Source organism: Spirochaetota bacterium, from assembly GCA_034190085.1.
Lineage (GTDB): Bacteria > Spirochaetota > UBA4802 > UBA4802 > JAFGDQ01 > JAXHTS01.
Map to the genome: position 1 here is coordinate 1 of JAXHTS010000066.1, position 56,423 is coordinate 56,423.

The 56,423-nt window shown below is 37.9% G+C and carries 43 protein-coding genes and 1 pseudogene; 18 read left to right on the plus strand and 26 right to left on the minus strand.

What is annotated here, in order from left to right:
- Positions 1-360: 360 nt before the first annotated feature.
- The 12 genes from dctP (SVZ03_12870) to rlmN form a co-directional block, all read right to left on the minus strand.
- Positions 361-1,395, minus strand: a complete 1,035-nt coding sequence (gene dctP / locus SVZ03_12870; protein MDY6935099.1) for a TRAP transporter substrate-binding protein DctP — start codon at positions 1,393-1,395, stop codon at positions 361-363.
- Positions 1,396-1,504: 109 nt separating this feature from the next.
- Positions 1,505-2,257, minus strand: a complete 753-nt coding sequence (locus SVZ03_12875) for a glycine radical domain-containing protein (protein MDY6935100.1) — start codon at positions 2,255-2,257, stop codon at positions 1,505-1,507.
- Entirely contained in the window at positions 2,214-4,028 is a 1,815-nt protein-coding gene (locus SVZ03_12880; GenBank protein ID MDY6935101.1) for a pyruvate formate lyase family protein, read from the minus strand. Before SVZ03_12880 ends, SVZ03_12875 begins: the two co-directional genes overlap by 44 nt.
- 278 nt (positions 4,029-4,306) lie before the next feature.
- On the minus strand, positions 4,307-6,829 hold the full coding sequence (locus SVZ03_12885; protein ID MDY6935102.1) for a pyruvate formate lyase family protein: 2,523 nt from the start codon (positions 6,827-6,829) through the stop codon (positions 4,307-4,309).
- Positions 6,830-7,902: 1,073 nt separating this feature from the next.
- Entirely contained in the window at positions 7,903-8,265 is a 363-nt protein-coding gene (locus SVZ03_12890) for a hypothetical protein (GenBank protein ID MDY6935103.1), read from the minus strand.
- A gap of 732 nt (positions 8,266-8,997) precedes the next feature.
- Positions 8,998-9,351 carry a hypothetical protein gene (locus tag SVZ03_12895; protein MDY6935104.1) on the minus strand — a complete coding sequence of 118 codons (354 nt, stop codon included), beginning with the start codon at positions 9,349-9,351 and terminating at the stop codon, positions 8,998-9,000.
- 635 nt (positions 9,352-9,986) lie between these two features.
- Positions 9,987-10,331, minus strand: coding sequence for a succinate dehydrogenase (locus SVZ03_12900; protein MDY6935105.1), 345 nt, complete (start codon positions 10,329-10,331; stop codon positions 9,987-9,989).
- A 131-nt stretch (positions 10,332-10,462) separates the two neighbouring features.
- Positions 10,463-11,962 carry a cytochrome b N-terminal domain-containing protein gene (locus tag SVZ03_12905; protein ID MDY6935106.1) on the minus strand — a complete coding sequence of 500 codons (1,500 nt, stop codon included), beginning with the start codon at positions 11,960-11,962 and terminating at the stop codon, positions 10,463-10,465.
- Positions 11,963-11,965: 3 nt separating this feature from the next.
- Entirely contained in the window at positions 11,966-13,225 is a 1,260-nt protein-coding gene (gene sdhB, locus SVZ03_12910; protein ID MDY6935107.1) for a succinate dehydrogenase iron-sulfur subunit, read from the minus strand.
- Position 13,226: 1 nt separating this feature from the next.
- Positions 13,227-14,939, minus strand: a complete 1,713-nt coding sequence (locus tag SVZ03_12915; protein MDY6935108.1) for an FAD-binding protein — start codon at positions 14,937-14,939, stop codon at positions 13,227-13,229.
- A 259-nt stretch (positions 14,940-15,198) separates the two neighbouring features.
- Positions 15,199-17,430, minus strand: a complete 2,232-nt coding sequence (locus tag SVZ03_12920) for a transglycosylase domain-containing protein (protein MDY6935109.1) — start codon at positions 17,428-17,430, stop codon at positions 15,199-15,201.
- A gap of 43 nt (positions 17,431-17,473) precedes the next feature.
- Positions 17,474-18,526 carry a 23S rRNA (adenine(2503)-C(2))-methyltransferase RlmN gene (gene rlmN, locus SVZ03_12925; protein MDY6935110.1) on the minus strand — a complete coding sequence of 351 codons (1,053 nt, stop codon included), beginning with the start codon at positions 18,524-18,526 and terminating at the stop codon, positions 17,474-17,476.
- 357 nt (positions 18,527-18,883) lie between these two features.
- Here rlmN and SVZ03_12930 point away from each other — a divergent pair, with 357 nt between their 5' ends.
- The 6 genes from SVZ03_12930 (at position 18,884) to SVZ03_12955 (ending at position 25,269) form a co-directional block, all read left to right on the plus strand.
- Positions 18,884-19,117: a YgiT-type zinc finger protein gene (locus SVZ03_12930; GenBank protein ID MDY6935111.1), complete on the plus strand. Its 234-nt coding sequence runs from the start codon at positions 18,884-18,886 to the stop codon at positions 19,115-19,117.
- 57 nt (positions 19,118-19,174) lie between these two features.
- A complete protein-coding gene (gene gltX, locus SVZ03_12935) occupies positions 19,175-20,620 on the plus strand; it encodes a glutamate--tRNA ligase (protein ID MDY6935112.1) in 1,446 nt (481 codons plus the stop codon).
- Positions 20,598-21,599: a thiamine-phosphate kinase gene (gene thiL / locus SVZ03_12940; protein MDY6935113.1), complete on the plus strand. Its 1,002-nt coding sequence runs from the start codon at positions 20,598-20,600 to the stop codon at positions 21,597-21,599. The genes gltX and thiL overlap by 23 nt, the downstream gene beginning before the upstream one ends.
- A gap of 24 nt (positions 21,600-21,623) precedes the next feature.
- Positions 21,624-22,346, plus strand: coding sequence for a hypothetical protein (locus SVZ03_12945; GenBank protein MDY6935114.1), 723 nt, complete (start codon positions 21,624-21,626; stop codon positions 22,344-22,346).
- Between the two features lie 29 nt (positions 22,347-22,375).
- Positions 22,376-23,206, plus strand: a complete 831-nt coding sequence (locus SVZ03_12950) for a transglutaminase-like domain-containing protein (GenBank protein ID MDY6935115.1) — start codon at positions 22,376-22,378, stop codon at positions 23,204-23,206.
- 371 nt (positions 23,207-23,577) lie between these two features.
- The gene (locus tag SVZ03_12955) at positions 23,578-25,269 is read left to right on the plus strand and encodes a glutamine--tRNA ligase/YqeY domain fusion protein (GenBank protein MDY6935116.1); all 1,692 of its coding nucleotides are present in this window, start codon (positions 23,578-23,580) and stop codon (positions 25,267-25,269) included.
- A gap of 78 nt (positions 25,270-25,347) precedes the next feature.
- On the opposite strand, the gene SVZ03_12960 is transcribed toward SVZ03_12955, so the two are convergent.
- From SVZ03_12960 to dctP (SVZ03_12990), 7 genes are all read right to left on the minus strand, one after another.
- The gene (locus SVZ03_12960) at positions 25,348-26,256 is read right to left on the minus strand and encodes a TRAP transporter TatT component family protein (protein MDY6935117.1); all 909 of its coding nucleotides are present in this window, start codon (positions 26,254-26,256) and stop codon (positions 25,348-25,350) included.
- A gap of 56 nt (positions 26,257-26,312) precedes the next feature.
- Positions 26,313-27,617, minus strand: a complete 1,305-nt coding sequence (locus SVZ03_12965) for a TRAP transporter large permease subunit (protein MDY6935118.1) — start codon at positions 27,615-27,617, stop codon at positions 26,313-26,315.
- A gap of 84 nt (positions 27,618-27,701) precedes the next feature.
- Positions 27,702-28,205, minus strand: coding sequence for a TRAP transporter small permease (locus tag SVZ03_12970; protein MDY6935119.1), 504 nt, complete (start codon positions 28,203-28,205; stop codon positions 27,702-27,704).
- A 241-nt stretch (positions 28,206-28,446) separates the two neighbouring features.
- A complete protein-coding gene (locus tag SVZ03_12975; protein MDY6935120.1) occupies positions 28,447-29,778 on the minus strand; it encodes an MmgE/PrpD family protein in 1,332 nt (443 codons plus the stop codon).
- 230 nt (positions 29,779-30,008) lie between these two features.
- On the minus strand, positions 30,009-31,049 hold the full coding sequence (dctP, locus tag SVZ03_12980) for a TRAP transporter substrate-binding protein DctP (GenBank protein ID MDY6935121.1): 1,041 nt from the start codon (positions 31,047-31,049) through the stop codon (positions 30,009-30,011).
- An 81-nt stretch (positions 31,050-31,130) separates the two neighbouring features.
- Complete coding sequence (dctP, locus tag SVZ03_12985) at positions 31,131-32,093, minus strand: TRAP transporter substrate-binding protein DctP (GenBank protein MDY6935122.1); 963 nt, start codon at positions 32,091-32,093, stop codon at positions 31,131-31,133.
- 391 nt (positions 32,094-32,484) lie between these two features.
- A complete protein-coding gene (gene dctP, locus SVZ03_12990) occupies positions 32,485-33,510 on the minus strand; it encodes a TRAP transporter substrate-binding protein DctP (protein ID MDY6935123.1) in 1,026 nt (341 codons plus the stop codon).
- Positions 33,511-34,446: 936 nt separating this feature from the next.
- Here dctP (SVZ03_12990) and SVZ03_12995 point away from each other — a divergent pair.
- Entirely contained in the window at positions 34,447-37,431 is a 2,985-nt protein-coding gene (locus SVZ03_12995) for an AIR synthase-related protein (protein MDY6935124.1), read from the plus strand.
- 29 nt (positions 37,432-37,460) lie between these two features.
- Entirely contained in the window at positions 37,461-38,132 is a 672-nt protein-coding gene (locus tag SVZ03_13000; protein ID MDY6935125.1) for a nitroreductase, read from the plus strand.
- A 303-nt stretch (positions 38,133-38,435) separates the two neighbouring features.
- On the opposite strand, the gene SVZ03_13005 is transcribed toward SVZ03_13000, so the two are convergent.
- Entirely contained in the window at positions 38,436-39,314 is an 879-nt protein-coding gene (locus SVZ03_13005; protein MDY6935126.1) for an SDR family oxidoreductase, read from the minus strand.
- Positions 39,315-39,787: 473 nt separating this feature from the next.
- Between SVZ03_13005 and dfsP the strand changes: the two genes are divergently transcribed.
- The 6 genes and pseudogenes from dfsP (at position 39,788) to SVZ03_13035 (ending at position 44,563) form a co-directional block, all read left to right on the plus strand.
- Entirely contained in the window at positions 39,788-40,420 is a 633-nt protein-coding gene (gene dfsP / locus SVZ03_13010; protein ID MDY6935127.1) for a DUF166 family (seleno)protein DfsP, read from the plus strand.
- Between the two features lie 88 nt (positions 40,421-40,508).
- Positions 40,509-40,904: pseudogene (locus tag SVZ03_13015) on the plus strand (radical SAM protein).
- A 78-nt stretch (positions 40,905-40,982) separates the two neighbouring features.
- A complete protein-coding gene (locus tag SVZ03_13020) occupies positions 40,983-41,480 on the plus strand; it encodes an SPASM domain-containing protein (protein ID MDY6935128.1) in 498 nt (165 codons plus the stop codon).
- A 145-nt stretch (positions 41,481-41,625) separates the two neighbouring features.
- Positions 41,626-42,564, plus strand: coding sequence for an RluA family pseudouridine synthase (locus SVZ03_13025; protein MDY6935129.1), 939 nt, complete (start codon positions 41,626-41,628; stop codon positions 42,562-42,564).
- Between the two features lie 219 nt (positions 42,565-42,783).
- Positions 42,784-43,503 carry a hypothetical protein gene (locus SVZ03_13030; protein ID MDY6935130.1) on the plus strand — a complete coding sequence of 240 codons (720 nt, stop codon included), beginning with the start codon at positions 42,784-42,786 and terminating at the stop codon, positions 43,501-43,503.
- Positions 43,504-43,726: 223 nt separating this feature from the next.
- Entirely contained in the window at positions 43,727-44,563 is an 837-nt protein-coding gene (locus SVZ03_13035) for an amidohydrolase family protein (protein MDY6935131.1), read from the plus strand.
- An 8-nt stretch (positions 44,564-44,571) separates the two neighbouring features.
- Here SVZ03_13035 and SVZ03_13040 read toward each other — a convergent pair whose 3' ends face one another.
- The 3 genes from SVZ03_13040 to SVZ03_13050 all read right to left on the minus strand — a co-directional run bounded on the left by SVZ03_13040 (position 44,572) and on the right by SVZ03_13050 (position 47,666).
- A complete protein-coding gene (locus SVZ03_13040) occupies positions 44,572-45,738 on the minus strand; it encodes a patatin-like phospholipase family protein (GenBank protein MDY6935132.1) in 1,167 nt (388 codons plus the stop codon).
- Positions 45,708-46,139: an archease gene (locus tag SVZ03_13045; protein MDY6935133.1), complete on the minus strand. Its 432-nt coding sequence runs from the start codon at positions 46,137-46,139 to the stop codon at positions 45,708-45,710. Before SVZ03_13045 ends, SVZ03_13040 begins: the two co-directional genes overlap by 31 nt.
- Before the next feature lie 72 nt (positions 46,140-46,211).
- A complete protein-coding gene (locus SVZ03_13050; GenBank protein MDY6935134.1) occupies positions 46,212-47,666 on the minus strand; it encodes an RtcB family protein in 1,455 nt (484 codons plus the stop codon).
- 214 nt (positions 47,667-47,880) lie between these two features.
- Between SVZ03_13050 and SVZ03_13055 the strand changes: the two genes are divergently transcribed.
- Positions 47,881-49,914 carry a sulfite exporter TauE/SafE family protein gene (locus SVZ03_13055; GenBank protein ID MDY6935135.1) on the plus strand — a complete coding sequence of 678 codons (2,034 nt, stop codon included), beginning with the start codon at positions 47,881-47,883 and terminating at the stop codon, positions 49,912-49,914.
- A 187-nt stretch (positions 49,915-50,101) separates the two neighbouring features.
- Here the strand turns inward: SVZ03_13055 and tviB are convergent, their stop codons facing one another.
- Both tviB and SVZ03_13065 read right to left on the minus strand, forming a co-directional pair.
- A complete protein-coding gene (tviB, locus tag SVZ03_13060) occupies positions 50,102-51,400 on the minus strand; it encodes a Vi polysaccharide biosynthesis UDP-N-acetylglucosamine C-6 dehydrogenase TviB (GenBank protein MDY6935136.1) in 1,299 nt (432 codons plus the stop codon).
- A 465-nt stretch (positions 51,401-51,865) separates the two neighbouring features.
- Positions 51,866-52,120 carry an RNA-binding protein gene (locus SVZ03_13065; protein MDY6935137.1) on the minus strand — a complete coding sequence of 85 codons (255 nt, stop codon included), beginning with the start codon at positions 52,118-52,120 and terminating at the stop codon, positions 51,866-51,868.
- 970 nt (positions 52,121-53,090) lie between these two features.
- Here SVZ03_13065 and SVZ03_13070 point away from each other — a divergent pair.
- The 3 genes from SVZ03_13070 to SVZ03_13080 all read left to right on the plus strand — a co-directional run bounded on the left by SVZ03_13070 (position 53,091) and on the right by SVZ03_13080 (position 54,902).
- On the plus strand, positions 53,091-53,648 hold the full coding sequence (locus SVZ03_13070; protein MDY6935138.1) for a rhomboid family intramembrane serine protease: 558 nt from the start codon (positions 53,091-53,093) through the stop codon (positions 53,646-53,648).
- 146 nt (positions 53,649-53,794) lie between these two features.
- Entirely contained in the window at positions 53,795-54,283 is a 489-nt protein-coding gene (locus tag SVZ03_13075) for a hypothetical protein (GenBank protein ID MDY6935139.1), read from the plus strand.
- Positions 54,284-54,479: 196 nt separating this feature from the next.
- Positions 54,480-54,902 carry a hypothetical protein gene (locus SVZ03_13080; GenBank protein MDY6935140.1) on the plus strand — a complete coding sequence of 141 codons (423 nt, stop codon included), beginning with the start codon at positions 54,480-54,482 and terminating at the stop codon, positions 54,900-54,902.
- Positions 54,903-55,035: 133 nt separating this feature from the next.
- Here the strand turns inward: SVZ03_13080 and SVZ03_13085 are convergent, their stop codons facing one another.
- Positions 55,036-56,187 carry a metallophosphoesterase gene (locus SVZ03_13085; GenBank protein MDY6935141.1) on the minus strand — a complete coding sequence of 384 codons (1,152 nt, stop codon included), beginning with the start codon at positions 56,185-56,187 and terminating at the stop codon, positions 55,036-55,038.
- Positions 56,188-56,423 lie beyond the last annotated feature (236 nt).

A 56,423-nucleotide genomic window follows, 5' to 3' on the forward strand; every position in this document is an offset into this window, starting at 1 on the left:
TCCAAACAGCTTTTCGCAAATAGTCGAGCCTATCTGATCTCTTCTTTTCAGCTACCCACCACCATTCCTTATTCTTCTCAAGCTCTCCTAAGGTTTTATCAGGAACTGTGCTTCTCTTTGACCCTTCTACCATAAAACATACCTCCATTGTTATAATTATTACCCTCTAAATTTCTATTATCCCTCATTATACACCTTTAACCCCAAAACTTATTTTTATAAAATCTGTTCATATTACGATAAACCTATTTGATAACTTTTATCAAAACAACTTGAATTATCATTTAGGTATCCTTAATATACAATCATAAAGGTTACTCCAGCTACTCCTATACACACCTCCTTTAACAGTAGTTTATATCATCTGACCCTATTTGCTCTATAAGATTTCAAATAATCCATAACCTCATTAAGCAACTCCTTAGGATACTCCTTCCCTGCCATCTTATTCCAGACTGTCATAGTCCTCTTCCTTAATATATCGATCTCCTCAGTTGTCATGCAAACCTCTTTACAACCATAATCGATCATCCCTTTTCGTGCATCATCACTCACTCTAATCGCCTCTTTTTTTACTTCCCCCTCAATTTCTAATGCGATTCTCCTGAGTTTATCCCTTTGATAAGCAGGTAGTTTTTTCCATTCCGATTTTAATACTACAAATATTGCCTGATCAAATCTAATCGGAACCGGATTTATATACTTTGTTATAGTATAGAGTTGCGCCGCTAACCACCACAATGAAGGAGATATCGCCCCATCAACTACTCCAGATCTCACGGAAGGAACGACATCTGGCACATTAACAGGAATTGGACTCGATCCAAGTGACTTTAATACCTCTGCCTCCAATGGTCCATGCCACGTTAATATTTTACTCTTCTTAAAGTCCTCAATCTGTTTAAGAGGATACTTTGTTGAATAAAAATTAGACTCAACATCCATGGTCATTAGTATTATAAATCCTTTTTTCTCAGCAATTTTATTCAATTTTGGTCTCAACCTTTCTCTTACATAAATCACTTCCTCCATATTATTAAACAAGAAGGGCAGTTCTGTCACAGTTATTCCAGGACAGACATCAGCATTGCAGGTTCCTGAAAGCATTGCTGCTTGCAGTTGACCTATCCTCATCTTTGCCAAATAATCCTCCTCATCCCCCATTATTGCTCCTGTGTACCAGACAAATTTAAGATCCCCATTTGTTGCTTTCAAAGCTGCATGCGTAAAATCCAATGTTAAAATTTCCATCATTTTGATTGAATCCTGACCCAAAGTTGCCCATTTCCACACATACTTAGGCTCCTTTTTGGCCATTAAACTAGAAAAACATAATCCAATAATAATCAACCCAAACAAGATAAGAGCTATGAAGCTTTTCTTACTCCTTTTCATAAAAACTAACCCCTAAATAATTATTTAATCTCGTTATTTAGATAAACATGCTCATCTCCTTCTTAGATCTTATAACTATCCCTTATAGATATTATTGGAGAAATCATTCCTATCCCAATCCCTGTATAGTCCTCTGAATAATATTGTCCTGTGTTTTACGGCTGATATCCACAAAATGTGCGCTGTAACCCGCAACACGTACTATCACCTCCTGGTACTGCTCAGGATCCTTCTGCGCTGCCCTAAGCGTTGCATCATCCACCATATTGAACTGTACATGATCAAGTCCCAGATCCGACCATGTCTTCATGTACGCCTTCCATAATTGATAGCCCTTCTCACCAGAGAGCTGTGTTGGTGAAAGACGCTGGTTCAAAAGAAAGGCCCTGCCATCGCTTACATGGTCTATCTTCCCACAAGACTTCAATACAGCCGTAGGCCCCTTCTTATCGAGCCCGGGACCAGGTGATATGCCTCCATCATAAAGCGCATCTCCCAACCTCCTACCACTGGGAAGAGCGTGAACCATATTTGAAAAGTGTATGTTGCCACTAATGTTCTCAGGCAAAGCAGGCCACGTATTCCCTGAGGGACACCTTATCTCCCTGGAATGCCTTGCAACCTCTCTCAAACAGCGCACCATCATATCATCCGCATAATCATTATCATTTCCCCACTTAGGGGCATTATTCACAAAGTCAAGTCGCATCTCCTCCTTGCCTTCCCAGTTATTCTCCAGCGCATCCACCAACTCCTCCATCGCGTATCTCTTCTCATCAAAGACTAATCTCTTTACAGCCGCTAGGCTATCTACATTCTCAACCCACGTGAAGAAGGTTACCCAGGCATTGCCCCCTCTCAAGAGATGGCACCAACGCATCAAGACCACTCTCTATTGACTTCTCAGAGATTGCTGAGAGAAAGGGACGACCCCAATTCTCTGGACTCTTCACTCTAGCACGATTTGCTATCCGTACACCAAAATTCATTAACCACTCCATCTGTTTTACCCAAGCTGCAAATAACTCCTCAAAATCAGTAAACTTCCTCGCATCCCCTGTCCTTGGCCCCATCTGCATCTTTACTATATGATCATAACCACTATGAAGGGCATACTCGACCATCTTTGAGCAATTCAGTGTCGCAGTAGCCATACGACATGGCTGAGCACCACGCTTCGTTGTTGGACATGGTGACATGCAGGCCTGATGTACCCAGAGCCTCATCTCATCCAGCGGATGACTATGCCAATGCATCCCATTTGCTATCAGAACAGGGTCATTCCGTATACTCGGATACCCCAATCCGTGTCTAATGCACTCAAATACCTCCCTCCAAACCTCATCTGACACTCCTGGATGCCACCTGAATCCAAATGTCGGATTGGATACCCGAACAAACCTCGCCGCCTGCAAAAAGGCAATGGTCAAATCATTGCAGGCATCACTTCCATCAGAATTCACTCCTCCCAAGGTCCATACCCATGTGCCGGATATGCCCTGAGCTGCCTCAGACCCAAATCTCGGAAGGTAATGTCCCAACTCATAGCAACGGATCAAGAACTCCCCAACAAAATCAAGCGCCTCCTCCTTCGTAATATGCTTCTCTATATTCACATCCCTATTATAGTAAGACCAATGATAGTAATCCGGACGGGCTGGCCATGCTGACTCAAAGTCCTCGAATCTTGTCCATACCTGAATAAAATGATCGTACTGAAACGACTCCTGCAAGTTCCTCGGTGGCTTTGCAGGTACCCTCTCACATGTCTCAACAATACTCAAAAGCTCCTCCTTCCTCTTAGTATCGGATTCAAAGCTCTCTGCTATAATCCGCGCCAACCTTGCGTATCTCTTTGCATTCCTGATACAGGCCTCCAATATAATCTGCATGGCCTCCCAATTCGGTAGCTTATCATATAGGGGAAGGATATCAGGCCCTGGATTGCCATCTATCCGCTCCTCCGCTCCGTCTATCCTCTGCTGTATCTCTTCGATTATCTCCTCAAATGCCCTCTTACCTGTCATGAAATACTCATATTCTTTTCCAGAATAACCAAAGCTGCCGCCGATAGGAACACCCCACATTAGAACAGTACTCATAAGCTTCACTGCCTCTTCACTGGAGAATTCTCTAAATATCTTACCTGTACTATCTCTCGTACCCCAATAATTGTTGATTTCAGCCATAGTCTTGAGAGATTCCTCCTCTGGCTCAGGGATTATAACTGGATCGTTGTATATCTCCTCATTGATGAAGCTTGCTAATTCACAATACCAAAAGACAGAGTTCGGAAGACTACCCAGATAGCCCACAAGCTGTGCATTATCAGTAATGAATATAGTAATATTATCAAGCACATGTGATAGGGCTTTCGCCCTCCTCAACATTATGGGATCATTTTCACTCTCCTTCCAGGATTCAGTAAATAGCAACGGCCTCTCAATATCGATCTTAAGACCTGGTTCATACATCCCTCCCTTCTTCCCCTTCTTCCATACCGCCTTCCTCAAATAATCCAATCTCTCAGACCTCTTCTTCTCAGCAACCCACCACCATTCTCTACTATTCTCGAGTTCTTTTATATCCCTTTCCCGAGATGTACCCCTAAAGTCCTTGGCTCGTGATTCCATGTTACATCCTCCCATATTTATTTTTTTATCTAACTACTGCCATCATACCTCCAATAAAATTATCTATACATAAATTCCAACAAATCAGTTGTACCAAACATTAATATTTTAAATAATCTATATTATCTGGATCACAATTAAATAATCCATCAAAAACCGTCCAGCCTGTTTTTTAATCTTAAAATATATACCTCCTCAAAATAAACTACTCCCAACCCCATTCAGCAGAATAGCATATTATTGAAGATCAAAACCATGAGGTCCCCTATAGGAAATCTCTAACCTAAGCCTTGTATAGTCCTCTGTATGATATTGTCCTGAGTCTTACGACTAATATCAACGAAATGAGCGCTATAACCAGCTACCCGAACAATCACCTCCTGATACTGCTCTGGATCTTTTTGCGCAGCCCTGAGAGTAGCATCATCGATCATATTAAACTGAACGTGATCAAGCCCTAAATCAGCCCACGTCTTCATGTAAGACTTCCATAGCTGATAACCCTTCTCACCCGAAAGCTGAGTTGGCGATAAACGCTGATTTAATAAAAAAGACCTTCCCTCGCTTATATGATTAATCTTACCACAGGACTTTAATACTGCAGTTGGCCCCTTCTTATCCAAACCAGGACCAGGTGAAATGCCGCCATCGTACAGGGCATCCCCCAACTTCCTGCCATTAGGAAGTGCATGGACCATACCCGAAAAATGTATATTGCCGCTCACATTCTCTGGCAAGGCAGGCCATGTGTTGCCAGATGGACACCTTATCACACTTGAATGGCGCGCTGCTTCCCTCAAGCATTTAACCATTATCTCGTCCACTTCATCATCATCATTTCCCCACTTAGGAGCATTCTTCACAAAATCCAATCTCATCCCCTCTTTCCCTTCCCAATTGCTCTCCAATGCATCCATTAACTCGTCCATCGTATACTTTTTCTCATCAAATACTAATTTCTTAACAGCTGCTAAACTATCAGCATTCTCCACCCAGGTAAAGAAAGTGACCCATGCATTGCCTCTCTCAATCGATGGCTCAAGAGCATCCATTCCAGTCTCAATACACTTTTCAGAGATGGATGATAAAAAGGGACGACCATAAAATTCGGGACTCTTCACCCGTCCCCTGTTTACTATACGCGCCGCAAAACTCATCATCCACTCCATCTGCTTCACCCATGCAGCAAAAAACTCTTCAAAATCAGCAAACGTCCTTGCATCTCCAGTTTTCGGGCCCATCTGCAATTTAATACAATGATCAAATCCATTATGCAGCGCATACTCAACCATTTTTGAAGTATTCAATGTTGTTGAAGCCATACGACATGGTTGAAAACCATATTTGGTAGTTGGACAGGGCGACATACATGCCTGATGAACCCAAGTCCTCATCTCTTCAAGCGGATGGCTGTGCCAGTGCATCCCATTCGCTATTAAAATAGGATCATTCCGAATGCTAGGATATCCTAAACCTTGTCGTATACATTCGAATACCTCCCTCATCACATCATCTGAAACCTTAGGGTGCCACCTGAATCCAAAGGTAGGGCCAGAGACTCTTACAAGCCTTGCTGCTTTTAAAAGCGCTAGGGTCAAATCGTTGCATGCATCGCTACCATCTGGTTTCACTCCCCCAATAGTCCATATCCATGTTCCAGATATGCCCTGAACCCCCTCAGACGCAAATGAAGGGACATACATACCCACCTCATGGCAACGAATCATGAACTCCCCTACAAGATCAAGCGCTTCCTCCTCTGATATCTTCTTATCAATCTTTACATCTCTATCATAATAAGGCCAGTGATAATAATCTGGACGAGATGGCCAGGCGCCTTCAGCATCCTCAAATCTACTAAAGATTTGTATAAAATGATCAAACTGCAAAGATTCCTGAAAACTCCCCGGTGGCTTAGCTGGAACCCTTTCACAGGTCTCTGCTATGCATAAGAGTTCTTCTTTCCTTTTTGGATCTGACTCATAATTCTCTGCTATTATCCTGGCTAATCTAGCAAATCTATTCGCTGTCCTAATACATGCCTCAAGAATTATCTGCATTGCCTCCCAGTTGGACAGCTTGTCATATAACGGTAGAATATCTGGCCCAGGATTCCCATCTATTTTTTCCTCAGCATCATCTATTCTTTCCTGTATCTCATCAATAATATCCTCCAATCCTCTTTTGCCATTCATAAAATACTCATAGTCCTTTCCAGCGTAACCGAAACTCCCACCAACAGGAATACCCCACATTAGGACTGTACTCATCAATTTCACAGCCTCCTCGCTGGAAAACTCACGGAAAACCTTTCCCAGATTATCCCGCGAACCCCAGTAATTATTAAGATCAACCATAACCTTAAGCGACTCATCCTGTGGTTCGGGTATAATAACTGGATCATTATATATCTCATCATTAACAAAACTAGCTACGTCTACATACCAGACAAGCGTATTTGGAAGACTCCCCAAATATCCCACAATTTGTGCATGGTCTGTGATATGAATAGTAATATTATCAAGGACATGGGCTACAGCCTTGGCCCTTCTCATCATTATGGGATCATTTTCGTTCTCCTTCCATGATTCAGTAAAGAGGAGTGGTCTCTCTAAATCTACTTTAATACCAGGTTCATACATCCCTCCCTTTTTACCCTTCTTCCAGACTGCTTTTCTAAGGTAATCAAGCCTCTTCGACCTCTTCTTCTCAGCAACCCACCACCATTCTCTATTATGCTCCAATTCCTCGATACTCCTTTTCTGCGAAAACTCAACATCCCTACCTATTTCTGGTGCCATCGTACATACCTCCCTTAAAATTTTGATTCAATTTAATATTATGCGATATATAACTCACTTAATTAAATTGAATGGTGATACCTAAGGATTTCACAAAATTAATTGTGAAAAACACTATGACATATTATTTTTTTTATCATTATTCATCCTAATTCACTCTACACTATTTCCCCTCTAAATCATCCTAAATTTATAAAAAATGATTAGCTCAATGAAAAGGATAAATTCCATTGTAATATCGATCTATAAATCAGATTCTGTTAATCCCTCCTTGATTACATCAATATCATTAACATCAAGAGAGATGGTAATCTCATTATATATTACTTCTAAAAGTATTAATGCCTGCTCAAAGCATAACCAAGACTGCTAATGACTAACAAAAACATAAATATGTATATGTGTAACTATCAAATAAGTAGCGGGGGACATACTGACCAAGCCCTTGGATTATTCTCTCTATATTATAATTTTTTATAACTAAACTTATATCCACAAAATAAACTTGCTTTTCAACAAATCCAAATAATCAACATCCTGTTACCACTCAGGATCCCTTGAGTTATATTTGGTGTTAAATTAAGCTCAAAATCAGTATAAACCTGAATAAAATTATACCCTGTAGCAGATTAAATTTTTATGTAGGCCTTAATTATTATGATAACATTTCTCGCAAGATACCAAGACAAAGGATAGGTGTTAGGTTAATCATACCTCTTTTTGGGGATCCCTCTAAAAGACCGCTCTCTAATATTTACTAAATCTCCTATCTCCACTTCTCATTATTAGATAAAGACAATTACTGGCATTGTTTTATCATCACACTTACTCTATATTTTTTATAATAGTTATATTTATGGCGCTTCTACACAAAATTTCTCTTTAATGCTACTCTCAATTAATATAAATAACCAGGTTTAACATTTCGAAAATAAACTTATTGCAGAAGCGCCAATCATTCATAGCAAGCTCACTCATCTTTAACATAACTCTCTATATCTTATTTTTCAAAGATAATAAAGCTATAGATATAAAGTTTGTCTAATCATATTCGACAAAACTCTCTCTCTATTTCACTTTTTCATCTGTCTCTGATGTCGGCTAACCATTGGATCAAGTGATTGTGATATATCTGTATCTATCAATTCCAGCTCATCATAATATTTACAATTAGCTGCATCATTATTGAAACCCACTGCCAAAAAGGCCTCTCCCTCTGTCACAAATACTGGATTATCAGTTTTAAAATCTGTGCCCTCCTTCAATACATTGCATATACCGCTCACTGTGCCCAAACCGGCCTGAAAATAATTCTTACATTTGCCACAGGCCTTATCAGGAACGGTCTCCCTCTCTTCCACACTTCTAGCCTTCTCGCTGGTACCTAACATCGCTTCCCTTACTCCATCCCATTCACTTCCTCTTTTTCTTGGCATATCTATACTCCTCTTGAATTAATAATAATGTATAGTGTATAATTATATTTATTTATTAATTGTAGTTCATTTTGATAACATAGATCACACTCTTTTGATTATCCCTCAAACAAAAAAACCTTTATCTTCTATTGAAAGTAGAGAATATAGAAGATAAAGGTTTTTTTGTTTTTATTGATTTTATGATCCCTCATGTTTCCCTTCATAATATATCTATTAATATCCAATTAGTTGAATCCTGCTCACTATTTCAATTTCTGTATTTTTCTGACTTAAAATTACTGGTAACTACTTAGATAGAAACAAAAAATCGAACCTTATGAAAACCTGATATGTTAAAACCTCCTCTTATCATTTAATTATAAAATGCCTAAATCCAATCACTATAACAAAATTTTAGTTTTATGATTTTGCCGCATTTTCATCTCAAGATTCATACGAAATAAATCCTCTCACATCAGTTACATTAAATAATTATGATTCTCAATCACAATAATCCCTTGTAAGGTTTTGTTTTATGTCTCAATTATAAGCTTATATAATATATTTACATGAATATTTAATATTTAATAAAAGTCTCTATCTCCCGCATATTTATTTAGGAAGACAAAGACTTTTATTATCATTTCATCGTTTTATAAATATTACTCATAGATCATTAAACAATTTTTACTTAAACCGTAATCTCAACAAACCAATAAATATTTTAAGTAGATAATAAACCGAATACGCCTACTTCTGCATCTGTCTCTGATGACGACTAAACATCGGATCATTCGATTGTGATATATCTGTATCTATTATTTCCATCTCATCATAATAGGTGCATTTACTAGCATCCATATTAAACATCGTAGGCAAGAAGACTTTACCCTCTGTAACAAATACAGGCGGTTCAACTGTAAAGTTAGTACCATCCTTTAAAACATTACATAAGCCATTACCAGAAATTTGATAAAAATTCTTGCACTTACCGCAAGCCTTCTCCGGGACATTCTCCCTCTCCTCAACACTTCTGGTTTTTTCGCTCATATCTAACATGGCATCTCTTGCGCTATTCCATTGAGCTCCTCTTTTCCTTGGCATCTCTTCCTCCTTTCAATTATAAATTATATTATGGCGTTCCAGAAAAAATTCAATGTTCATATATTCATACTATAAAATCTTTTAGTAGATGACTATATAAAACTATAAGCCATTTATATAAATATTTTCTATAGAATCGCCATTAATTATATCATTTCTCAATTAGCATTGCATAAAACACATGCTAATATCCTCATGGATCATAATAATTCCAAGCTTAATATTGTCAAGGGGAATTATTGCATTAGATTGAAAAAACATTTACCATACAAGGAAGGAAATCAATAAAACCATTTATTAGTCAAAATATTATAAATAAGATATTGAATATTGAGTAAAATATCATTAAAAATAACAATATGATCACTTACATTTCTAATATGCCCTACAAACCCTTGTCTCAGTTAGCATTGATCTAATTCATTTGATACTAACAATAGATTAACTTTTGTATTACAATCCCTCTTTATTAAATGGTATCAAAGTAGAGGGATTGTAATACAAAACGTATTACGCTTTTATAATAGTTATATACCTCTTTATTAAATGCGCACCTCATTACGATCAGTCAATATTTATATATCATAAACCAATCCCACTCAATAAAGGATACAATATCATCCACTTAAGGCCAATCAGAAATAAAATATCCTCAGCTTGAGCACCATTACCAGCAAGACAGCCCCTAAAATCATCAATAAGCCAAATAGCACTTTCTGTAGTGTAACCCTCTTACTGAGGTCCAATATAATCACGCGAAGACCTAATACAGCATGAAAGCATACACAGAGTGCCATTAAGGTTTGGATTAAAACCTGATAAGGATATACGAGATGAAGTGTCACAAATACAATAATACCTAAAGCAGAAAATCTCTGCAAAAGCCATGCCCACATCCCAATTTGCGTCGAACGCCACTCAGACAGGGTGAGCACCTCCCTTTTGTTAACTATATCACCACTATTTTTAACGTCTTCCATTATTTGCCTCCATATTTATTATATTGCCAGACTTTATTAATCCTGTATAAAACAACATTTCAATATATTTGCTGCCAATAGTGACAATTCCAAATAATTCAATCCATATTATTCTATAAACTATAATACAATTAAATACTCTTCTCTTCTTCCCCTTTGTCATTTGTTGTGGAGACAATATCCTTTTTAAGATATACCTCATCTGTCTTTCCACTACCAATCCCAGACCTATATAGCTTATAGGTGCTCCTAAATACAGACGGTTCAACTGTTTTTATATTATATTTCATTAAATCGATGCTTGTTACATAACTAACTAAAGCATCAAGATCATATTTATCGAAATAGTATTTTATCATCTTTCCCTTACCCAGTACCTTATCTGGATCCTTGAGTAGGTCTTCAACAAATTTCTTATCCCTCTTAGCGCCGACCTTCCAAAGATCAGGGGCATGCTTCATTCCCACACCCTTAATGCTATGACAACAGTAACATACATTCTTTTCAAAGATTGCCATGCCTGCAAGCTCCTTAACCTCAAGGGTACGATCTGGAGCAAAGAACTTGCCTGGAAGGGGGCTGGATATATGAGCTATAAGAGTAAGATAACCTGCGATAATGATTGCTGACACACCTGAAGCAATTGCAATAGGTCTTTTCAAATAGGCCCTCTCTTCATTTCTGTCATAAAAAGGCAATAACAATACAAGGGCACCACCTATTACAGGTACTACCGCCAATGCAATTATTATCAACTTTCCCTCAAACATCTTTATTATCTCATATCCAAAGAGGATAAACCACTCAGGTTTAGGCACTGAATCAATATCCGCTAACGGAGAAGCCTGCTTTGCCTCATGCACACCAGCAAATTTTGCAAGTACTATCAACAATACAAAGGCAAGAATAACTACTATTACATCCTTTGCAAGTTGGTAAGGGAAAAACGGTTGTGTGCCCACATCACCCTTCTCCTTTTTAGGAGGAGGCCCTTTCTCCCCATGAATCTGAATCATCAAGATGTGGATAGCCAGAAAGCCTGCTAGCCCCAATGGGATTAACACTATATGAAAGGCGAAATACCTTCCTAAGGTTACACCCCCGGTCTGTTTGCCACCAACGACATTTGCGATCCAGGAGCCGACGACTGGAATATAATCAAAGGTTGTTGCGAGAATCGTTACCGCCCAATAGGAGATATCAGTCCATGGTAGTATATAACCTGTAAGAGCCATTGCCATTGTTGCTCCAAGGAGAAACACCCCAGCTATCCAGGTTACCTCATTGGGCTTTTTATATCCACCATCAAAGAAAACCCGCGCCATGTGAAGCATAACAACAATTAACATCAAATTTGAGCCCCAATGGTGTATTCCTCTTATAAGCCATCCCCAGACCATCTCATTCTGAATATACTGCGTGCTACTGTATGCGCTCTCAATTGTTGGCACAAAATTACAAGCTAATATAATTCCTGTAACAACCTGCGAGATCAATAAAAATAGGGCCAAGGCACCTAATGTGTGCCACCAGCTTATATCCTTGGAAAGCGGCTTATAAATAACCTTTTCCTTTAAAAAGTCCCAAAGTAACCGATCATCAACCCATCTTTTTTTCTGAACTGGTTCCATAATCTATGCTTCCTCCAAATTCCGAAGATAGAGTTCTCCTCCCTCAACCTTAACCTCTAATCGCTCCAAAGGCCTAGGCGGGGGACCTACAACTACTTTCCCATCTATATCAAATGCACCCCCATGGCAAGGACACATAAATTTACGTATTGAATCTTCCCAATAACAAATACAACCTAAATGTGTACAGGTTGGATCAATTGCGCTAATTTCGCCCTTCTCATTTTTCACAACATAGGCTCTCTTAGGATAGGTGACAAGACGGCCCTTCTCCCATTTCTTCCTCTCATAAATCACCTCGGCTGGCTTATTGACATCGACCTCTGGCATTGCGCCAACATTAATCCATCCCTTCACCCATCCACGTACCCCCTTGCTAAGCAAGGGTACAGAAAAAACACCCGCAAAAACCGCCGCGACAAGGCCAGCGCCTCCCAAAAACACTGTCTTCAAGAAACTCCTTCTCTCTAAAAGAGACTCACCGGGCGCTGAAGGTGGAGGAGGGGTTATCGACCTAACCTTTCCGCCTTCCTGTTCCTTCAACTCATTCTTCTTCTGCGACATAAAGGGATACAATACAGCCTGCCTCTTTAGATGATTAACCGCTTCTGTAGGACGCAACTCTTTTGGACAGGCATCAGTGCAACGAAGCTCAGTATGACAACGCCATATCCCTGATTCCGAAATTAGATTCAGAAGCCGCTCCCTTCCCTCTGCATCACGATCATCCTTGAGTTTGGCATCCGCGGCCAAAAACGCAAAAGGGCCCGGGAAGTCAGGATCCCAACTGCACATTGTACATGCGGCATAACAGGAACCACATAGAATGCACTCCACTAGACCATCCAATTCTTTACGATTTTTTTTAGATTGATAAAACTCTTTATTTTCTTGAGGTATCTCCTTTGGTATGAGATAGGGTTCAACAATTTCATATTTTCTATAAAAATCTGTCATATCAACAACCAAATCTTTTAATAACGGAAGGTGAGCAAGCGGCTCAAGAACTACTTTTTTAGTTTTTAAATTCTTTACAATAGTGCGACAAGCAAGTCCATATCGACCATTTATTTTCATTCCACAAGAACCACAAACTGCCGCCCGACAGGAACATCGATAGGCAATGCTTGAATCAAGATTTTCCAAAATATAAAATAGACATTCCAATACAGTTGTGTCACTCTCTACAGGCACTTGGAACACATCATATCGAGGTTCTTTATCCACATCTGGATCAAATCTTAATACTTTAAACTCAACCATCCTAATACCTCCTCTCTTCTGGCTGCCATTTTGTGACAGATACTGACTTATAAGAAAGTTTTGGTCCATCATCAGTGCATTTCGCTACAGTATGCTTCATCCACTTCTTATCATCCCGTTTCTCAAAATCCCTTCTATAATGAGCGCCACGAGACTCTTCACGCTTTAGCGCTCCTAACGTAATCACCTCCGCCATATCAAGATTCGCCTTTATCTCTAAAGTCCAGGTCTTATCATAATTAAAAACATTACCTTTACTGATTGATCTTATATTCTTAAACCGCTTCTTCAACTCCCTTACATGGTTTAAGGCAGATGTTAAACCTTCCTTGTTTCTAAAGACCTGCACCTTTGTATCCATTACTTCATGCAACTCATCCTGAATATGATATTGATTCTCTGTTCCTCCACGATTGTACAACTCATCCAATTCCGCCTCTTTCTTCTTCAATACATTCTTGATAATTCCATCCTTCTTGGAAGCGCCCTTCCCCTTTACAATATTACCAACATAATCCCCAACCCTTGCTCCAAATACCACACAATCCAAAAGGGAGTTTCCACCGAGCCGATTAGCGCCATGCACGCTCACACAAGCGCACTCTCCACAAGCATAAAATCCTTCCATCTCTGTCTTGCCATCAGCGTCAGCATCTATACCACCCATAGTGTAATGAACCGCTGGCCGAATAGGAATAGGCTTTTTAATGGGATCAATTCCCAAAAATTCTATACATATCTCTCGTATTCCAGGAAGTCTCTCCATTATCTTCTCAGCTCCCAGATGTCTCAAATCTAGATGAACATAATCGCCTTTATCTATCCCATGTCCCTCGTTGATCTCTGTCATAATGGAACGTGCGACCATATCCCTGGGAGCAATCTCCATATAATTCGGGGCATACTTTTTCATAAACCGCTCACCCTCATTATTAATAAGGTAGCCCCCCTCTCCTCTTGCCCCTTCAGATATTAAAATATTTTTCCCAATTATACCGCTGGGATGAAACTGAACAAACTCCATATCTAATAGTGGTATGCCCGCCCAATACGGCAAAGTAACACCCAATGCAGTTGAACTATAAGAATTTGTTGTATGTCCATAGATTCTGCCCGAACCTCCCGTTGCGAATATTACAGCATGCCCAAGAAAAATTTCAAGCTTCCCTGTTCGCATATTAAAGCATGTTACACCCTTACAAACCCCATCATCGACAACCAACCCTATAACATAATATTCATCATAGAGTACGACATGATCCTTTAATGTAAGGTATTTCTGAAACAGGGTATGAAGTATAAAATGACCTGTCCGGTCAGAGCCATAACATGTTCTTGGGAAGGCCCCACCGCCAAATGGCCGTTGAGCTATTGTGCCATCCTCCTCCCTTGAAAACGGGCATCCCCATTGCTCTAACTCCCTAATCCTATCAGGAGCCTCTTTGGTCATAATCTCAATTGCATCCTGATCTCCCAAAAAATCACTTCCTTTAACAGTATCGTAAGCATGCCTTTCAGCGCTATCATCCCTCCCTTCAGGATTATTGCCCAGTGAGCCATTTATTCCACCCTGAGCCTGCCCGGAATGTGATCTTATTGGATATATTTTTGATATCCAACCAACATCAACACCAAGAAGGCCTGCTTTATCCACCGCCATATTGCCAGCAAGACCTCCACCTACAACAAGCAGTTCATGCGAATGAGCCTCCATTTATCCCCTCCTAAAAATAATTATAATTTGCAGGAATTAAAAGATTGTAATAAAATAATAATTTCATTGCGTATCTAAAACAATCCACCATAAATAAAACCGTCTGACTGCTTTCTAAACAAAAATGAATTATCAAATACAAATGTCAAGATAAAATGAAAAAAATGAGTGAAAATTTAGAAGGCGCTTTAGAGTGTGATAGCAAAAAAACACTGGAATTCATGCAGAATAATAATTTAAAAGAACCCCAATGCCAAATCTATTTATTCATGTGAATATTGCAATATTCTCCTGGTTCAGTCCCTGAGTAATACAATTCGTCAATTGACACCCTCGGGCAAGAGCCATCCTCCCTTGGCACTAACCCTGAATCTAAACATATGGTTTGAAAAGATATTCCATCATCAGGCACTAGGAAATCTCCCGGAATCCTATCATTATAAATGCGTGATACATAACTGACCCAGATGGGAGCGGCAACAACACCACCTGCCCGTCCCTCACCCAATGAGATTGCCCCTTTGTTATTTCCAATCCATATAACCGTAACTAGATCATGAGTATATCCCACAAACCAGGCATCATTAAAATCTGAACTAGTGCCAGTCTTTCCTGCAATGGGAAAACCAATCCTTTTACCCAAAACAGCATGATAAGCCGTTCCCCCCTCCTCGAATACACCCTTTAAAATTGATACTGTAATAGCGCAGGCTATTCTATCCACAATCCTCTCATATCGCCTCCTCCTCTCCTCAACATATCTCATCACCCCTCCTTCATTATCCCAAACAACATTACCGTTGTAATCCTTAACGAATCTCACACCAAAGGGTTTGATGTAATTTCCTCCGTTTACTAACAGGGAATGAAGAATACAGCTCTCCATTGGTGAAATCTCATAAGTGCCTAAAGCAAGGGAAAGGGTTCTTCCAAATCTCTTACCCAGTTCCTCTTCAGATAGACCCAAACCCTTTTTCAGTATCCCGAAGATCGCATCATACCCTATCCTATCCAACAACTTAACAGCAATAACATTTATAGATTTCCGAAGAGCCTCCCTAAGGATTATACTTCCAATATGCTGGTCATTATAATTCTTTGGTGAATATTCATCCTCAAAAACCGTCTTCTCATCAATAAAGACAGTGGAAGGAGTAAAATTCATGCTTTCAAAGGCAGCCGCATATATGACAGGTTTAAATGATGAACCAGGTTGTCTCCTTATTTGGGACACATGATCCAATTGATTCTTGGATGAAAAGCTATAACCACCAACGTATGAAATTATCTCGCCTGTAAATGGATTAAGGGACACAAAGGCTCCCTCAATATTGCCTGCCTTTTCGTTCTCAATTTTATAGTCTACATTATCATTAATAACGCTAGCTTTTTCATGATGAAACTCCCTCTGTTTTAATATCCCCTCTCTCAACTCCTCTACAGCCACATCCTGCTTGCTTGAATCTATGGTTGTATACACACTCAATCCTCCCTTCTTGACAACATCCTCCCCAAACTTCTCAACTATGATTCTTCTTATCTGTTCATTAAAAAAGGGAGCCCTGTTTATTCTATAAGAGCTGAACAGGAAGCTGCCGATCATAGAGGACTCAGCTTTTCCATATACGTCTAATGCAAAATCCCACTTCACCAAGAATCTTTTGAACTGTGCCAAAGCCATCCCCTCACTAATGAAATCAGAGTCAACCATTGACTTCATAATTCTTCTTGTTTTATCAAGAGAGGATGACAGATTTGCAAGGGGAGAATAGATAGAGGGATTTGAGATAGTAGCGACTATCATGGCGCATTCAGTCTCGTTCAATTCCCTTACAGAAGAGCCAAAAAACATCTTCGAAGCTGACTCCACTCCATAAGCGCCGTTCCCAAAGTATATGAGATTCAAATACATTGACAGAATATCCTGCTTATCATACCTCCTTTCTATATCAAAAGCGCAAAAGAGTTCATAGATCTTCCTCTTAAGACTTCTCTCCATATCTGTGAAAAGAACCTTCGCAAGCTGTTGTGTAATTGTGCTTCCCCCCTGCACCACCCGAAAGTGCGTAAGGTTGATCACCAAAGCCCTCAAAATCCCCCTATAACTAATACCTCGGTGTCTGTAAAAGGCTCTATCCTCGCTTGCAATCACTGCCTTGATTAACCAAGGAGGGATGTGACTATAGGGAACGATCTCCCTCTTTTGCTCGAAAAATTCCCCAATAATATCATTGTTCCTATCATATATCCTAGTGGGTATATCCACAACCTTGGATGCAAGATCAATATCACTATAACTGTAGATATATCCCCCCCGAAGCTCCTCTGTACGGTCTATAAGCCTCTTATATTTGGAGAGCCTATTTAACGCCTCATCCTTGTCACTCAACCAATTATAATAAATAACTCCAGTGTAAAGTGCAATGACAAGCATGATCATTAAGGGTATAATTATAAATATTATCTTACTTGGCGACAAGACCAAATGCATCACTCTTCTCGTAAAAATATATATTCCCCCATCATAATTATTCCTATCTCACACTGTGATACGCTTCCCTTTGACCTGAAAGCTGTCCACAGGCTCCATTTATATCATTTCCAAAACTTCTCCTCATTGTAATGGGTATATTCATTATCTCAAGCGCTTCTGCAAACCGCATAACCTCATCATCGGAGGGTATCTCATAATCGTGTTCTCCAGAATTGAGTTTTATTAGATTCAACTTAATCCTGTTATATTTAAACATCCTTTTCAATCTCTTTGCATCCTCATATGAAATATTATCCCTTCTCATCACATACTCTATTGTGAGTCTATTCCTAGAGGCAGGAAACTTATTATTTAATAAATTCACAATATCTGATATAGGATACCTCTTTTCAACGGGCATGTTTACTCTTCTCTTGTCTGGCATAGTATCGTTAAGGGAAATTGCAAGATTATATAATCTACCCTCATCAATGAACCTTTCAATTCCATCCCTAATGCCGCAGGTAGAAATTGTTATCTTCCTCACTGAAATATGAAACCCAAAGGAATAATTCATTATGTCTGCCGCTTTTAGCACATTGATGTAATTCAATAGGGGTTCCCCCATCCCCATAAAAACAATATTATTGTTTTTCAAGCCTGTTATTCTCCTAATCTGACAAACTTGATCAAGAATTTCCGCCACATTCAGATTTCTCTTAAAGCCAATTCTGGCCGTTTGACAAAATCTACAACCCATTGCACATCCGATCTGGCTGGAGAGACAGATAGTAACCCTACCATCAGCCTCCCTATCATTCTGAATTAACAAAGCCTCTATAAAGTTCCCGTCATAGGTCCTAAAGAGAAATTTCTGGGTGCAGTCAGCATCAGAAATGAGCCGATCCTCGACTACAATAGGGGATATGGAATAATTACACTCAAGCTGATTTCTAAGATCCTTAGAGAAGTTGGTCATCTTGAAAAATGAATCAACATTCTTTTCATAAAGCCAGTTGAAGAGTTGTTTAGCTCGATATCTCTTCTCCCCTAAATCAGCGAAAACCTGAACCGCTTCCCCATGTGAGAGATTCTTAACTGAAGACTTATACATTATTCCTCGAATTATGCTTTATCTTTATATACTTATTCTTCCCTGATCTCACTGTCAAGGAAAAAGGGAATAGAAGCAACTACTCAAAAAATTGAAAGGACGTAAATTTATGTTTTCGATTACCACAAATTATTGGCAATTATTAACATTATGAAAATGTATGGAAAGCATTCCTCCCCACTAATCAAGAAGTTACCTAGGAGGTCAATAATAATAAATTTCATTTAAATCTTGACATTTTTTCAAAAAGAATATGATTATAGTATCTTCGATGATCAGGCATTACAATCCTCTCTTTAATTTATGGTTAATCTCAAAAAAAAATACTGATATGCACTTAAGTTTAGAGGTGAATCCATGGAATGTCACTGTGGTGGTAGGTTAACTGAAGGGAAAAGTAGCTACCGCGTAAGTAGAGACAATTTCTGCATTATAATTGAAAATATTCCAGCATTCAAATGCACTAAATGTAAAAAAATACTATTTAAGGCTGAGTTAGTTGAGAAGATTTACAAATTGGTCAATAAGACTGAAAGAGATATCAATGAGATAATTACCGGCAAACCCTCTATCCATTCATATGATTACTAGAGAATATAGATTGGAACTTAAACATACAACCCAAAATACAACCATAGGGACATTACAATGAGATTTAGATTTGCTCCCAGCCCAACAGGCTATCTTCATATAGGCAACGTCAGAACAGCGATATACAACTACCTAATATCAAAAAAATACAATGCTTCTTTTGTGTTAAGGATTGAAGATACTGATATGGAGAGGAGTAGCAGGGAATCTGAGCAATCCATTCTGGATGATCTTAAATGGCTCGGTATAGAATGGAATGAGGGCCCGGATGTTGGAGGAGATTTTGGCCCCTATAGACAATCAGAGAGATTTAATATTTATAAAGAGTATACGGAGAGGCTGATTAGGGATGGGAAAGCGTATTACTGCTATTGCACACAGGAAGAGCTGGATATCATGAGAAGAGAATCCCTCTTGAGAAATGATGATCCTGTTTACCAGGGAAGGTGCAGGGAGTTGAGTAATAATGAAAAGAAAAAATTTGAGGCTGAGGGACGGAAACCCTCTGTTAGATTTAGGTTGCCTAAGGAAGAGACTATTATTATAAACGATATTATTAAGGGTAGAGTCTTATTTGATAGTGAAAATATAGGAGGCGATTTTATTATCACAAGGCCTGATGGCATCCCTGTTTATAATTATATAGTCACCATTGATGATGCACTGATGAAAATCTCACATGTGATAAGAGGAGAGGATCACCTATCAAACACACCCAAGCAGATGCTGATTGCCCATGCGTTAAATCTTCCGATTCCGAGGTATGCCCATCATGCATTAGTTTTAGGTCCTGACAAATCCAAACTGAGCAAAAGGCATGGGATAACATCCGTGAATATGTATAGAAGAAATGGCTATCTTCCTGAGGCAATAGTAAACTATCTTGCTATTCTGGGATGGACATCTAAAAGCGGAGAGGAGATTATGCCCATTGATGAGATTATTAAGGAGATTGACATTGAGGATCTCTCAAATAAACCGGCTGTGTTTGATTTTCAGAAGTTAAAATGGATAAATGGGCACTATATCCGCAATTCTCCATTAAATGATATAACTGAACTCTCCTTACCCTTTATCATGGATGAGGGGTATTGTCTTGATGAAACGGATAAAGACTGGCTACAAAAGGTTATCTCCCTTCTGCAAGGGAAATGCGATCTACTATCAGACATATCAAATCTTGCAGGAATCTTCCTGAAGGATGTTCAGGAACCGGATGAAGAGGCGGATGAGCTTCTCAATCAGGAGGAGTCAAAGATCATTATTGAGAAGTTATATACCATTATTTCAGATGATCTCGACATGAACAACTTTGCTAATGATTTAATTAACAGAATTAAAGAAAATACATCTATTAAGGGGAAAAAGCTCTTTATGCCGCTACGAGCTGTTTTAACAGGAAAATTAAAGGGGCCAGAACTTGATAAAGCAATAGAACTCATCGGTTTTGCTAAATCTAAGGAGAGGATATCATATTTCTATGATAAATACGCAAATAAATAATGAATGGCAGCTTCTCGATAAAATAAAAGAGACCATTGAAGCAAAGAACTCAATTAATTCAGACCATATAGTCAAGTCAATCGGTGATGACTGCGCTGCCTTTCGGTTAGGCAACAACAGAATAGGTCTAATAACCACTGACATTAGCATTGAATCAATACACTTTAATCTAGATTTGAGTTCACCCGAAGAGATAGGATTTAAGGCGATTATGGGAGGCATCTCTGATATCACTGCTATGGGAGGCGAATCAAAACTGGCATTTATCTCAATCGGAATACCGGTTATCCTAAGCCAGGAGTATGTGTTGAGGATTTATGATGGAATGATAGATGCTGCCAATAGGGCTAGCGTATTACTGGTTGGGGGCGACACGTCAAGATCAAGGGAGTTAATTATAAATATTACTATCTACGGTGAAGTTGATGAGAACAGAATAATAAATAGAAACAGCGCAAGGGATGGGGACATCATTTATATCACTGGACATATTGGAGATTCAAGAGCAGGAATGGAAATTTTGGAATCTAAAAGCATAGAGAATAGAGAAGCCTACAAGATCCTAATTGAAAGACATACAAGGCCAATCGCCAGATTTGATATAATAGACGAGATCATCCAGATATTTAATCCAACCTCAATGATAGATATATCAGATGGTCTGCTTTCCGATTTAAGGCATATATGCAATGAAAGCCTTGGTGGATTTATAATTGAAGAAGAGGCTATCCCGCTATCAAAGGAACTCCTTAAATTTTTTACTCATAGAGATGATAGCGTATATGAATATGCGCTGAGTAGCGGAGAGGAATATGAACTGCTCTTCACATCCCCAAAAGAGCTAACCAATACAATGAAGATAAATATAAATAATATACCCATAAATCCTATTGGAAGGATTACAGACAAGGGCTTTTATATTATGAGAAAGAATGCACTCAAGGAAGTTCAGATCACCGGTTATAATCACTTCAAATAATAGACTTTTATAGGAAGTATATGTATGATTAGATATCCCATCTATAAAATAATCCTAGGATTGATTCTAATATGCCTCCCTCAAGGCTGTTATGAGATGCCTCAAAGTATTCCCATTGGCAAATGGAGCTACAGGTTACTTGTCAACAATGTTGAGATGGGTAGCGCCTTAATTTCAAACTCCATCGTTGAAGGCAATTATATCTCCACATCAGAACTCAAATTTTCAACCGGGAATATAACCAATACAAATAAGCAAATTATTACAGAAACAAAGGAATTCAAACCAGTTAAACTCCAAACCCACAATAAGACCCTAACCGGAGACAATGTCTATGAAACAATAACAGTCTCTGTATTCAATGATAGGAATGTGGATGTAAAAATTACAACAGGGAAAGAAAAAACAACAAATAATGCTAAAATTACACTAGGAAAAGACTCAATCCTTGATGGCAACTTCTTCCTTTCAAAGCTTATTGAGGGAAAATTTAAAAGTGGTCTCGAAATTGAGGCCAACATCTATGATCCATCCATTGAGCTTGAAGAACCCATCATTACGAAAGTCAAGGTAATCGGTTTGAAGAATATCGAAGTTGATGGCAAGGATGAACGATTAATACATATATCCCAAAGCATTGAAAACATTAAAAGCATTGACTTCTTTATAGACAGCGCTGGCATCATGAGAAAAGGAGTAATTGAAATGTTAAATATCAGAATTGAGTTAATAAGGAATATCCAATAATTGAGGTCATCCTTAATTAAGGAATAGTGATGCTCCTTCTGATTTATCAGCGAAAACCAAAAAGCCTTCTCCTCGTCACAATAATGCTATACATCCTTGTATTTTTCCAATATTCTGTCTTAGCAATCAATACATCCCTCTATTCTGTCAAGCTCAATAAATATTCAGCGGAAGTATATAATGAGAAGACATCCAGGTATATGCTTTCCTCATCAAGTCCCATATTTCAATTGCCCAATACACCATTTCAAAGAATTATTAAATGGGATAAGAAATCAATTCTGCTAATATCAGGGAAACTCAACACCAATGAGGTATCAACTGTTTTGCCGATGTATCTTACAAATACAAGGTTCTTAAATATCAACAGCCCGGAAATAGTGGAACTTAGCAGAAAATTTCGAAATTCAAAGGAAGTTATAAGGGATGTGGAGGGATTTGTCTGCAATCATATCAAGCGAAAGATATTCGGGATTCCCCTGCTTCCTGCTTTACAGATACTCGAAAGCAGATCAGGGGACTGCACAGAGCATACTATACTGACAATAGCTATCCTACGCTCACTCAAGATTCCATGCCGCGCCATCATCGGAATGATTTTATGTAAAGATTTTCAGGGTCATAAAAATGTATTTGTCTATCATATGTGGGCAGAGGCATATAAGGATGGGGATTGGCTTTTAATAGACTCTACAAGACCTGGAAAAAAATTCCACAATCGATACATTTCATTCTCCTATCATCACCTAAAAACTGAAATGCCTCTATCCTGCTTAAAGGCTGTTTCAGGGATAAAGAATCTATCAGTTGAGTATATTAATAGATCAATAGAGAAGCAACAAAACATGGATTTTTATTAATTCCTTGGAATGTGTTGAAGATATTCTGCTATTAAAAATTCAGCTACTTCTTTAAATAAATAAAAGTTTACCCTTTTCTTTCAATAAATGTAAAAGGGACTGGAAGAGCGCCTTGTTTTACTTGACTTAATCTATTTTTTACAATATTCAATATATCGTAGTTCGCTTAATAAATATTTGCACATAAAGGATTGGTAGAATCGCTAATCTCCCAGCATTTTGAGATTGATAAAATGCAAATTGAAAAATCAATCACGCACCTCCCTCTTCTCATGGGGATAGCATTTTGATACAATTATACCAAATATCCGATTTTAACTGTAAATATTCAAGAATATTACCCAGAGGAAAGCGTGAAGGAGATCGCAGATATGGCCACAACTGATTCAACTACCACCTCAAACTTTATTCGCGACATAATTGATCAGGACCTGAAGCTGAATAAGAATGAAGGCAGGGTTGTAACCCGATTCCCACCTGAACCCAATGGATATCTTCACATTGGACATGCCAAGTCCATCTGTCTCAACTTTGGCCTCGCTAGTCAATACAAGGGCATATGCAATTTACGTTTTGATGACACAAATCCATGCAAGGAGGAGGTTGAATATGTAGAATCAATCAAGTCAGATATTCATTGGCTTGGATTTGATTGGAATGAGCGACTCTTCCACGCCTCAGATTACTTTGAACTACTATATCAGTATGCTATTCAGTTAATAAAAAGGGGCAAGGCCTATGTCTGTAGTCTGAGCGCTGGGGAGATCAGGGAATACCGCGGCACACTAACGGAACCTGGTCGTGAGAGTCCCTATCGCAATCGCTCTGTGGAAGAGAACCTGAACCTTTTTACTCGCATGCGATCAGGGGAATTCGAGGATGGCGCTCATGTTTTAAGAGCAAAAATTGATATGGCTTCCCCAAATTTAAGCATGCGTGATCCGACAATATACCGCATTCGGCGGGTGACACATCATAGAACAGGCGACACATGGCCCATTTATCCAATGTATGATTTCACACACTGCCTTTCGGATTCTATCGAAGGCATCACACATTCTATCTGCACCCTGGAATTTGAAAACAATCGCCCCTTGTACGATTGGGTGCTCGATGAATTGGATGTAAAGTGTCATCCACAGCAGATAGAATTTGCACGCCTAAATCTCAGCCACACCATAATGAGCAAGCGAAAGCTGCTGGAGTTGGTGGAACTGGGGATAGTAACTGGATGGGATGATCCCAGGATGCCTACACTGGCAGGTTTAAAAAGACGAGGCTATACACCAGAATCGATCCGATACTTTTGTGAACGCATTGGGGTTGCCAAAAGAGAGAGCATAGTTGATATGGCCATGCTGGAGCACTGCATACGCGAAGATCTAAACAAACGAGCTTCACGTGTTATGGCCGTATTGCGCCCGATCAAGCTGATTATTGACAACTATCCTGAAGGGGAAGAAGAAGAACTGGATGCTGTAAACAATCCTGAGGATATCAGCACAGGTTCGAGGAAGATACCCTTCTCACGCATTCTCTACATCGAACAAGAGGATTTTCGTGAAAATCCACCAAAAAAATACTTCCGCCTAGCCCCTGGCCACGAGGTGCGGTTGCAACATGCTTATTATATCAAGTGTGTAAAAATAATCAAGGATGAAAAAACAGATAAAGTGATAGAGATTCACTGCACATATGATCCTGAGACACGAGGAGGTTGGTCTAAGGATGGAAGAAAGGTAAAAGGGACATTACACTGGGTCTCTGCTACTCATTCTATACCAGCAACAATCCGTTTGTACGATCATCTCTTTACTAAACCAGATCCTCTAGATGAAAGAGATAATTCTGATTATAAACAATATTTGAATCCGAATTCATTAGAGACACTAGTCTCATGCCATGTTGAACCGAGTCTTGCAGAAGCCAAACCTGGAAGCAGTTACCAATTCCTGAGACAGGGCTATTTCTGTGTTGATTCAATTGACTCAACTCCTGAATCCCTTGTATTTAATCGAACGGTGTCCCTCCGCGATTCCTGGATTGGAAGGGTTAAGGATTGATATTATTAGAAATAAAAAAAGGGGCTAATCTTTAGCCCCTTGTATAAGAATAAGGTATTATTATAATAGAAAACTGCTTTAAAACCACTTATATTTCTCTTTTAAGAATACCCTGGCCTTTATCTTAGCAACTTCATTTAAGAGATATCCACCCTTCATAACTGATGAATCAGTCTCAAGTGTTCTTTTAATGAGTCTGTCAAACATCTCCTCATCCTTGATTAGGGTAGCATAAAACCTCGCCTTAAAGGCATCAACCACAAGGAAATTGCCTTTATTCTGAGCTTCGACCTTTTCAAACCACTTCAGCGCATTCTCAGGTCCGCCATCGGGATCAATCATCGTAGGCATCATACAACAATATAGGGCCATGAAAAGCTTTCCGAAACCGAAGAAATATTCTGGATCAAGCTCTAATGCCTTCTTAAACAGAGCAATAACATCCGCCATAGCCATAATTGCAGTCAAATCATCCATTGATAAAAACAGCTTCAAACCGATATTTGCTCCTAAAAATAATACAGCATCGATATCTTCATCCTTAGCATGTTTTACAAGGGCATGAAGCTTTTCTCCCTTCTCAAGCCCCTTTCGAATCTTGCCATTGCGCTTAATAGCCCTCCATCCATAGGACTCGCCAATGGAGTATAGTTCCTTAGCGTAATCAGGATCCTCATCCTCAACCAATAGGCCATAGGCAACGTAAAGCATGGAACATATTGTTAATAGCCTTCTACTCTTGGGTGCAAGTTCAGTAACAGCTGTAAGAAGAACCGCATCTCCTGCAAGCCCCTCTTTGACCATTCGGCTGCTTCTTACATCCATTATTGCATTCATCAGATCATCAAAATTGGGCTCAGCAACAATATCACTTAATATCCACCCCCTACTTGCCTTACTCGTTGACCCACACCCCGTAATTCCCAATAAAAAGACAAATGCCAAACAGACACTCAATGCCCTAACATAAGAATTCTTTAACTTCATAAAGCTCTCTCCTCCTTTTTTAATATTCCCGCTAATTTGTATAATTTTTGTTATGTCTATATTGTTAACAATTCCGGTCTTTTGCCCATCATATCTATCAATAGTAACGAAAGCTTAGGCCAGTAGGTAATTACAAGAAGAACGAGTATATTCAGAATGAAGAATGGTATTACAACCCTAAATAATCTAACAATTGGTTCTTGAAATCTTACACTGGCAACAAATAGATTCATACCTATGGGCGGAGTCAAATACCCGATTGTCATATTTGATAGGAAGACTATGCCAAGATGGACTGGATCAATACCATAACCATCGGCAATTGGCGCAATAAGAGGCACAAGAACAAGTATCGCTGAAAAGATATCCATCATACATCCTGCAATCAGCAGAAAACCGTTTAACGCCATTAAAAAACCCAGCTTAGAGGAAATATGCTTTTGAATAAATTCCATCATCGCCTGAGGAATCTGTTGATCTATTAGATAATTCGTGAGGCCCAGAGCAAGGCCGAGTATACACATCAACGCGCCCACCATTACCATGCTGTCTACTACTACATCCAATAACTTCTTGAATCCAATATCTCTATAAATAAAACACTCTGTAATTATAGCATAAGCTGCGGAAACAGCGGCTGCCTCTCCAACAGTAATAATTCCGGTAAATATTCCAATAACAATTACAAAGGGAAGGGGTATCTCCCATTTCGATTCATTAATGGCCCCTAAAATCGTAGAAATTGACATCCGTTCAGTTGGAATCTTTATCTTATGCCCGTGCCATACAGAATATATTATCAGAACTAACACCAACAATGAACCAGGCAAAACACCTGCAATGAATAATAGCACAGTATCAACTTGAGATATCAATGCATAGATAATGATCGGCAGACTCGGAACAAAGAGTAGACCAAGGCTACCGGATGTTGTAACCAATCCTAAGGAGAAGTCCTCCTCAAAACCGCTCTTTATGAGCGCTGGCAAGAGCAATCCTCCAATGGCAATAATAGCAAGGGCGTTTGCGCCTGTGAGGGCTGTAAAGATGGAACCTGCAACCAGAACAACCACTGCCATTCCTCCTGGCAACCAAGAGAGAAAGGCGCTTGATAATCTTATCATTCTCTCTGAAGCCTTGCTCTCTGCCAACAGATAACCTGTAAAAGTAAAAAGAGGCAGCGCAATTATTCCAGGCGCCCTGGATATTTTACTGATCTCTGTAATAATCGCATTTGTGCTTAGATCAATACTTGTGAAAAAGTACAGCGTCAAACCGCCAATTACTCCAAACAAAGGGGTACCAATCAATATTAACAAAAGAACAAAAACAATAGCTAAAAATACTAAAATAACTCCCATAATCAATCTCCTCTATACTTTTCTACTTCATAATATATTTAATTTTATTATTAATTCTTACCCAATATGTTATTACTGGTCACGTTATACACTTGCATCCCCTCTCTTCTCAAGTGTCAAAATCGCTATCAACATTCTCACCGATGTAATAAAAAAGAAATAAGGAACTGCTAACATAACGATCCAATCAGGCACACCTTCTACAATTTGACTAACATTATATTCACTTAAAATACCAAGGTAATCTACAGCAGTTAAAAATAGAAACCCACTGACTACTCCCACAATTAGTTTTGTAACAAAATCAATAAGGGTTCGCATACGTCCGCCTGTATATTGAGCTATTAGATCCACTGAAATATGCCTACCATAATATGTCGTTAGCGACGCCCCGACAAAAGTAGACCATATTACAGTAACCTTGACAACCTGATCAACCCACATAAATCCCATCTGAAACAAATTCCTTACTACAACCTGTCCAAAAGCCATGGTAACCATAATAAATAATACCATGTAGATGACGAGTTTTTCTAACCTCATCAGATACATATCTGCTAACTGCACATACTCTAAAATTTTTTTCATGCTATCCTACTCCTTTTTCTTTCTCTATCTTTTCTTAATAATACTAAGACTTCATTTTACATCTATTTACATCTATCTTAAATAGTTCATTACACCAATCTTGTTCAAAACTTGACCCTAACTTTAATAATTGAGAACCTCTATCACTCAAGGGCAATCTTTATTCCAGCATAATGATAATTGATAAATCCCTCCTCCTTACTATTGACCCCCCCTTTTTTAAATTTATAATCGCTATAAATTAAACATTGAACTTTTCAATGAAGCCTTTCATATTTGCCTGATTCTCTAAAGAAAAAATATCTTCAACGATCTCTATTGTTTTCGCCTCACCCAAAATTGGACTGCACAAATCAAGGAACTTGGCTTTGATCTTATCCTTCTTAACTTCATATTCTGGTATCTCCTGTAATATATCAGAAAAAGCCGAATTTACCCTTCCATCCTTTGTCTCTATCTCCACAGTGGACTCTAGCCCCAGTTTTTGGTCATCTAAAACAAGTGATATCTTTGTCATCAAATCCTTAATTTTCTGGTCATTAACCTTTTCATCAGTAAATGCCTGCATTCCAGTGTTCCCTCTCAAAAGAGCATTGGCCACACAATATGGAATGCTGAATTTACCTTCAAGTCCTGTATTTACTTCAGTTTTGCCTGCAGCATCACACGAAAGTTGTGAAGAACTAATCTTTATCGACTCTATATCATCCAGGTTTATGTTTTCCTTTTGTACAATATTCCTTGCTGCCTCAATTGGCGAGTGGGTAGCATGACAGGATGCATGATATTTCTGGGCTATATTCTCCACCTCCCATGTCTTACCCAGTGTATTGATGACATCCTCATTCTCCTGCCCCTTTAACACCTGAAAAAAGCCATGTGCTCCTTCGAGAATATCATCAGCGCTTGTAAAACCTTCCCTTGCCAATAGGGCGGATAAGAGTCCAGCATCAGATGATTTGCCAGCATGAAAGGGCTTACACATTGTGCCGAATACCCTCTTCAGTCCAGAGGCCTGTGTTCCTGCAATACCAAGCGCATTAACTGTCTGCTCTTCATTAAGCCCCAAAAGTCTCGCGCAAGCGGCTGCTGAGGCAAAATGACCCAGAGTGGATGTGCCATGCCATCCTATTAAATAATGCTCTCCGCCAGCGCACATTCCAACAGTTGCTCCTACTTTTATCCCTATAATATAAGCGGTCAAAAAATCATGCCCACTCTTCTCTTTCCATTCTGATATTGCAAGAATTGACGGGAAAATGGTTACAGAGGGATGACCCAAAAAGGTCGCTAATGTGTCATCATAATCAAGAGCATGTGAGGCTGATCCATTGATCAGCGTGGCCTGACTAACGGTTTTTTTCATATTATGACCAATTATTGAAGCCTGCTCAAATCCCCCCATCTGATCCGCATATCGGATCAATTTCTCCACAAGGGGATCATCCTTAGCCGCCATGGTTACAGCAAGCCAATCCATAAAAGCCACCTTGGAATGATCATAAGCAGCGGAAGGAATGTCGGTTTCTTTTGTATCAACAATAAACTTAGCAATAGTCTTAGTCAAACCCATTGATCTGCCTCCAGTAATCATCAACAATAAATATTATCTTTAAATATTCTAATTGGCCTAGCACGTACTAGGATAAACTTAACCTTAGGTAAACAATGACCTAAATTTCCACCGTCCAGACTGCTTGAAAACTAAATCTAGCCCTTAAAATGTCAAGAAAAAATAGAAAAAAATAAAAAAACTATAAGTAACTGTTCAACAATCGTGCACACATAATGAAAATATGACCTTCACCTCTTTTTACCTTTCTTTGCTCGGTAGTCTTTTATATGACCCAAAACCTCATCTAAGAGTTCCCTTGAATACACCTTACCAGCCATATTATCCCATACTGGCCTCGTCCTCTTTTTGAAAACCTCAATCTCCTTAGGAGTCATCTTTACCTCAATACAACCATAATCAATCATACCCCTCTTAGCTTCTTCTGATAGTGTAACCGCTTCTTTTTCAAATATTTTCTCAACCTTCACCCATAATTTCTGAATACCCTTCTGCTGATTCGACGGTAGTTTGTTCCACTCCTTCAGTAATACGATAAATACAGCCTGATCATATCGAATTGGAATTGGATTCAAATACTTTGTAATTGGATAAAGTTGCGCAGCCAGCCACCAGATAGAGGGTGATATAGCTCCATCTACCACACCTGACCTCATGGAAGGCACAACCTCAGGGACATTTACAGGAATTGGACTCGCTCCAAGAGCCTTTAACACCTCCACTTCAAGAGGGCCATGCCAAGTAAGAAATTTGCTTTTTTCGAAATCCTCAGGTCGCCTCATTGGATATTTCGCCGAATAAAAATGTTCATCAAAGCTTCCCATTGCTAATAATTTAAATCCATTCTTTTCCGTCAATTTATATATTGTAGGCCTTATCTTCTCCCTTACATGACAGACTTCCTCTAAATCATTAAAGATGAAGGGTAGCTCCAATACAGATATTCCGGGACATACCATTGCATTGGACGTTCCTGAAATCATCGCCCCTTGCAGTTGACCAATCCGCATCTTAGCCACATAATCCTCTTCATCTCCCATCACTCCACCCATATACCAGACAAATTTTAGATCACCATTAGTCAATTTTAGAACATCACGCGTCATATCCACGGTCAAAATACTCACCATCTTTATTGTATCCTGACCCAGGGTTGCCCATTTCCATACATGCTTAGGCTTTTTTGCCGCAATTACCTTTGAAACACAAAACCCAACTAGGAACAATCCCAATAAAACTGACGAAAACAAATAAATTCTCCTCTTCTTCATTTAAATACCTCCCCTCTTTCTATATTTATATATATCTAATTAGCATATCATATTCAAATTTAACTTCTGATTTTGAATTACCTAACCCCTCCAATCCATTGCACGATACATTTCCAAATGGTTCATCACTTCATCCAACAATTCCTGAGAATATACCCTTCCAGCCACCATTTCCCAAAGTGGCTTTGTCTTAATTCTAAATAACTCGATCTCCTCTGAAGTCATCTTGACTTCCTCACATCCATAATCAATCATCCCCTGAAGCGCATCAGTGCAGACTTGACGACCTTCATTGTTTAAACGATTCTCTACATCTGATGCGATAATTAAAATAGCTGTCTTATATTTATCAGGGATTCTATTCCATGTCTTCAATAAGACTACAAATAATCCTGTGTCATATCTAATTGGAATAGGATTTATATACTTTGTAATACGATAGAGTTGTGTTGTTAACCACCAGCAGGATGGAGATATGCAACTATCCACCACACCTGCCCTTATTGAAGGGACAATCTCTGAAATACTCAATGGAACTGGCGTCGCCCCAAGAGCCTTTAATAACTCCACCTCCAAAGAGCCGTGCCATGTTAAAATTTTGCTCTTCTCAAAATCCTCAGGTGTCCTTAAGGGATATTTTGTTGAATATAGATGTTCGAAACCTACATCTATCATTGCTATGACCTTGAATTTATTTTTTTCTGCAATTTTATCTATCCTAGACCTCATCTTTTTTCTAACATATATCACCTCATCCCAATTATCAAAGAGGAAGGGGAGTTCTAATACAGATATACCAGGACATATAACCTCATTTATAGGTCCAATAATCCCAGCTCCCTGCAATTGACCACTCTTCATTTTCTCGATATAATCCTTCTCATCTCCCATTATGCCTCCACCATACCAGACAAATTTCATATCCCAATTAGTAGTTTCCATAACCCTTTGAGTAAAATATAGTGTTAAAATATTTATCATTCTGATTGTTTCCTGATTATGCATAGCCAACTTCCAAACATACTTAGGCTTTCTATCCGCCATTAAGTTGGTTATGCTATAACTACAAATAAGTAATCCCAATAAGACTAAATATAATTGATTTAATCTCATCAACTTCATCATAAATACCTCACTTTTATTTATGATATAATTGTAACACTCTTTAACATTGCAATGTCGTAACGTTTTGGAGGGATTAGCAATTAGACTAAGGTGTGGGAAAGAGATGGAATAATTCTTTCTTAATAAGCCAAAGACATAGAATATATAATATATTCAATAGCGATTAATTATGTGAAGCCAATAATCTCTCAATTATTCTTCACTTCCCCAATTTTTTTATCAATAGACTTAATCCTCTCCCCCGAAAAGTCATTACCTCAAAAGGAAAAAGCAATATCCCCTATTTAATTACATCACCGTTATCAACAGGCTATCGCTTTCTGGCTCGATACTTATTTCTATGTGCCAATACTTCCTCATATAAAGCCTTGGGATACAGCTTTCCAGCCATATTATCCCAAACTGGTCTGGTCCTCTTCTTGAAGACCTCAATCTCCTCAGGTGTCATCTTTACCTCTGTACATCCATATTTAATCATTCCTATTTTTGCCTCCTCCAGCACCTTATAAGTCTCGCGATCAAAGGTCTTCTCTAATTTTATAGCTATCTGCTCAATAGCTTTTCTCTGAGAGACTGGCAGCTTAATCCATTCCTTCAATACAACTATTATAACACCCGTATCAAACCTAATAATTAGTGGGTTGATATACTTTGTTATTGTGTAGAGTTGCGCAGCCAACCACCAAGCGGATGGAGATATTGCTCCATCGACAACACCTGATCTCATTGATGGAACAACCTCTGGCACGTTTACAGGAATTGGACTAGCCCCAAGAGCCTTCAAAACCTCAACCTCCAGTGGGCCATGCCATGTCAATATTTTACTCTTCCTAAAATCTTCTGGATTTCTTAAGGGATATTTTGCTGAATAGAAATGCTCATCCAAACATGCCATAGCTAATACCTTAAAGCCATTTTTTTCAGAAATTTTTTCAATTTTAGGCTTCATCTTATCTCTTACATAACGCGCTTCCTCATAACTATCGAAAAGAAAAGGCAGCTCCATCACAGATATCCCAGGACAGACAGTTGCATTAGATGTTCCTGTAATCATTGCCCCTTGCAGTTGACCAATCCTCATCTTTGCAACATAATCTTCCTCGTCTCCCATCACCCCGCCCATATACCAGACAAACTTAAGATCCCCATTCGTTGCTTTTAGGACATCCTGGGTAAAATCTACTGTGATAACACTTACCATTTTAATTGAGTCCTGACCCAGCGATGCCCATTTCCAAACATACTTTGGCTTTTTTTCAGCCATTAAGATAGATAAGCAAAAAGCAAAAAGCAGAAACCCTGATAAAAATACTAACGAATAAACCATCCTCCTCATCTTAAGACCTCCTAATTATCTTATTTTGTTATTTCTTAAAAGTGTGAAGATGAAATGGGGCGACCACCCTAAAAAAACACTTAAAATGTCCAACATCCTCTAACTAACACCAAGAATTAAACTACATAATTGGTTATTCACAAAACCATAGCCTTCTATATTTAGCTTTTGTTGTATAATTCCAATTATTTATTAAGTCTAATTATGATGGATATACAGGATAACAGTCTATTCATACCTCTCCTTTAGGTGTAACACTGCTTTAAGGACATTATTGAGACTTGGCATATGTGGATACTTCCACCACCCTTTGCCAATAAAGTTGATTAAACTCTACCTTCACTTTTTAAGAATTAATTTACATTTACATAACCTTATTTGACATCTGGTTATCTTATAAATTAAATCGCCTTCTTAATCAGAAAATCACTTTTGATAGACAGGTTCACGACGAGGCAAGCTAAAACGCTACTTTGACATGCTAATAAGCAATGGCGGGATTATCTATAGCCTTAAATAAATAGCATTGACGAAATATCTTGATAAAAATATTGACCAATTCACATAATTGGTGTGACAAACCATCTTCACCAAGAATTAAGGTGGTTATATTGCGATAAAAATACAACATTATTATATTCACACAAGCACTTTTTTTCAAATCGCTTTATAGACCTGAACTCTTAATATATTCAGGAATTATTACAACATAAAAATTTATACGAATTTTTATATACAAAACTATGGGATGTGTAACCCGATTTCAATAGCCATTATATTGTGAAGAATCAAATGAATTTTTTGATTCCGATATAAAATATACAATTATCTAAAAAATAGATTGCAGTTCGCATACCCATTATCCAAAGTTATAATCATTGAAACATTATACAAAGCAATTGAAAAGCCTGAGATAACGATAATTTGGAGTAGAGAATGGGATGTTCAAAAATCAGAATAGAGGTTTTTTATATAATACCCGATTCACGAGAAGATATCCTTCTGAAAAAAATTAACCGATTAGGATTTCACCTAAATAGAATATTCATCACTGACAATTATCTCATCAATGCAGATTTATCCAATGAAGATATACTTAGGATTGCCAAGTCTATAATACAGCCCGTTACACAGGACTATAAAATAAACATACCCCACTACCCAGATTCATTTGATTATGCAGTTGAGATAGGATTTTTGCCGGGAGTTACAGATAATATATCCAATACAGCAAGAGAAACAATCGAAGATCTTCTGAAGAAAAAATTTGAACCTCAGAAGTCGATTTTCACATCAAAAACATATTTCTTCAGCGGAAATATAAGCAGAGAGGAGGCCTACAGCATTGGTCTGGAATTGCACAATCCACTGATTCACAGAATGCATTTATTATCTCATGATGATTATCTCAAAAACGATGGAATGGGATTGGAATTACCTGTTGTAAGGATGAGAGAGCGATCGGAGTCCATTGAGGTCGATATGGAAATGTCAGATGATGATCTAATGATATTGGGCAAGGAAGGCATAGCCGATGAAGATGGGAAAAGAAGGGGCACACTTGCACTGGATATGCTATCGCTTAAAGCAATCAGGGATTACTTCAAGTATAAGGAATGCAGAAATCCCACAGATATTGAGCTTGAATCCATTGCTCAAACCTGGAGCGAGCACTGCAAGCATAGAATATTCGCCTCAAGGCTGGATGATATTGATGAAGGCATATTTAAGAGGTATATTAAACAGGCTACAGAGAGGATTATTAGTGATAGGGGGGATGATTTTTGCGTTTCAGTATTTGAAGATAATTCTGGCGGGATAAAATTTGACGAAAATTATGTAATCTCCGATAAAGTAGAAACCCATAATAGCCCAAGCGCTCTTGATCCATTCGGCGGTGCCATAACAGGCATTGTTGGAGTGAACAGGGATACTATTGGATTTGGGCTCGGCGCAAAACCAATAGCCAATAGATTCGGATTCTGCTTCGCTTCCCCCTTTGACAATAGATCCTTATACAGGGATAAAGATGAGAACTCAAAGTTACTCCCCCCGAGGAGAATAATGGAGGGTGTAATCCATGGAGTAAATGTAGGTGGGAACTGTTCAGGGATTCCTACTCCTCAGGGTTTTATATATTTTGATGAGAGATACAGGGGCAAGCCATTGGTTTTTGTTGGGACAATTGGACTCATTCCTCGATATATAAACGGAAAATCTTCTGTTCATAAATGCGCCAGAGACGGCGATAATATAGTCGTTATAGGCGGCAGGGTTGGACGCGATGGAATTCATGGAGCAACCTTCTCTTCTGAGGCCCTCACCCATGGCAGCCCTGCTACAGCGGTTCAAATAGGAGATCCTATTACGCAGAAAAAGTTTTCAGATGCCATTACAAAGGAGGCGATGGATAAGCGTTTATATAATTCAATAACAGATAATGGAGCTGGTGGATTATCCTGCTCAGTTGCAGAGATGGGTAGAGAGTCGGGAGGATTTGAGGTTAACCTCAATAAGGTGCCGCTTAAATACTCTGGTCTTGCCCCATGGCAGATTTGGGTGAGCGAATCTCAAGAAAGGATGACATTAGCAGTTCCACCAGAAAAACTTGAAGAATTTATTGGTCTAATGGAGAGAAGAGGGGTGGAGACTGCGGTTATCGGACGATTTAATAATACAGGCAGGGGAGTGGTTGCCTTTAATGGCAGGAAAATCTTTGATCTGGATATGCAATTTTTACATGAAGGGCTGCCGCAAAAAATACTAAAGACTAATTATAATAAAAAGTCAAATCCCTATCCTCCCTTCCCTAAACCTGATAATCTAACAAAAGTATTTTGTGATATGATTAGCAGATTAAACACATCCTCCTTTGAGTTTATCTCCTCACAATATGATCATGAGGTCCAGGCTGGTTCAGTAATAAAACCCCTCCAGGGAAGGGGTAGAGCGAACAGCAATGCAACTGTAATAAAGCCACAACTGGATTCCCTCAAGGGAGTGGTAATATCACAGGGGCTCTATCCATCCTATGGCGACATTGATACTTATTGGATGGCAGCATGTTCTATTGATACTGCTATTAGGAACGCCATTTCAGTGGGAGGAACATTGAAGAGAATCGCTTTGCTCGACAACTTTTGCTGGTGTGATTCTGAGAATCCGACAAGATTAGCTGAGTTAAAGGATGCTGCTAGAGCCTGTTATGATTTTGCTGTGGCTTACGGTACCCCCTATATTTCCGGAAAAGACAGCATGTTTAATGATTTCAGGGGATATGATGAAAACTATGAAGAGGTATTCATTTCTATACCACCAACGCTTCTTATCTCCTCCATTGGCATAGTAGAGAATGTGAATAGATGTCAGACCATTGACTTCAAGTTTGAAGGAGATCAAATCTATATACTGGGCAAAACTGAAGATGAAATAGGTGGAAGCGAATACCTTGCTTATATAGGGGAAAAGACTTCAGGAAGAGGGTATATTGGAGATAATATCCCCAAAGTTGATTCAACAAAGAACATGGACCTGTATAAAGCCTTTGAGACTGCAACTGAACGAGAGCTATTAGCTTCCAGCATCAGCATCGAGCGAGGGGGGATTGGTGTTGCTATCTCAAAATCAGCCATTGCAGGAATGCGTGGATTCACTTTAGACCTTTCAAGAATCCCGGCAAAAAAACACCTCAGAATCGATACGCTTCTGTACTCAGAATCCCAGGGCAGGTTTCTTGTCACAGTCAATCGATCAAAAATAATAGAATTTGAGAGGATATTTAGGGATTTGCCTGTCAAGCAAGTTGGGGAGGTGTTGAAGGATGATAGGATTGAGATAAAAAACGGAGATGATTCTAATTTAATAATGACAGATGTTATTAAATTGAGGGATTCATATAAGGAGTTATTTAAAGATATGTAACAAGTTTATAAACACAGTTGGAGGTATTTATGGAGTTAAAAGAGGCAATTAAGATTAGAAAGAGCATTAGAGGTTTTAAGCCTGATCCTGTATCTAAGAAAGTTTTATCCGAGATAATGGAGATATCAGTTCGCGCGCCCTCAGCGATGAACATTCAACCATGGGAGGTGCTAATAGTGGCTGGTGAGCCATTGGAAGAGATACGCAAGAGCAACATTGAGATGCTGAGCAGTGGCAAAATGCCTATCTCTGATTTCGGCGAAATGAAACCATATGAAGGGGTTTATAAAGAACGTCAGAAGTCCCTCGGCATTGAATTGTATAGGTTATTGGGAATAGCCAGGGATGATAAACAAAAGAGAATGGAATGGACGATGAAGGGCTTCGGTGTCTTTGATGCTCCTGCATTAATAATTCTTACAGCTGATGAGTGCTTGGAGACAAGAACGGCCAGTTCTGACATCGGTGGCCTTATTCAGACCATCTGCTTGACTGCTTTAGATTATGGTCTTGGAACCTGTATAAACGGACAAGGCATAATGTTTCCAGATGTTGTAAGAAAGGCTTTAGGCATTCCTGAATCGAAAAAATTGCATATTTGCATTGCCATTGGGTATCCAGACCTGGAACATCCAGCAAATAATCTGCAAAGCGAGAGGGAACCTATCGAAAACAACGTTACCTGGTTTGGTTTCGAGTAGATGACTGATATAATTATGAATGTCCAGAAATAATATGAGGATTGAAACCTTGGGATAACGCCATGATTAAATGGTATAAGAGGAAGAGGCCTTGCTCATAACCCCTTTCATGGCGGATATTCTCCTTACATAACTTGAACGAAATATGCATAGGCAAATTATCATAGCGTTATCCATTGATTCATGCTGGAGTTGGTTCTGTTATTCACGAAAATTGAAAGCATATTCTGAAATACAACAATGGAAAAAACACACCTTCTTAGACCTCATAATACTGTCATTATTGAGTCAGGCTAATGGTCATCACCCCATTGTCAGGTCTGCCTCCTTAAAGAGGATTTCATTGATGTTATCAGCAATATCTTTGGCCATAGCAACACCACCCTCTTTCTGATAACCCTCTGACATTGTCATCTTAAACTCGCGTACTGAGGTGCCATGTATACCACCCCTGCTGCCCATAACCCTTCCGGTTAAATCCTTAGACAGATCTGATGCAAAAAATAGCGCCAACTGGGCTGTCGGTTCAACTGAAATAATATTTTCGTTCATATCCTTCATTCCAGGCAGATTTGAAACCATTCTTGTATATCCGCTGGGGCTTACACAATTGACCCGTATGCCATACTTTGCCAGCTCCATTGCGGCAATCTTTGTAAATGCATAAATTCCGGCTTTAGCTGTGCCATAATTGATCTGACCGAAATTGCCGATAAGGCCAGACACTGAGGTAGTATTTATTATAACACCTCCGCTTCCCTGCGCTTTCATTATTCTCGCTACAGCCCTGGTACAGAGGAACGTATGCTTGGCATGAACCTTCAACACCATGTCCCAATCTTCCTCTGTCATATTCACAACAGTTCGATCCCTTAAAATGCCAGCGTTATTGACCAATATATCCAACCTGCCAAACTTTGACAAGGCAGTCCACATGAGAGAATCCGCGCCGTCTAACGTAGAAACATCTGCAAAATTTGACTCTGCTACGCCACCCGCTTCCCTGATTTCCTTTACCGTCTGATTAGCCACAGCAGCATCGCTGCCCGTACCGCTTACAGTACCACCCAAGTCATTGACAACAACCTTTGCTCCCTCTTTCGCCATGACCATGGCCTCAGCTCTCCCTACACCACGACCACCACCTGTTATTATTGCTACTTTACCATCTAAAAGTCCCATTTTTCCCCCTTTGCATTATGTGATAAAAATAAGCCTATTATTTATCTACTCAATATGGGATCAGGAATTGAGAAGGGTATCATACCCGCAGCTTGTAGCAGAAAGTAGGATATCCCAATCCCTTTCAACATGAGTAGTTTTGAATTACAATAATAAAAATTTCAAAAATCATGCCATGTGTCAAGTCACAAATGTACATCTCATCATGTAATACTGTAAAAAGGTCAAAGAGAAATTAACCCAAGGAAAGTTATTGACCAAATGAGATAGCGGTCATAATTATGCTATTATGACCGTTAAAAACATTTATATAGTGTATTATTATTCATTTAAGCGTATAAGCAAGGGGAGGATAATTAAGTGGATAAATTAGTCTTGTGACTGTATTAAAATCTCAATTAACTAAATCAGCGAGAATACATACTATATAGAATCATTTAAAATTAAACTAATCGGGGAAGAAGAGTGTAAATATGTCAGGCACACAAAAAATTGCTGTTTTTCAACAAAATAATAGCGGAGAAAAAAAAATCCAAGGCATAAAAAAATATGGGAAAGGCCTTATTTCTATAGAAATTATTTCCATTGATTCCCCCTTGCCATCATTAATTGAGAATGCAAGGAGTTACCTACCCTCTTTAATACAGGCTGATCTTGTTATCGATTTTCTCAAACATCCGGATATCTCTCTTGATCTTGCCCTTTTGTGCAGGGAGAAGGATATCCCTGTAATCGCCTCAGGGAAGAGATCAGTGATTGATGGCGTCATAACCCCTCCTACCTGATGCGGCCTCTCAAGGCAGGTCTGCCTTGGAGAATATGGAGTAAAATTTGGAGCGCCAGTTTTTTCTGTTACTGTACGCAACAATAGAATATCAGATATACAAGTTATTCGAGGTGCTCCTTGCGGAGCGACCTGGTCTGCGGCAGAGAGGGTTGTTGGTGATAGAATTGAGGATGCAAAATCACGAATAGGTTTGGAACTCCAATTCTTCTGCTCGGCTGATCCCTCAGGTTGGGATCCAATCTACGGGAAAAGCCCTGTTCATTTTGCAGGCAAAATTCATTCAACAGCGCTAACAACAGCCTTGCAGACACAATCATGATTAATCGCTGAATCCTATAGATTAGGTATTGTAAATGTTGGATATTAAACCCTGCCCGGAATTAATCTAGTTCGCTACAAATGAATGCGATTTAGACTGTGTCTATTGTTGCAACAACAGCAATACCAAAAAATCGAATGAGCTCTCCACTAGCGAAGCTAGGGAGTTGATTCTTCAGGTGGCAGAATTTTCAAAATACTTTGTAATAGTTGGTGGAGAACCGCTGTTAAGAGATGATATCTTTGAATTGTTTGAATATGCTCATATGATCGGCCTACCATGCAGCATAATAACAAAGGGAACAACCATTAATAGGAAACAGGCTGTAGATATGGCAACAATGAATGTGAATGTAAATATCGCTTTAGACGCAATGACCCCTAATGCATGTGATCAGTTGAGTCAATGTAATGGCGTTTTTGATAAAACAAAGGAAGCGATTGATATTTGTCATGAGTTTGGCATCCTACAAGGTATTACCTGCACCCTTACAAAACAAAACGCAAAGGAGACCTTTGATGTCCTGGATTTTGCTGCCAGCATCGGTGCAGAGGGATGCTGGATGAGTTTGCGTCCTTTAGGTCATGGGAAACACATTTATAATGACTATGCATTGACTAAAGATGAATATGAAAAATATCTGCATGCTTTCTTTCATCAAGCAGATGAAGTAAGTAAAAAGACAGGCCTATACTTCCATGTTTACGATCCAATATATTCACGTATTCTAGTTCAACATAATGTTCAGGCTTTAAAGATATGCGGTCTGGGGAAATATCTGAATGTTGACGCTGAAGGCAATGTTATAGCCTGTCTCTTTACAGATCTTCATGTTGGGAACATCAGGGAAAAGTCCATTAAGGAGATATGGTTGGAGGTAATATCCGATCAATTTTTTCAAAAAATCCATGATCCCACAAATCTTAAGGGCGCCTGTGGGGAGTGCCGTTACAACTCAATATGTGGTGGTTGTCGAGCTCGTGCATTTCAACTAACAGGAGACTGGTTTGCCTCTGATCCTGCCTGTTATTATACTATGTCAACTGATAGTAAAACATAAATAGCATCTGATATTTAAAGATTGTGAAGACTCACCTAATGTATAAATCAAATTGAATTTGACATAGAATTAGCCTATACTATCTATAGAATTAACTGAGAAGAGCATTAAACAATATGATAGATGAGAAGGGAAGGCTCATTCTATGCCAAATGAAATAATTGAATTAACGGTTCCAGAAGAATGCTACCTTGAGAGAATAGACAGATTTCTATCACAATCCCTTGAGATAGATACATCAAGAAACCATATCCAAAGGCTTATTAGGGATAATAACATTACTGCCAATGGGAAGGAGATCAAACAAAACTATAAAGTGAAAACCAATGATATAATTCGCATTGAGCTTCCAACTCCCCAGAAGCTAAAATTGGAGCGTGAGAATACTCCTTTAGATATTATTTATGAAGACAATTCGATTGCGGTCATAAACAAGCCCTCGGGCATTGTAGTGCATCCTGGGCCAGGACATTGGAACAAGACCCTCGTTAATGCCCTTCTATATCATTTTAATGATCTCTCCTCTATCGGCGGAATCCTTCGTCCGGGGATTGTGCACAGACTCGATAAAGACACCTGTGGGCTGATGATTATAGCTAAAAATGACCAATCACATAGATTCATTGTAGAGGAATTTTCACATAGAAGGGTAATAAAAAGATACTCAGCAATTGTTGTTGAAAAACCCAAAAGCGACCATGAAATAATAGACAAGCCAATTGGGAGACACCCAAAGTATCGTCATAAGATGACCATTATGCCTGATGGCAAAGATTCAGTAACAGAATATTATTTAAAAAGGATATGGAATACAGGAAATGGCATCTATTCCTTTATGGATATATTTCCCCATACAGGAAGGACACATCAAATAAGGGTTCATCTATCATCAAACGGCACGCCAGTTGTTGGGGATCCCATATATTCAAAGAAATGGCAATCCCATAAGGTCCCATTCCTCTTGCTTGCATCAACCTACCTAGAATTCACCAATCCGGAAAATAATGAGAGGTTGAGCTTTGAGACTCCCTTGCCTGAACATATTGAGAACTTCATTAAAAAGCTTGATAAACTCTCATTATGAACATGCAATATCAATGATAAAACATATGATTCTGCCGGGCTCCATATCAATAATCGAAATTATTGTTTTTTAGATAAATATAATAATTATGCTATAATTTATTTAATTATTGCACTTCTTTTATGTATTTGAGCTATAACTATTTATTTGTAATTAAAAAAGTACTTGCTAATATGTAACCCATATATATTTTTGACAAAAATTAAAAGGAGATAAAATATGCCAACAATAAGCGATATTAAAAGGCATGGGAAGAGGAGGTTTTATCTATTATTTGGTTCCATAGCGCTGATTTTTACATTTGCCGGAAGCATCGTTGCTGTAAAACTAATGAATGTTGTTCCTCAAAAAATTGGTTTCAAGGATTTACAATTTGTAAATCTTAATAGACCCTTATGCGAGGATTGTCATGGAGATTCTCTTGCTGATGCTCATCACGGCACAAAAAATGCTATTTCTGGGAAGTGTAATGCATGTCACAATATTTCAACCAAGGCTGGAAGTGTTGGAGTATCATTGGAAAAAAATTGTATACAGTGTCACAAGAAGAGCCCTCACCATAATACAGAGGCCGCGTTAAATAAAGAATGTACATCTTGCCATGACACACCAGGTGTAAGCGATTATAGCCAAAAAGTGCCATCCTATAAACCTTCAAAAATTACTCCCACAACGGATAGCTGTAAGAACTGTCATCTTGAAGGCACTGTAGATGGACAGAAGGTTGTCAGCATTAAGAAGGCTCATCATGGAATTTCCCTTAAGGGGTGTGATATTTGTCATGACATGAAAAACAAGGCCAGTAAAGACATAAGAATTTGCGAAAGATGTCATGATGTTAAATCCCTACATGAGGTATTGCCACATGTTGAAAAGAGCGCATGTATTGGATGCCATGGGGATAAAATTGTTCCTGAAAAACCAAAACCAAAATCATAATTCTTAGTGAAGGCCAAAGCTCACCCTTATATATTCTTGTTGAGGATGAATAAGGGCATACAGATATGCAATAATATCCCGCTAAAGATTGAAGGATTTTAGCGGGTTATTTTTTAATATATACATTTGTGTTATGCTTTATTGTAAGAGATATAAAAAAAGATATAAATTTATGGATTGGACATTACTTGGAGTCTTTGTTGCTTGAATATGGAGAGTAAAAATGGTAGTAGATTTTCACACACATATATTTAAGAATGACGTTATTGAGAGTCGAGAAAAATATTTTGGGGATAAAAATTATTATTTTTTATATTCTGGGGAAAAGGCAAGGATGATCAATCACAATATGATGCTTGATTCAATGAATGACTCAGGTATAGATTTTGCGGTTGCCATGGGGTTCCCTTGGTATGAGGAGAAACACTGTGATGAACAGAATGAATACTTTAATGATGTGTACGATTTATCCAAGGGAAGGATTATTCCCTTTGGCTCTGTTCCAATACGAAATGGAATTGACATTGATCGATATGTGAAAGGGATAAAGGAGAGTGGACTCTTTGGCATAGGAGAGATTGCCTTCTACAAGGAGGGCATGAATCAGAGAAACAATAATATTCTAAGACAAATTTTTGATTCAGCACAAAGATATTTCCTTCCAGTCTGTCTTCATGTTAATGAGCCAGTTGGACACGAATATATGGGCAAATATGAGCCAAGCCTGAAAATATTATATTCCATACTACTCGATTTTCCGGATTTAACTATAATTCTCGCTCACTGGGGAGGAGGGCTCTTCCTATACGAACTGATGCCTGAGGTTCAGGAGGCATTTAAGAATGTATATTATGATACAGCGGCCTCTCCATTTCTCTATAGCGACGAAATATATGATATAGTAATAAGAATCGTGGGCTCAAAAAAAATTCTGTTCGGTAGCGATTACCCCTTAATCAAATTTAAGAGATATCTAAATTCAATTAACACATGTGTTAAGGACATAGAGGACAGAGAAAATATTATCCATAAAAATGCCAAGGATATTCTGAATATCTAATATTTCAACTATTCAAAAAGGGGCTTAATCCTATCCTTAATCCTGCCCGATTCCACCATACCACCAAACTCATCTCCCATCCGTTGGCTTTCGTCTATTGCTTTGCTCCAGAATGATATACGCTCTCTGTCGCAACCCCTAAAGCGGATAAAATCTTTTCTGTCTGGTATTCTCTTATATGGCAAGCGTTCAATGAAATCCTTAGATGGAGCGATGACAACAACATTATCCATGTTTGATGAATTTGGCTTGCGCCTTTTTATTCTCTTATCAAACCATCCAGGAACAATACGATTCATAAAATGAGGGAAAAGGGCTATCTTGTCGCTGTCTTTCAGAAATGGTATATCCAGATGGTAATCTATCATACTTCCATCCCTATACATCCCTTTAGGCATTCCAGGAACGCCCTTCACTCCTGGCATTGCCAGGGGGATTGATCCCGAGGCGAGTATTGCATGCCGCAACATATCTTCGTTAAGCGCTATCCTCTCAATTGGAAATTCATCCATTTCAAAAAAAGGAGGCAGATCTCTTGGATCATAAAACAGAGCCCTTTTGAAAAAAAATCGCAAATTCCTCCTTTTAATATAGTTTAACACAATGGCCCCCAAAAGGCCTAAACTCAAAACCTTGGTGTTATCACTTGCTACTGGCCATCTGCATATAGCAGACAACATGCTTATCCTAAAGCAGGCGTGAGATAAGATATCGCTTTTACTACCATTATTCATAAAACTATTCATAATATCTATAGCTGTTTTATATACCTCTTTAGGTGTTGGTTTTGATGAATAGCTCTGGTTCACGTATGCATCAATAAAGGAATCGTACACACCTCCAGAAACGCTTGAAGCAACGGCGGCAAAACGCCAGGCGCCTATAGATGAACCAATAAGAAATAATGGCTCTTTTCTGCTTTTAAACCATGAGAAAAACAAAAAGCGATCCAATCCTTTGAGGAGTAATCCCTTTGGACCCCCAGCCGCACCGGCTACTACTTCCACCATTTCGGGTTTAAGCCCCTTATCCCTTATAAGGGACAGGGCCCTCTTTCCCCCAAAGATTTCAATATTTTCTGACACTCTCTTTTCCTTGATTACATCGATAATTGATATTAAAAAATCCTCAATAGGCCTATGGACTAAACATCCAGAACTACAGTTGCAGTCCATATATCCCTTCTTTGCTCAATAAGTAACTTGTGCATAGTAACAGCCTTCACATCAACATTAAAGATATGCTTATCTCTTTTGATCCTCTCTCCATAAGTGATGCAGTTTAGCTTGTAACCATCAGTAGTTTCGCAAATATGTACGGAATCGGCAATTAGAAGAAGTGATGAAGAGTCTTTATAAAATAAAAACTCTTGAAGGTATTCATAGAACAAAAGTGTAATATCAGCATTTTCAAGATCAATGCACTTTACTATTTCTCTAGATATTTGTTCAACATTCTGAACTATTATAGCAATTATGGCAAATGCGCTATTTTTAAATAACTCACTCAGTTCTTTTCCATAGGCGCGGAAGGCAACATCTGCCAAAGAATAATCATCGACTATTTCAAAACACATGTTGATTTAAACTCAAATGGATATATATGATCACAATCAAATATTATCCACTATCCATTTTGTTCTTGGTATCTATCCCTTTATGTTTCCAATTGGGATTAATTTAGCTACAGGCCTACTTAATCCTGCAAGTCTCGTTGCCTCAACAACCTCATCAATATTTTTATACGCGGCGCCTGCCTCCTCAGCAAGACCAGATAACGAGGCTGTTTGAACGTATATATCCTTCACTTCAAGCATTCGCTGGAGATCCTTTCCAAAAAACCTTTTCTTCGCTTGTCTTCTTGACATAATCCTTCCACTCCCATGAGCTGTAGTAAAGAAGGTCTTCTCAGCATCAGGAATTCCCACTAAAAGATATGAACCTGACTCCATGCTTCCGCCGATTATGACTGGCTGTCCGTGGTTAAGGTATCGCTTAGGAAGTTCCTTCCGCTTTGACGCAAATGCCCTAGTAGCGCCTTTTCTGTGAACTAAGAGATCCCTTTCTTTTCCGTCTACTATATGTTTCTCGAGCTTTGCTGTATTATGACATACATCATATACCAGTCTTATTCCAAGGTCATCCGGGCTTTTCTGAAACACATCAGCAAACACCTCCCGAATCCGATGCAATATCAATTCTCTATTCAAGTAGGCAATATTAATAGCGCAGTTCATCGCTTCAAAATAGGCCCTCCCATCTTGAGAATTAAATGGTGCGCATGCAAGCTCCCTATCTGGCATGGTCAATCCGTAGAGCCTCTCAGCTACAGGAACAAATCTCAGCAGATAATCCGACGCAATCTGATGTCCAAAGGCCCTGCTTCCGCAGTGTATCATTATTAAGACCTGATCATCCAAAAAGATCCCAAACTCCCTTGCAACTTCCTCATCAAAGAGGTTTTCCCTTTTAGCTATTTGTATCTCCAAAAAGTGATTCCCTGAGCCTAATGTGCCGATCTGGCTTCTACCCCTCTCGCGAGCCTTATTTGAAACTGACGCCGGATTCGCTCCCCTTATGCATCCCCTGTCCTCAATATACTCAATATCCTCCCTCTGTCCATATCCATTCTCCACAGCCCAATTCGCACCCTTTATCATCGCCTGGTCAAATTTACTGTTGGATAGATTTAACACACCCTTTGCTCCTACACCTGAGGGTATTTGCGAAAAAAGCCTGTCCACAAGCCTTTTTATTTTTGGTCGAATTTCTTCTAACGTTAGCGAAGTCGCAACCAGACGAATGCCGCAATTAATATCAAATCCGATTCCTCCGGGAGAAATAACACCATCCACAGGGTCTATCGCTGCCACACCTCCTATTGGAAACCCATATCCTGAGTGTCCATCAGGAAGACAGATTGCATATTTGACAATCCCCGGCAGCATTGCCACATTCGTTACCTGATCTACTACCGCATCATCCATATTCTCTAAAAGCCTCTCTGTTGCATAAATTCTAGCTGGCACGCGCATCCCCGATTTATAATCTTTAGAAATCTCATATATACAACTGTCAATCTTATTAATTTTTTCTAACTTCATCTTAAGAATCTGCGCCATAACAGGTCAATTAGGGATTAAATATCAATTTCACAATTGTTATTATATTACATGGGAACATACTCAGACCTAATGATTATATTTCTGAATATAACAACATAAAAAAGTTTAAAAAAGTATAATTTCGTATTATAATAAACAGAAACTATTATAATTCAATCAAAAAATAAAAAACATATCCTAGCTGGTTAATTATATGTTCCAGATTTTTTTTATTCTCTCCATTTGGTTATGCTATATGTTTTACACCGGCCAGTGGCATTTATTTATAAATCACTGGCAGATGTCATTAGTAATGTTGGGAGGATCATTTACTGCTGGAGCCAGCCCCGAAAGTGGAGGCGCTTTTGCGTTTCCGGTTATGTCTCTTTTATATCATATCCCCCCTGATCTTATTAGAAATTTTAGTCTAATTATACAAAGCGTAGGAATGACCCTAGCATCCTTTTATATATACAAAAAGAGGATCAGCATAGATAGATACTATTTATTATTGTCAACCATTGGAGGCGCCATCGGGATTACACTTGGCACCCTTCTCTTTAGAGATTTTAGCTCCCCTGACTATATAAAAATGCTCTTCTTCTCCTTCTGGCTTAGCTTTGCTTTTGTTCTTTTTTATATAAATCATATTAAAAAACGTCATGTAAACAACAGCCTTCCTGATCTAAATAGATATAAAAAATCAGTTTTAATTTTTATGGCTCTCATTGGCGGAATATTAACTTCAATATTGGGCAGCGGTATTGACATTTTTACATTTTCTTATGTAACAATGAGATACAACCTTTCAGAGAAGGTTGCTACTCCAACAAGCATAATAATTATGACGGTTACCTCCATCTATGGCTTTATATTAAGAATATTATTATATAATGATATTGGTGTTACAGAATTGAATTTGCTAAAAGTATGCATCCCTGTGGTCATATTCGGCGCCCCTTTAGGTGTCTATACTCTAACAAAAATAAAAAGAATGCAGATAGCAAATCTGTTGTATGTAGTTCTATTAGCTCAGTTTGTTGCTGCATGGGCAGTAATAAGACCAGAAGGAAAGTTGTTAATATTTTCTATTGTTGTATTTCTTTGTGGAATTATTATTTTTTCTTTTATTGGAAATGTAATATTATTTGGGGTGGTTTTAAAAAAAATATTTGTGCCTGAAAAATTTTCAGGCAGAACCTTTGCCTGGGATAAGAATAATACAGTTGGATTTGATATTGGATTAGGATTCTGGAATAACATTTTTAATCAGAAAAAAATCTTTATTATACTCTTTGGTATCTGGATTGTGGCTTTATTATTATTTACTAATGGGAATACTTTTATACTCTTGAAATCGCCTATTCCAATTATTTTGATAGTAATATCAATTATTGCTTCATTAATTGCGAATTCAACAGCTGCTGGTGGGGGTATTATTTTTCTACCCATATTCTCATTTATTTTTGTAAGGTGGTTGCATAGAATTGATATTACAGATTCATATTTTGCTGAACAGACTTACACTCTATTCGGTATTGTAATTGCAATTCATGTTACTCAGGCCTTTGGTATGCTTTCAGGTAGCCTCTCGTGGTGGAGAAGTGGGGTAAAAATACTAATTAAGGAAAATCTATTTAATATATTTGGAGCCATCCTTGGTATTATTATTGGAAAATATTTTATTATCAGTGAAGAACTAGTATATAGGGCTTTCGGTATAATCAATCTTCTAATGTCATGCATTATTATTTATAAACTCTTTATTGTAAAGAATATTCCAATAAATACACACTGGCCTGGCAAATTAAGCTGGATTTTCTTTTTTGTGGGTATAGTTGGAGGTCTATTGTCAGCATGGACAAGCATCGGAATTGGCGGTCTAACATCATTTATACTGATATTAATTCTAAAACCGGAGATCGGCATTGCTAATGGAAGTTTTATAATGGCAGTTACCTCAATAGTAACTGTTGTGGTTCACATAATATTGAATCAACCAATCCCTGTTGAGATTATACTCTTCACAATACCAGCAGTACTCTTCGGAGGATATGCCGCTCCTTTTTTCGGGATGTGGGTGGGTAGACATTTTTATAGATTACTAATTAAATTTGAATCAATAATTACATATGATATTCAGTACAATGTAAAGAAGGAGGTACTTGAGTATACATCGGGTCAGTTAATCATGACAATCACCTTTATTCTCGTCTGCCTTTTGAATGGAATCTATTATATATTTTAACGCTTGAATTTGGTTGATACTATTTAATTGATGCATCACAAATTATAACAATATCTGGACTTCATTTTTCAGTTATCTAAAAGAATAGCAGAAAATCCCTGAGAGGGTTGCTCACACACCTCCTCTTAATTTTTTGATAACCTACCACCTTCAGATATATATGAAATCACAGCAGATATGTTACTATTTATAAAGTATTATATAATCCATCTTTATCATCATAATTTGATAATACATTCTTTATGTCATAGACTACACAGTTATTATTTTTGAGGCTGCTGATATCCATTTTTTTGAATTCATCATGAGCAACAGCTAAAACTATCGCATCATAGTGCTTATCCTCAAGTGATGAGCTGCAATCCAATAAATCCAAATGATACTCTTCCCTAACCGCCATCTTATCCGCCCATGGATCGAATACATCGACATTACAACAATATTCCTTTAACTCATCAATTACATCTATTACCTTTGAGTTTCTAATATCCGGACAGTTTTCTTTAAAGGTGATACCCATTACAAGCACATAAGCCCCCTCAATTTTCTGTCCTTTTTGTATCATCAATTTTATTACCTGATTGGCAACATATATACCCATATTATCATTTATTCTTCTACCAGCTAATATGATCTCTGGGTTATAACCCAACTCTTCCGCTTTGTGCGTAAGATAGTATGGATCAACTCCTATGCAGTGCCCTCCAACGAGTCCTGGCTTAAAGGGTAGAAAATTCCATTTAGTCATGGCCGCTTCAAGCACATCCTTGGTATTAATACCTAATTTATTAAAAATTATTGCCAGTTCATTAACAAAGGCAATGTTAATATCCCTTTGTGCATTCTCAATGACCTTAGCTGCCTCCGCTACTCTAATGGATGAGGCTCTATAGGTTCCAGCTTCAATAATACCCCTGTACAAAATATCTACCTTTTCAGCCACCTCTGATGTAGAGCCCGATGTCACCTTTACTATCTTGGTTACTGTATGATTTCTGTCTCCTGGATTCAATCTCTCTGGACTATAACCGCAAAAAAAGTCACTATTGAAGATCAATCCAGATTCCTTTTCTATTACAGGAACACATTCCTCTTCAGTGCACCCTGGATAAACAGTAGACTCATAAATCACGAGGTCACCCTTTTTAATAACCTTACCAACTATCCTACTTGCCTCCAATAGGGGCTGTAAATTTGGCCTTTTGTGTTTATCTATAGGTGTGGGAACTGTTACAATATAGTAATTACAATCCTCTATGTCCCTTAGATTTGTTGTAAAAGCAAGGCCTTTAGCACTACCTAACTCCTCTTCATTAACCTCAAGGGTTCTATCAAAGCCCTTTCTTAGCTCTTCAATCCTTCCATGATCGATATCAAAACCTGTTGTCTTATGCTTTTTACTAAATTCAACTGCCAAAGGAAGGCCGACATATCCAAGCCCGATTATTGCTATTATAGGCGAATCAATTATTTGTTGAGAAATCACTCTTAACCCTTAATTTAGCGTTACTTCATTCAATTCACTTATTGAATTCAAGATACACTTATACGGTTAGATTACTCCAATCTTATAATCTGCCTGCTACCACTTCTTATCGTTATATAAATAATATCGGTATTGAGTAATCTTGAAAAAATCTACTTACTCAGGTATTTTAATACTTTTATAACAGATTGTTACAGAAGCATTCCCTTCCCTATGTTAAAAGGAATCATTCGTCCTGCTGAGCTTAAACCTATATTTACCATCCAGCATTAATAATTGATGGTTCAAAATTTGAAGAATTTAATACATTGAATAACCATCTCATCATAATTTAAATTCTATTTCACTAATGAAACAGAATCATCAATTAACAATAGTTAACTCAATATATTCTATTGTATCTACACTTAGGTATAAGCACTAACGATTAAGGGATTCAACTATACAAAGGATGGGATAAAAAACCTAAGAGTTTCGTGGCCTTGCTACGTTTACTCTGATATTTCTACCCTGTACTTCGGTATCGTTCAGTTGCTGAATTGCATTTTCGGCATCAGCATTTTCAGACATTTCTACAAATCCAAATCCTTTTGATCTGCCTGTTTCCCTATCTGTGATAATCTTAACAGATGAAACTTCTCCATGCTGCTCAAACAACTCTTGCAGAGACTCCTCTGTCATTGAGTATGCCAGATTACCAACATAAATATTAACTGACATAAAAACACCTCATTAAACTACATCTTTCCTTCCCAAAAATTTCCACCTTTTATACTAATGCAAAAGGCATGTATCAGGGATACGCTTATCTTCTAACTTTCTATCATTAAGAAAGCAAGTATTCTAAGAATTATGTAAAAACACTTCATCTAATATTTATTAATATAAATAAAGATACTGTAATTATAAAAAACACACAATCAACAACACATGGTACTCATAAATTAGCAATTCTTAACGCCTTGCCATTTCTATAAGTAATATGTGATAATAGCATAAACCATCTTTATCTATTTTACTACATTTCAATTTTTAATTCCAAAAAAAAGGATCCCTGGATTATTGTAAATTCTGATGCAGTATAATAAAGTCAGCGGATTAACGTTAATTATTGTATTATCTCCTCGCTATTCTTGATCTATATCTAGAAAATTATGAATCAAATAATAATTATGTAAATATTTAGTGTATATACATTTTTTCATTATAGCCTAAAAAAGTCAAGAATTGTTTTAATAAATAATGATAAACCTATTCAGGAGCAAAGAGTTATTCTTATGAACACATATCACTGTATTGAACAAAAAACAATCCAAGAGTGTGTGTTTAGAGCGATATAATTTAGAATAATTATTTGAATATATTATTTAAATGAATAAAGCTACATCATGATATAAGAATTGACTTATTTTGATAAATGAATATCATTAAACTATAAACTCTTAAATGGATAAAGTAAAAATATAATAATTATGACATATAGGTTTCTTATCTATAGATTTATTTTCTGTCAGTTTATGTGAAGAAACATTATGAATATTATAAAAATTTGTTTTAAATGATTCAGATTGGAGAGAACTTGAATAGCAAATAACGAATCTCTGAGTCCTTTGCAGTGAGTAATAGGATAGAATAATTTACTTTAGTGTGGGAGCCTATTATCTTGCGTAATAAATCTGGTTTATAGAAGTTGAATACATCTAATACTACAAATAGAACATCCCCTTTTGTCATAATGATTTATGTCTTAGCTCTGTTATGGTTAATAACCCTAGCGAGTCTCTTTTTACCAATTAATAATTATGGCATTATACCAAGAAATATATCCGGGCTAAAGGGTGTCATCTTTTCACCATTCATTCACTCTTATCCATTTCATCTTATTGCAAACAGCTTAAGCCTATATATTCTGGGTATTATTCTAATAAGCCTTGAAAGAAACCGCACTATTTTAATTATAGTGCATATCATTATCTGGGGAGGGCTTGGCACATGGCTAATTGGTCGAGGCGGGACTGTGCATGTTGGCTCAAGTGGTGTGATATATGGCATAATGGGATATCTCTTTTCAGTTGGAATATTTAACAGAAATTTTAAAACTATTATAATATCATTGATTACCTTTTTTTTGTATGGTGGCGCAATCTGGGGCATTTTCCCTAGCCGTTCTTTTATTTCATGGGAAGCACATTTATGTGGATTAATATCCGGTGTAATGATTGCTAAAATGTATTCCAAGTCTCATTGAATTCACACTTAAAAATCGAATAATTATAATTTTGATTTACAATGTACTTATAACTGATTATGTGCTAGACAAATTTAACTAAGCAATCATATTTAAGTACTGAAGACACTATTCTAAAATATTAACATCCTGGAGGGAACAAATAGATGAAGGGAATATTGACAAAAAAAAACACACTCGTACTGCTAGCTTGCGCTCTAATTATATTTGTATTACAATGCAAAACTACTACAATCCAAAATAAAAATATTGGGGATACCGAAAAGACCGAAAAGGTGAGAAAAAAAATTATTGATGACGATGCTTTAGGTTGTATCGATGGTGACTGCATCAATGGTCAGGGCACCTTTCGTTACCCCGATGGTAGCACCTATATAGGTCAATTTGTAAATGGCCTAATGGAAGGACAAGGCACCTTTACCTGGGGAGAAAAATCAGTATGGGCTGGCTCAAAGTTTATAGGTGAATTCAAGAAAGGCAGAATCAATGGTTATGGGACATGGACATGGCCAAGGGGGGGAAAGTATATAGGAGAATGTAAGGATAATATGATTCATGGCAAGGGGACTATGTATTACCCTGATGGAAGGGTAAAGACGGGCAGATGGAAAAATGATAGATATGTAGGCGAATGAAATTGTAGATTATACAATCACAATATCTCATTAGTGTTATTTTGTTTTCAGGAGGCGAAAAATACTCAAATAATTATAAATACATTGGTAAATATATCAATGAATTAGGATTTTTCCATTCTTTAAGTATTAGTTTACCAATATTGTACTTATAGGATTATCTTGACAAATATAAATAATATGATATAGTCATATTATGAATTTAATAGTATTAGAGAAATTTAGAAATATCTGTTATCAGATAACGCGAAATATACCCTCTTCCTATGAATGGGAGATGGATGAAAGATTTAATACGCCAATAATTATTTTTGATAAAAAGGATAAGGATGTAATATTGACTACAGTATCTTTAGAGTTTGATAAATATTGGGAATCCGATTCGATAGTTAAACCCTCAAAAATTATTAAAAAATTGATCAATTCAATTAATGGAATACAACCAGGACAAAAGGTATTCGCTTCCACAGAGGCTGATAAACTAATACTCTTCGCTGCATGGTGGCCGTGGAATAATGATGTCAACATCTCATTGCGTATAGGTATGTTTACGCTTAAGGAAAAGATTATGAGTAACAGTGAGATCAGAGAACACCTGAAGGAATGGTTTGACCTTTAAATAGTAAATAATCCTTCCCCCCTCAGAGTTATCATATTCAATGTTCAGGACCGGCCTTTCTTCGTTATTTCCATAGATGAGGATAGCTAAAACTAAATGTTCACAACACCCCACTTCCACATTTGGCAATACTTCAATCAAAATCTATCTTAATATTTACAATTTCAGAGATTGTAGATATTCTGTAAGGGGCACCTGCTGTTCCTACTCCTGAGGTTATATAATAGTGTACACCGCCCTTCTGTATATACCCCCAGCTAACCTCAAAGATCATCTTCACTATTTGAGTCAGAGGAAACATTTGCCCATTATGCGTATGTCCTGATAATTGCAGATCGATTTGATTATCATATGCTTCTTGTAAATCGAATGGCTGATGATCCATTAGGATGATGGGAAGACTTTTATCAATATTAGCTGTTAAATATTTTAGGGATTTTCTTTTTCTAAGTAAAAATCTTTCACTGCTTAAATCCTCCCTACCTATCAGGAAAAAGCTATTGTCAATTTTGATTACCCTATCCCTTAAAAATCGAATCCTAAATTTACTTAGATGATTAATGGTTTCATCCACATCCCCAAAAAATTCATGATTTCCTAAAACAGCAAAAATACCATATTTTGATTCTATCTTTAAAAGAATTTGTCCCATACCCCTTTGCTTGAAAGGTTCAATAACATTATCAACAATATCCCCAACAAATAACACAATATCAGGATGCAGGGAGTTTATTTTATTCACAATGTTTTCAAGCTTGGCCTTAGTAAAAATCGAATTGATATGTATATCAGAGACCATCAGAACATTCAGTGATCTCAATTGTCCCGCTTTTTTATGTACATTTATATGTAATCCTGTGACCTTTATATTCGCAGCATTTCTATAGCCTATTACTAATACTATAATAATTATCGAAGTAACTGTTATAAGAAGTATCTGCTTTATCCTTTGATAAGATTCTTTGGGTACTTTTGGATAAAAACGAAATAGTTTAAGAAGCAAACGAAGAAGATCAATCAATATGATCGAAATGAAGAGATAGAGTACTGCGCCATGCCATAGGTGACCGATCCATGAAAAAAGGCTAATCAATGGAGAGTAAGTGAACCTTTGTAATAGGAACCCCAATAGTGAGGAGATATAGAATATGAAAAATATACTAGAATAGATCCATCCAATATATAACCGCTTGGGGATGGCCTGCCAGCCTCTGATGAATATGTAATAATGCAATGCAGTATGAATTATGAAAAAGGCAACAAAAAACACTATGGTAATATTCATTTTAGGTCACGAACCAAATCTGAGGGTATAGTAAATTCAGGCATCCCCTTATTTAGTAATGATGAGAATTCCCCAAAAACCTATTTTAGCGTTTCTGGTTTAGGAGAAACTCTCGGATTTCTCTACTCATATATCTCGTATACCTTATTGTAAAGCACAAATCTTACATTTCTTCCGAGAGCCAAGAATTGAGCAGATTCAGGATTTTCCCTGAGAAACTGAAAGTACCTCTTGCT

Excerpts from the sequence above, each read along its gene's own strand:
- SVZ03_13005 (MDY6935126.1), bottom strand. The coding sequence starts at position 39,314 with ATGGGACTTTTAGATGGTAAAGTAGCAATAATAACAGGTGGTGGTCGT.
- SVZ03_12970 (MDY6935119.1), bottom strand. The coding sequence starts at position 28,205 with ATGAAAAAAATTTTAGAGTATGTGCAGTTAGCAGATATGTATCTGATG.
- SVZ03_12945 (MDY6935114.1), top strand. The coding sequence starts at position 21,624 with ATGATTAGATATCCCATCTATAAAATAATCCTAGGATTGATTCTAATA.
- SVZ03_12900 (MDY6935105.1), bottom strand. The coding sequence starts at position 10,331 with ATGGAAGACGTTAAAAATAGTGGTGATATAGTTAACAAAAGGGAGGTG.
- SVZ03_13065 (MDY6935137.1), bottom strand. The coding sequence starts at position 52,120 with ATGTCAGTTAATATTTATGTTGGTAATCTGGCATACTCAATGACAGAG.
- SVZ03_12905 (MDY6935106.1), bottom strand. The coding sequence starts at position 11,962 with ATGGAACCAGTTCAGAAAAAAAGATGGGTTGATGATCGGTTACTTTGG.
- SVZ03_12975 (MDY6935120.1), bottom strand. The coding sequence starts at position 29,778 with ATGGGTTTGACTAAGACTATTGCTAAGTTTATTGTTGATACAAAAGAA.
- gltX (MDY6935112.1), top strand. The coding sequence starts at position 19,175 with ATGAGATTTAGATTTGCTCCCAGCCCAACAGGCTATCTTCATATAGGC.
- SVZ03_12895 (MDY6935104.1), bottom strand. The coding sequence starts at position 9,351 with ATGCCAAGGAAAAGAGGAGCTCAATGGAATAGCGCAAGAGATGCCATG.
- SVZ03_13035 (MDY6935131.1), top strand. The coding sequence starts at position 43,727 with ATGGTAGTAGATTTTCACACACATATATTTAAGAATGACGTTATTGAG.
- SVZ03_12885 (MDY6935102.1), bottom strand. The coding sequence starts at position 6,829 with ATGGCACCAGAAATAGGTAGGGATGTTGAGTTTTCGCAGAAAAGGAGT.
- dctP (MDY6935121.1), bottom strand. The coding sequence starts at position 31,049 with ATGAAGAAGAGGAGAATTTATTTGTTTTCGTCAGTTTTATTGGGATTG.
- SVZ03_12920 (MDY6935109.1), bottom strand. The coding sequence starts at position 17,430 with ATGCATTTGGTCTTGTCGCCAAGTAAGATAATATTTATAATTATACCC.
- SVZ03_13030 (MDY6935130.1), top strand. The coding sequence starts at position 42,784 with ATGCCAACAATAAGCGATATTAAAAGGCATGGGAAGAGGAGGTTTTAT.
- SVZ03_13075 (MDY6935139.1), top strand. The coding sequence starts at position 53,795 with ATGAAGGGAATATTGACAAAAAAAAACACACTCGTACTGCTAGCTTGC.
- sdhB (MDY6935107.1), bottom strand. The coding sequence starts at position 13,225 with ATGGTTGAGTTTAAAGTATTAAGATTTGATCCAGATGTGGATAAAGAA.
- thiL (MDY6935113.1), top strand. The coding sequence starts at position 20,598 with ATGATAAATACGCAAATAAATAATGAATGGCAGCTTCTCGATAAAATA.
- SVZ03_13025 (MDY6935129.1), top strand. The coding sequence starts at position 41,626 with ATGCCAAATGAAATAATTGAATTAACGGTTCCAGAAGAATGCTACCTT.
- SVZ03_13040 (MDY6935132.1), bottom strand. The coding sequence starts at position 45,738 with ATGGACTGCAACTGTAGTTCTGGATGTTTAGTCCATAGGCCTATTGAG.
- SVZ03_13050 (MDY6935134.1), bottom strand. The coding sequence starts at position 47,666 with ATGAAGTTAGAAAAAATTAATAAGATTGACAGTTGTATATATGAGATT.
- SVZ03_13080 (MDY6935140.1), top strand. The coding sequence starts at position 54,480 with ATGAATTTAATAGTATTAGAGAAATTTAGAAATATCTGTTATCAGATA.
- SVZ03_12950 (MDY6935115.1), top strand. The coding sequence starts at position 22,376 with ATGCTCCTTCTGATTTATCAGCGAAAACCAAAAAGCCTTCTCCTCGTC.
- dctP (MDY6935123.1), bottom strand. The coding sequence starts at position 33,510 with ATGAGGAGGATGGTTTATTCGTTAGTATTTTTATCAGGGTTTCTGCTT.
- SVZ03_13045 (MDY6935133.1), bottom strand. The coding sequence starts at position 46,139 with ATGTGTTTTGAAATAGTCGATGATTATTCTTTGGCAGATGTTGCCTTC.
- SVZ03_13000 (MDY6935125.1), top strand. The coding sequence starts at position 37,461 with ATGGAGTTAAAAGAGGCAATTAAGATTAGAAAGAGCATTAGAGGTTTT.
- rlmN (MDY6935110.1), bottom strand. The coding sequence starts at position 18,526 with ATGTATAAGTCTTCAGTTAAGAATCTCTCACATGGGGAAGCGGTTCAG.
- SVZ03_13055 (MDY6935135.1), top strand. The coding sequence starts at position 47,881 with ATGTTCCAGATTTTTTTTATTCTCTCCATTTGGTTATGCTATATGTTT.
- SVZ03_12955 (MDY6935116.1), top strand. The coding sequence starts at position 23,578 with ATGGCCACAACTGATTCAACTACCACCTCAAACTTTATTCGCGACATA.
- SVZ03_12930 (MDY6935111.1), top strand. The coding sequence starts at position 18,884 with ATGGAATGTCACTGTGGTGGTAGGTTAACTGAAGGGAAAAGTAGCTAC.
- dctP (MDY6935099.1), bottom strand. The coding sequence starts at position 1,395 with ATGAAAAGGAGTAAGAAAAGCTTCATAGCTCTTATCTTGTTTGGGTTG.
- SVZ03_12995 (MDY6935124.1), top strand. The coding sequence starts at position 34,447 with ATGGGATGTTCAAAAATCAGAATAGAGGTTTTTTATATAATACCCGAT.
- dctP (MDY6935122.1), bottom strand. The coding sequence starts at position 32,093 with ATGGCGGATAGAAAGCCTAAGTATGTTTGGAAGTTGGCTATGCATAAT.
- SVZ03_12965 (MDY6935118.1), bottom strand. The coding sequence starts at position 27,617 with ATGGGAGTTATTTTAGTATTTTTAGCTATTGTTTTTGTTCTTTTGTTA.
- SVZ03_12960 (MDY6935117.1), bottom strand. The coding sequence starts at position 26,256 with ATGAAGTTAAAGAATTCTTATGTTAGGGCATTGAGTGTCTGTTTGGCA.
- SVZ03_12880 (MDY6935101.1), bottom strand. The coding sequence starts at position 4,028 with ATGGAATCACGAGCCAAGGACTTTAGGGGTACATCTCGGGAAAGGGAT.
- SVZ03_13085 (MDY6935141.1), bottom strand. The coding sequence starts at position 56,187 with ATGAATATTACCATAGTGTTTTTTGTTGCCTTTTTCATAATTCATACT.
- SVZ03_12915 (MDY6935108.1), bottom strand. The coding sequence starts at position 14,939 with ATGGAGGCTCATTCGCATGAACTGCTTGTTGTAGGTGGAGGTCTTGCT.
- SVZ03_12890 (MDY6935103.1), bottom strand. The coding sequence starts at position 8,265 with ATGCCAAGAAAAAGAGGAAGTGAATGGGATGGAGTAAGGGAAGCGATG.
- SVZ03_13020 (MDY6935128.1), top strand. The coding sequence starts at position 40,983 with ATGAGTTTGCGTCCTTTAGGTCATGGGAAACACATTTATAATGACTAT.